Source organism: Streptomyces sp. NRRL S-87 (assembly GCF_000719335.1).
GTDB lineage: Bacteria > Actinomycetota > Actinomycetes > Streptomycetales > Streptomycetaceae > Streptomyces.
This window is the reverse complement of the sequence record NZ_JOGB01000057.1, coordinates 1-44,351: the sequence shown is the minus strand read 5'-3', so window position 1 is coordinate 44,351 and position 44,351 is coordinate 1. Positions and strand designations below refer to the sequence as shown.

Below are 44,351 nucleotides of genomic sequence, written 5' to 3'. Positions count from 1 at the left end.
CCCCACCCCACCCCCACCCCGCCCGGCTACTAGGCCACCGGGTCCCGCTCGACCGGGCAGCTCATGCAGCGCGGGCCGCCCCGGCCCCGGCCCAGCTCGCTCCCGGGGATCTCGATCACCTCGATGCCCTCCTTGCGCAGGTGGGTGTTGGTGGTGACGTTCCGCTCGTACGCCACCACCACGCCCGGCTCGACGGCCAGCACGTTGCACCCGTCGTCCCACTGCTCGCGCTCCGCCGAGTGCACGTCCTGGCGCGCTGTGAACACCCGGATCCCGTCCAGCCCGAGCGCCGCCGCGATGGCCCGGTGCATGTGCTCCGGCGCGTGGTCGGTCACCTTCAGTTCGCTCTCGGCGGCACCCGGCTCGATGGTGTACGAGCGGAGCATCCCCAGACCCGCGTACTGAGTGAACGTATCTCCGTCCACCATCGTCATCACCGTGTCCAGGTGCATGAACGCCCGGGACTTGGGCATGTCGAGCGCCACGATCGTGCGGGCCGACCCGGCGGCGAACAAACCGCGCGCGAGCATCTCCACGGCCTGCGGGGTGGTGCGCTCGCTCATGCCGATCAGCACCGCGCCGTTGCCGATGACGAGGACGTCGCCGCCCTCGATGGTGGAGGGGTAGTCGGCCTGCCCCTGGGACCAGTAGTGGAAGGCACCGGAGGCCGTGAAGAGGGGGTGGTGCTTGTAGATCGCCTCGAAGTGCACGGTCTCGCGCTGCCGCGCGGGCCAGCGCATCGCGTTGATGGACACCCCGTCGTAGATCCAGGCGGAGGTGTCGCGGGTGAAGAGGTGATTGGGGAGCGGCCCGAGCAGGAAGCCGTCGAGGTCGAGGGCGTGGAAGCGGACCGACACCGGCTCGCCGTGCCGCTCCAGGTACTCGCGCTTGGTCATCCCGCCGACCAGCGCCTCGGCAAGCTCCGCGTCGGGCAGTTCGTCGAACGCGGCCCGCAGGTGGTCGGTGGCCAGCGGGCCGAACTCCTTCTCGTCGAAGACCCGGTCCAGCACCAGGTGCCGGGCCTCCGGTACGGACAGCACCTCGCACAGCAGGTCGCCGAAGAGGTGCACCGCCACACCGCGGTCGCGCAGCACGTCGGCGAACCCGTCGTGCTCCTGGCGGGCCCGGCGCACCCAGAGCACGTCGTCGAAGAGGAGGGCGTTCTTGTTGGTCGGGGTGAGCCGCTTCAGTTCCAGGTCCGGCCGGTGGAGGATGACGCGGCGCAGCCGCCCGGTCTCGGAGTCGACATGGAATCCCATGCCTCCCACGGTCGCAGACCGGGCGGCCTTTTGGCCGCGTGTCGGCCGAAGGCGGTGGGCCGCCGGGACCTCCGGGCCCGAGGGGGTCCGGCCTCAGCGCACGCCCAGGGCCGCGCCGGGGTCGCCCTGCAGGGTCGGCGCGAGGATCCCGAACTTCGGCAGCGCGAGCTCGGGCAGGCCGAAGTGCTCGGCGCCCGGCTCCGCGACGGGGGCGCCGAGGACCGCGCCAGGGGTCTTGGCCGCCACGTCCGAGGCGGGCGAGGCCACCTGCGCCACGCCGTCCTTGCCGGTGCCCAGCAGGCTCGGCAGCGGGGAGGAGGCGTCGGTCGTGCCCAGCTCGCCGGCGAGCGGGACCATGGGGAGGACCGGGTTGGGCAGCAGCTCCCCGGTGTGGTGGCGCGGGCCGTCCGGGACACCGGGGGTGAGCAGGGGCAGGCCGGTCGCGAGGTGGGGGGTCTTCATGCCCAGCGGCACCTCGAGGGCCTCCAGGGGCACGTCGACCGGGACGCTGCCGGCGGCCAGTGCGGGCGACACGCCCACGGCCGAGGCCACACACGTCACGAGCGCCGCGATGCTTCCGCGCGCGGTCATCTTCATACTGCGTTCCGTTCTTCCAGGATCGCGGACACTCCGCTGCCCTGGAAGAACGAGCCCACCCGCCGATTCCCCGAAAACTTCACTCGTCTGCCGTAACGCGACGGGGTGGTGCGGGGGAACCGGCGGGCGCGCCGGAGCGTCCGGGGCCGCCTCCGGCAGCTGGAGCCACGGCCCGGAGCCACGGCCCGGAGCCGCGCCCCCGCCCGGCCCCGGAGCCGCGGCTCGAACGCGTCCCCGGAGCCGCGCGGCGGACCCGCTCAGAGCCGCGGGTCGACCGGCTCCGACTCGAGCGCGAGCACGGCGAACACGGCCTCGTGCACCCGCCACAGCGGCTCCCCCGCCGCCAGCCGGTCCAGCGCCTCCAGCCCGAGCGCGTACTCGCGCAGCGCGAGGGAGCGCTTGTGCCCGAGGAACCGCTCGCGCAGCCGCTCCAGGTTCTCCGGGCGCGTGTACTCGGGACCGTAGATGATCCGCAGGTACTCGCGGCCGCGCACCTTCACGCCCGGCTGGACCAGGCGCCCCTTGGCGTCCCGGGCGTACGCGGCCAGCGGCTTGACGACCATGCCCTCACCGCCGTCGCCGGTCAGCTCCAGCCACCAGTCGGTGCCGGCCCGTACGGACGCCTCGTCGCCGGTGTCGACGACCAGCCGCCGGGTGGCGCGCACCAGCCCGGTCGGGTCGTGCGCCACCAGCCGGTCCAGCCAGGCCAGCTGGGTGTCGTGCGGGACCTCGGTCGCGAGGCTGCGCCCCGCCGCGGCGAGCAGCTGGAACGGCGCGAACCGCACGCCCTCGAGCCCCTCGGTGCTCCAGCAGTAGCGCCGGTACGCCTCGGTGAACGCGGCCGCGTCGGCGGCCCGCTCCCGCTGCCGGGCGAGCAGTTCCCCGGTGTCCACCCCGCGGGCCGCGGCCGCCTCCAGCGCGGCGAGCGCGCCGGGGAACACCGCCCCCGAGGCCGCGCCGACCGCCGCGTACTGGCTGCGCAGCAGGCCTCCGGCCTTCAGCGACCAGGGCAGCAGCTCGCCGTCGAGCAGCAGCCAGTCCGTGCCGAGCTCGTCCCACAGGGCGGCGCCGCCGATCGCGGCCCGCAGCCGGTCCAGCACCTCCTCGGTGACGGCCGGGTCGTCGAAGAACGGCCGCCCGGTGCGGGTGTACAGCGAGCCGGTCGGGCCCTCGACCCCGAACCGCTTCCGGGCGACGTCCGCGTCGCGGCACACCAGGGCCACCGCACGCGAGCCCATGTGCTTCTCCTCGCACACGACCCGCTCGACGCCCTCGGCCCGGTAGTGGGCGAAGGCCTCGGCCGGGTGCTCCAGGTAGCCCTCCTCCTTGGAGGTGGCGGTCGGGGCCATGGTCGGCGGGAGGTACGGCACCAGCCGCGGGTCGACCGCGAACCGGCTCATGACCTCCAGCGCGGCGGCCGCGTTCTCCTCGCGGACCGTGACGTTGCCCTGGTGCCGGGTCTCCACGAGCCGGCGCCCGTGCACGTCGGCCAGGTCCAGCGGCCGGCCCTCGTGGCCGCCGGGCGCCTGCGAGGCCAGCGGCTTGACGGGCTCGTACCAGACCTTCTCGGCGGGTACGTCGACCAGCTCGCGCTCCGGCCAGCGCAGCGCCGTCATCTTCCCGCCGAACACGCAACCGGTGTCCAGGCAGATGGTGTTGTTGACCCAGGAGGTGTTCGGTACGGGCGTGTGCCCGTACACCACGACCGCCCGGCCCCGGTACTCCTCGGCCCACGGGTAGCGGACCGGCAGCCCGAAGGCGTCGGTCTCCCCGGTGGTGTCGCCGTAGAGGGCGTGCGAGCGGACCCGGCCGGAGGTGCGGCCGTGGTACTTCTCGGGCAGCCCGGCGTGGCAGACCACCAGGTCGCCGCCGTCGAGGACGTAGTGGCTGACGAGCGAGGCGATGAACTCCCGCACCTCGGCGACGAACGCCTCGTCCTCCCGGCCGAGCTGCTCGACGGTCTCGGCGAGGCCGTGGGTGAGCTGCACCTTGCGGCCGTCGAGGTACCGGCCGAGCTTGTTCTCGTGGTTGCCGGGCACGCACAGGGCGTTGCCGGACTTCACCATGCCCATGACGCGGCGCAGCACGGCGGGGCTGTCGGGCCCGCGGTCGACCAGGTCGCCGACGAACACGGCGGTGCGCCCCTCGGGGTGGACGCCGTCCTCGTAGCCGAGCCGGGTCAGCAGGGTCTCCAGCTCGGCGGCGCACCCGTGGACGTCCCCGACGATGTCGAAGGGGCCGGTGAGGTGGCGCAGGTCGTTGAAGCGCCGCTCCAGGACGACCTCGGCCGCGTCGACCTCCGCGACGGAGCGCAGCACGTGCACCTTGCGGAAGCCCTCGCGCTCCAGGCCGCGCAGGGAGCGGCGCAGTTCGCGGCGGTGGCGGGTGATGACGTGGCGGGGCATGCCGGCCCGGTCGGGCCGGGCGGCGTTGCGGGCCGCGCAGACGTCCTCCGGCAGGTCCAGGACGACGGCGATGGGCAGCACGTCGTGGGCGCGGGCCAGCTGCACGAGCTGGCGCCGTGCCTCGGGCTGGACGTTGGTGGCGTCGACCACCGTCAGCCGGCCGGCGGCCAGGCGCTTGCCGGCGATGTAGTGCAGGACGTCGAAGGCGTCCTTGCTCGCGCTCTGGTCGTTCTCGTCGTCGGCGACCAGGCCCCGGCAGTAGTCGGAGGAGATCACCTCGGTGGGCTTGAAGTGGCGGCGGGCGAAGGTGGACTTGCCCGAGCCGGTGGCGCCGATCAGCACGACGAGGGAGAGGTCGGTCACGGGCAGCGGGCGCCGCACGGCGGCGGCCGGTGCGGTGGTGGTGTCGGGTGCGGTGGTCATACGGCCCTCTCCTCCTTCGGGGTGGTGGCGGGCGTGTTGGCGGTGGTCTCGGGGGCGCCGGGGGTGCCGGTGGTGCCGGTGGTGCCGGTGGCCGGGTGGTCCGTGGGCGCGGTGAGCGAGAACACGGCCATCTGGGTGGGCGGTCCCACTTCCGGGTCGTCGGTGCCGACGGCCTCGAAGGCGACCCCGTACCCGTACCGCTCCGCGACGGACCGGGCCCAGGAGCGGAACTCCTCCCGGGTCCACTCGAAGCGGTGGTCGCCGTGCCGGGCGTGCCCGGCGGGCAGGCTCTCCCACCGCACGTTGTACTCCACGTTCGGGGTGGTCACGAGCACGGTACGGGGTCGGGCCGCGCCGAAGACGGCGTACTCGAGGGCGGGCAGCCGCGGCAGGTCCAGGTGTTCGATCACCTCGCTGAGCACGGCCGCGTCGTAGCCCGTCAGCCCCTTGTCGGTGTACGTCAGGGAGCCCTGGCGCAGCGTGACGCGCGAGCTCTGCCGCTCGCCCATGCGGTCCAGTCGCAGCCGGCGGGCGGCCGCGGTCAGGGCGCGCACGGACACGTCCACGCCCACGATCTCCGTGAACGCCGGGTCCTTCAGCAGCTCCTGGACCAGCTGGCCCTGCCCGCAGCCGAGGTCCAGCACCCGCTGGGCACCGGCCGCGCGCAGGGCGGCGAGGAGGGCGGTGCGGCGCTGCGCGGCCAGCGGGACCGGCCGGTCCTCGGTGTCGTGGGTCTCGTCCACGGCGTTGTCGAGCTCCTCGACGACCGTGCCGTCGGCCTCCGCCAGCCGGACCAGTTCGAGCCGCTCCATCGCCTGCCGGGTCAGGCCCCAGCGGCGGGACAGGAACCGGGCGGTGATGAGCGGGTGCTCGGGGTGGTCGGCCAGCCAGCCGTCACCGGCCCGCAGCAGCTTGTCGACCTCGTCGGGGGCGACCCAGTAGTGCTTGGCGTCGTCGAGCACCGGCAGCAGGACGTAGAGGTGGTTCAGGGCGTCGGCCAGCCGCAGCTCGCCCTCCAGGACGAGCCGTACGTACCGGGAGTCGCCCCACTCGGGGAAGGCGGCGTCCAGTGCGACGGGCTCCGCGACGACGGTGCGCCAGCCGAGCGGGGCGAAGAGGCGGTGCACCAGCGCGGCCCCGCCCCGGGCGGGCAGCACCGGGATCTCGACGCGGAGCTCCCGCGGCTGCTCCGGGAGCTCGGGGCGGGCCGGGCAGCGGCCCTTGAGCGCGCTGGAGAACACCCCGCCGAGCGCGACGGCGAGCAGCGAGGACGCGGCGTACGGGCGGTCGTTGACGTACTGCGCGAGGGCCGCGTCCGGCGCGCCGCCCCGGCCCTTGCCCCGGCCCCGTCGCACCAGCGCCACGGGGTCCACGTCCAGCAGCAGCGCTGCCGTGCAGCGCTCCGTGCCCGCCTCGGGATAGAAGACGTGCGCGTTGCCTTGCGCCGTCCGGAAGACCTGGGCCTTGTCCGGATGCTTGTGCAGCAGGAAGCCGAGGTCGGTCGCGGGGCGGTCGTGGGTACCGGTGGTGGTGATGGTCAGGAACACCCGTCCGAGTATTCCCGCGCCCCCACCCCCTGACCACGCATTTTCCGTGGTCGGCCGGCTCGGCCGCGCGTACGGCGGGGCGGGCGGGCGGTCGGGAGCGCGGGGCGGGCGGTCAGGGCCTCAGGCGGGGGGCCAGGGCGGCGATGTCGTCCGGGGTGACCCGGCAGCAGCCCCCGATGAGGCGGGCCCCCGCGCGGCGCCAGGCGGACACCGGCCAGGGGGCGGGCGCGGCGGGGGCGTGCCAGACGCCGGTGGCGGCGTCCCACACGGAACCGTCGTTGGGGTAGGCGACCACCGGCTTGCCGGTGGCGTCGGCGGCCGTCCGTACGGCGTCGGCCACCTCGGCCGGGTCGCAGCAGTTGACCCCGACGGCGATCACCTCCGGGACCTCGGCGGCCAGGGCGAAGGCCCGGTCGAGCGGCTGCCCGGCACGGGTGCGGCCGCCCTCGACCGTGTACGAGAGCCAGGCCGCGGCGCCGGTGCCGGCGAGCAGCTCCAGCAGGACGGCGGCCTCGTCGGCGTCCGGGATCGTCTCCAGCGCCAGGACGTCCGGCCCGGCGGAGCGCAGGGCCTCGATGCGGGGGGCGTGGAAGGCCGCGAGCTCCCGCGCGCCGAGCCCGTACTGGCCGCGGTACTCGGAGCCGTCGGCGAGGACCGCCCCGTACGGTCCCACGGACGCGGCCACCCACACGTCGCGCTCCGGCCCGGCCGCCCCGGTGGCCCGGTCGGCGAGCTCGACGCTGCGCCGCAGGAGCGCGCTGACCTGGTCGCGGCCGCGGCCCCGGCGGCCGAACTCCTCGTACGACACCTGGTAGCTGGCGGTGATGAGCACCTCGGCGCCCGCACGGACGTAGGCGGCGTGGGCCGCCGCGACCTGTGCGGGCGCCTCGGCGAGCACGCGGGCGGACCACAGGCCGCCGGACAGGTCGCAGCCCTGGTCGGTGAGCTGGTTGCTGAGGCCCCCGTCGAGGAGCACCGGCCGCACGGCCAGCGCCTCGGCGAGCGGCGTGCCCGCGCGCGCCATCAGCCCTGCGGGCCGCCGGTGCCGGCCGCCCGGCCGCCACCGGGCCCCTCGCCGGGTCCGGAGGACACCCAGGGTCCCCCCAGGGTGCCCGCCCGGGTCGGGCCGCCGAGGTGCGGCATGATCCGGTCGGCGATCAGCTCCAGGTGGTCGAGGTCGTGCAGGTCGAGCACCTGGAGGTAGATGCGCTGGGAGCCGACGGCGCGGTAGCCGGCGATCTTCGTGAGCACCTCGTCGGGCGTGCCGGCGAGGCCGTTGGCCTTGAGCTCTTCGACTTCCCGGCCGATGACTGCGGCGCGCCGGGCCACCTCGGCGTCGTCCCTGCCGACGCACACCACCAGGGCGTTGGAGTACACCAGGTCCCCCGGCGCGCGCCCGGCCGCCGCCGCGGCCTCGCGCACCCGGCCGAACTGCCGCTCCGTGTCGGCCACCGAGGCGAACGGGATGTTGAACTCGTCGGCGTACCGGGCGGCCAGCCGGGGGGTGCGGCGGGCCCCGTGGCCGCCGACCAGCACGGGCACCTTCGCCTGGGCGGGCTTGGGCAGTGCCGGCGAGTCGGTGAGCCGGTAGTAGGTGCCGTCGAAGTCGAACGTGTCCCCGACCTTCGTCTCCCACAGCCCGGTGACGATGGCCAGCTGCTCCTCCAGGCGGTCGAACCGCTCCTTCGGGAAGGGGATCCCGTACGCCTGGTGCTCGCGCTCGAACCAGCCCGCGCCCAGGCCGAGTTCGACCCGCCCGCCCGACATCCTGTCGACCTGGGCGGCCTGGATGGCCAGGATGCCGGGGAGGCGGAAGGTCCCCGCGGTCATGAGGGTGCCCAGGCGGATCCGGCTGGTCTCCCGGGCCAGTCCCGCCAGTGTGATCCACGCGTCGGTGGGGCCGGGCATGCCGGGTGGCTCCTCCCCGTCGCCGGGCACCTGGTCGGCCCCCATGCGCAGGTAGTGGTCGGACCGGAAGAAGGCGTCGAAGCCGAGGTCCTCGGTGGCCTTGGCGACCCGCAGGAGCGTGTCGTAGTCGGCGCCCTGCTGGGGTTCCGTGAAGATGCGAAGATCCATACCTCCCATCCTGCCCCGCCGGCACCCCGGCTGGGTGAATCTGCGTCAACCAGGCATTCCGCGCCCGTCCGAGCCAGTGACCGGGGCCCGGGGAGATCGTTGGCCCGGTCGGAGCCGGACCGCCCGGCCCGCGCGCCGGCGGCCGCCGCCGGTGCGTTCACCGCCCCCTTCCCCCGCGGAAGGGCCCGGGCCGAGGAGACCGCCATGTCCCAGGAACACGTGCCGCAGCACACCGGACAGGCCGAGCAGGAGGAGACGGTGCCCGCCCAGTCCGGGGCGCCGAAGGGCCTGCTGCAGCAGATGGAAGAGCTGATGGCCGCTCTGAACGCGGACCTTTCGCAGCTCGACGCCGATCTCCAGACCTCCGCGGAGCGTCGCCCCGAGCCGGTGGCGCTGAGTCACGACGCCGAGGGCGAGCTGCCCTCCCGTCGCTCCTTCTGACCCCTCCGTCCGGCCGACCGCCGGTTCAGCCGGCGCCCGCCGTCGAGTCCCGGGCGGCACCGGAGCTGCTGCCCCGCTCCCGGTCCGTGAGCCTGCGCAGTATGGCCCGGACCCGGTCGCTGGACTCGTCGGCCGCGTCGATCGCCTCGATGCAGTGCCAGTACAGCCCTTCGTCGTCGGTGGCGCACGCGACCGACACGAGGGCTATGCCGACCTCCCCGAGGAGCGCGCCCAGGCCCAGCAGGGCCTGCCGCAGGTCACCCAGCGCCGACAGCTGCGCCGATCTGGGCACCGTGTCCGCTCTGGCGTCGAGTCCCAGGGCCTGCCGGTCCAGCACGCCGCAGCCCCTGCCACCCGCTTCGCCGAGGCCCCGCGCCTCCGTTCTCAGCTCCGGCGGCCCCGTGACCGCCAACCAGCTTCCCATCGTCTGGGCGAGCGCCTGGGCCTGCCAGGCCTCCACCACCGTGTCCCCCACCGTCCGGCTCTGTGCCAGAGCGTGACGGCCGGCCGCGATGAGCCGTACCGCATCCATATGCCGTCCCCCGTCCGTACGACATCTTGCTGCTTAGCCACTACCCAGCGTGAGGGCAATGGACCCGTAAAGCCAGGGGTATTCGGAAATCTGTGGACACTCTCACGGTTGTGGACAAGTCCATCACTCCGAAGAGTGACAATCAGGTCCTCACGGCGTGGCTCCTGGCCGCGGGAAGCGCGTTTCGTTGCGGTCGATCTTGGCAGACAGGGCTGACAACGGGTCCACCCCGAGCACCGCGCAGAACTGCAGCAGGTACGCCAGCACGTCCGCGACCTCGTCCCCGACCCGGTGCGCGGCCTCCGGGTCGTCCATCACCCGGGCCGACTCCTCCGGCGTCAGCCACTGGAAGATCTCGACCAGCTCCGAGGCCTCGACGCTCAGCGCCACGGCCAGGTTCTTCGGGGTGTGGAACGGCTCCCAGGACCGCGCGGCGGCGAACTCGACGAGCCGCGCCTGCAGTGACTCGAGCGTGACGGCACCGCCCGCCCCCACCGCGTCGCCCGCGTCCCCCGGCTTCGCCGCCCGTCCCGCTCGCCCCTGTGACTTCTCCGATGCGCTCACGCCACCAGGTCTACCACCGACACCCCGGCCAGTCCGCGGGCCCCCGCCCCGTCCTCCCCCACGGCTCCCGCGAGCCGGACGTGCCCGCGACCGCAGGAGAGCAGGGCCAGCCTCAGCAGCTCGGCGGTCTGCCTGCCGTCGAGGCCCCGGTCCAACCCGTCGGCCAGGACCGCCAGCGCCTGGCGCGCGGGCAGCAGTTCCGCCGCCGGGTCGACGGCCAGCACGCCGGGCCCGGTCAGCAGCACCAGGGCCAGGGCCAGGAACCGCAGCTCGCCCTCGCCCAGCCGGCCGAGCGGGGTACCCGGGAGGACCCCGCCGCGCCCGAGTTCCGCCGTGACCCGCCCGTCGGCCAGGGTCCGGGCGCGGAGGTCGGCCACCGGGCCGGCGCAGCCCGTGCGGGCGGCCCGGACGAGTGCGGCGTGCCGGGTGGCGCACTCGTCGCGGGTCCGGCGCAGGACCTCGGCCAGGTTGTCGCAGCCGGCGCGCAGCAGTCCGGTGCCGGGGGCCGCGGGGGCCCGCATCCGGTGCGGCTGCGGATCGCAGGCGAAGACGGCGCGCAGGGCCACCACGACCTGTTCGGCGGCGGCCAGCACCGTGCGCTGGCCGGCGGTGCTGCCGGCGACGCGCAGCGGGAGCAGGGCCGTGCCGAGCCGGTCGTCGGGGAGCGGGGCGCGGGTGACGTGCGCGGTGCCTCCGGTGAGCCAGGCCGCCTGCAGGCTGGGGCGCCGGGGGTCGGTCAGCGCGGTGGTGAGCAGGGTCTGCCCGGCCGCCACCAGCCGTTCGCCCACGACCCGCAGCTCGGGGTCGGCCTGGACGGCGAGGTCGAGGCGGACCGGGCCGACGGGACCGTCGACCGTGCAGCCGATGCGAAAGCCGCGCCGGCCCTGGGCGTCGGCCACGGCGCGGTCGGGGACGCAGTCGGGCGCGTCGGGGAAGGCCTCGGCGAGCGTCCGTCCGCAGGCGAGGGCGGCGAGCCGGGCGTAGGCCTCCAGGGCGGTGGACTTCCCCGTGCCGCTGGCGCCGGCGAAGAGGGTGACGGGCCCGAGCGGGAAGGCGGCCCCGCGGTGGCGCTTGTAGGCCGACAGCCGCAGCTCGGTGACGGCGGGACGGGCCGGACCGGCGTCCGGGTGCTCCGCGGACGGCCCGGCGTCAGGTTGTTCCGGGGACGGCGCAGCGACCGGGTGTTCCGGGAACGGCGCGGCAGCCGGGCGATCCGGGAACGGCGCAGCGACCGGGCGATCCGGGGACGGCGCGGCAGCCGGGCGGAGGCGGAGAGGGGTGGCGTCCATGCGCCGTGACGCTACGCAGCCGCCGGCGCGCCGAACCGTTCCGCCCCCGGCGCCTTCCTACGAACGGACTACCGGAGCCACCCGCACCGGACCTGGAACTAGAAGGGGTCCCCGAGGTCGGCGCGGGCCCGCGAGCGCTGGTCGGGGATGGACCGGCTCGCGCCGAAGCCGCTCTCGTGCACCCACACGTGCGTGCACGCCGGGCACTGGAGGTGGAGCAGGCTGCCGGTGTTCGTCAGCAGGTAGCGCCAGTGGGTGCCGCAGTTCCGCCCCGCCCCGCACGGCTCGCACTCCCGGGCGTCGTCACACCCGGGGCAGGCGACCCAGGCGCGGCGGCCGGGGTCGGCCTGCGGGTCAAGGGGCAGCATGGCCACCGCCGGAGCGGCGCGGCAGCACGCCGGCCGCGACCAGGTCCTCGTACAGGCGCTGCTGCTCGGCGTCGAGGCCGGAGTACAGGAGGTCGTACGCCTGCTCCTCGCCGCGCAGCACCTCGACCGGGTCCCAGGCCGCGCCGATCGCGGCGAGGACCTGGGCGCGCCGCTCGATCTCGTGGGCGGTGAAGTCGACGTCGAAGCCGAACGTCGCGCCGGGGCCCTCGGGCGTCCTGCCGGGGCCGTCGCCGGGGCGGGAGGGCGGCTCGGGTATCGGGTCGTGGGGGGTCATGCAACAGGAACTTAGGCAAACCTTCCTTTTCCGGTCAAGGGAGGGTGCGCGGAGTCACACGTAGCCCTGCGTCGCGGGGGCCCGCTGGTGCACGATGGGCCCCATGCGCGCACCCATCGGAAATTTCGACAACGCCCGCCCCGCCCCCGACTGCCTCGACGAGCTCAACGGGCCCGTCGCCGCCGCCGTCCGCGCCTGGCGCGGCACGGTGCCGGCCGACGAGATGGTCTACGTGGACACCGACCCGGCGAAGGCCGACACCGCGGCCTTCGTCGAGCACTACGGCCAGGACCTCATGACCGCCTCCGCGAACTGCGTGGTCGTCGCGGCCAAGCGCGGCGGCGAGACCACCCTCGCCGCCTGCCTGGTCCCCGCCGCCGCCCGCGCCGACGTCAACGGCACCGTCCGCCGCCTGCTCGGCGCCCGCAAGGTCTCCTTCGCCTCGATGGACACCGCGGTGGAGCTCAGCGGCATGGAGTACGGCGGCATCACGCCGATCGGGCTCCCGGCGGACTGGCGGGTCCTGGTGGACGCGACGGTGGCGGACATGCCGTGGGTGCTGATCGGCAGCGGCCGCCGCCGCGGCAAGCTGATCGTCCCGGGCAAGCTCTTCACCGAGCTCCCCGGCGCGGAGCTGGTCGAGGGCCTCGCCTCCTGAGCGCTGCGCCCGTGCCCCGACATGCGTACGCCCCGCACGGGGCGGGGCGTACGCGGGCGGGCGGTGGGAGCGGTCAGGGGTGCGGGATGGCGGCGGCGATGCCCTCGACCTCGGTGCCGACGGGCGCCAGCAGGAAGACGTTGCGGTCGACGCGGTGCATGCCGCTGCCGAGGCCGAAGACGACACCGCTGCTGAAGTCGAGGATGCGCTTGGCGACCTCGGTGTCGGCGCCCGTGAGGTCGAGGAGCACGGGGATCTGCGCGATCAGGTACTCGGCCACCTCGCGCGCGTCCGCGAAGACCTGGACCCGCAGGACGACGAACCGGCGCTGCCGTTCGATCTGCTCGCGCGGGATCGTCCGGTGGTCGACCCGCGACGGCCATTCGTTGCGGCTGCGCAGGGGGACGACCTGGGCCAGCCCCTCCCACTGTTCGTCGGTGACGTCGTACCTGCTCACCGGACCACCTCGGCCCCGCCATTCATGTGCATCCCCACATCCTCTCGCGTTTCACCCGATCAGCCCAACACCGACACGGACGAATGCGTTGCGGAGGCGCGCGAAGGTCTGGCCACGGAACTGACGGGTCAGTACCTTACCGGCAGGTAATGGACCCCCCACGCGTGAGGAGCCCTCCGTGCGCCCCGGTTCGAAGACCAACTCCCTTACAGAATACGGCCGTTCGCGAAAGTCCCGACGATCGCGCGGAGTGCCCGCCGCCACCGCGCCGCTCGCCGCGCTCACCGCCCTGGCGGCCCTGACGGTCGCCGTCCCCGGCACCTCGTACGCCCGGTCCGCCCCCGACCCGGCCCCCGGCGCCGGCGCCGCCCGGCCGTCGGCGGCCGCGGCCGCCGACGGCCTGCGCGAGGTGCTCTTCGTCGGCAACAACTGGGACGGCACCGCCGACGTCCTGGCCTCCTCCGGCGACCTCGCCCGGATCGGCCGGATCAACGTGATACCGGACAAGGACGAACGGCTCCGCGAGATCTACCTCAACCCCGTCAAGCTCGGCTACTTCCTGGGCATCCGCGGCACCGCGGGCGAGGGCCACGACCAGTTCGCCGACGACATGTACGCCACCCCGGACGGCACCGCGCTGGTCGTCTCCCGGCCCAGCTTCGCGGACGTGGTCTCCCTCGACCTGGCCACGGGGCGGCTCAACTGGCGCTTCCCGGTGGCCGGCTACCGGGCCGACCACATGGCCGTCTCCCCCGACGGCACCAAGGTCGCGGTGTCCGCCTCCACCGCCGGCACCGTGCACGTGCTGGACATCCGCACCGGCCGCCAGGTGGGCTCGTTCGCCACCGGCGACAAGCCGCACGAGAACGTCTACACCGAGGGCGGCCGCTACCTCTGGAACATGTCCATCGGCGACGTCACCAGCGCCCTCGACGCGTCGTGGCTGGACTGGACGAAGGGCGACCGGCGCATCACGGTGGTGGACGCGCAGACGTACAAGCCGGTCAAGGTGATCGACATGCGCCAGCGGCTGGACGCGGCCGGGCGCTCCGACCTCTCCGACGCCGTGCGGCCGGTGGCCTTCACGCCCGACTGGTCGAAGCTGTACTTCCAGCTGTCGTTCTTCAACGGCTTCGTCGAGTACGACGTGGCCGCCGACCGGATCACCAAGATCAAGACGCTTCCCAAGAACCCGGCCACCAGCGAGGACCGCACCACCTGGGTCAACGACTCGCGCCACCACGGCCTCGCGATGAACCCCGAGGGCACGAAACTGTGCGTGGCCGGGACGATGGACGAGTACGCCACCGTCGTCGACCGGGCCACCCTCGCCGAGGGACCGCTGGTGCCGGCCGACAAGCCGTACTGGGCGACCGTCAGCGGCGACGGCAGGTCCTGCGTGATCTCCGAGAGCGGCTCCGACCGGGTCACGGCCATCGACTTCGCCACCGGCCGGCCGACCGTCTCCGTCCCGGTGGGCGACCATCCGCAGCGCGTCCGGCTGGGCCGGATACCGGTCGGCTGGACCGGGCCGGCGGCGCGGTAGGGGCCTGCCGCCCCCTCCGGGAGGACCGCCGGGGACACCGCTGCGGGGCCGCCGTGCGCGGCGGCCCCGCCTCAGTGAGGGGTGGCGGGCCGGGCCGGGTGGACGGCGTGGGCCAGGGCGGCCCCCAGGACGAACGCGCCGCCGGCCACGGCCCACGCGAGCAGGTCGGGGGCGGTCCAGCCCCACAGCGGGACGGCGGCGCTGTCGACCGCGGCGATCAGCACCACGCCGCCGCCGGCCAGCGCCGCGGTGGACGTCGCCCGCCGGCCGGCGGCGCGCAGCGCCCAGCCGAGTCCGTGGCCGAGGGCCAGGGCGAGTACGGCGGCGGCGGTACGGGCCGCGGCCGCGCCGTGCTCGGCCACGGCCTGGGCGAAGAAGGCGGCCAGGCCGGCGGCCGCGACGGCGGCGACGGGCAGCAGCGCGTCGCGGAAGCCGGACAGCATCAGCTCGGGGGTGCGGTCACGGCGGGCCAGGTAGGCGACCAGTCCCGTGCCCGCGACCATCAGGGCGGCCGTGAACAGCCAGTCGACGGACCAGAGTCCGGCGAAGCCGTCCGGCGCGGGCCGGTGGGTGAGGTACGAGGCCAGGAGGAGGGCGGCGGGGGTGCCGCCGACCCCGGCCATGGCAGCCGCCGGGCGGGCGGTGAAGCGGCCCACGGCGGCCGCCAGGACGGCCAGCACCAGCGCGAACAGGGCGACTCCCCAGACGGTGTGTCCGGACGTCAGGGTGATGGCACCGGGCCCGGCCGGCACCTCGGCGCGCGGGTCCCAGGGCATGAGGAGCAGGTACGCGCCGGCGGCGAGGACCGCGGCCGGCAGGGCGGTCAGGGCGGCGGGCTTGGAGGCGTTCATCGGGTCTTCTCCGCGGGGGCGAGGCGGGGGTGAGGCGGGGGTGACGCAGGGCCAGGGGTGTCAGAGGTGAGGCGGCCGGGGCGGTGGGCGCACACGGCGCGGATACGGCGGCGGGGCCGGCGGGAACGGACCGCTGTGGTCGTTCCCGCCGGCCCCTCTCGGAGTCGGTCACCGCTCTTCAGGAGCGGTGGTCCGGATCCCGTTCCGATCAGATCCCGAAGGCGTCGTCACCGAACCAGTGGACCGCGTAGTAGAAGCCCTCCGCGGCGCCCTTGCAGGGCTGCTCCGTGAAGATGTTCTTCGGCTCGCAGATGTACTTCTTCATGTCCTTCTTGAAGTTGGTGTCGATCCGGTCCTTGTACTTCCGCTTCTTCCGGTGCTGGTCCTGGTAGTTCCGGTAGCCGAAGTCGTGGCGGGCGCAGGGCCAGCGGAACTCGGAGCTGTAGTAGTAGACGATCGCGCTGGAGACCTTCACCAGCCAGGGGGCCGAGCAGCCGTTGTCCTTCCAGATCAGGCCGTCGTGGTGGTGCCTCTTCTGCTTCTCCTTCTTGAACGTCCACAGGCTCTTGTGGAAGAGCCAGGTGTCGGTCTTCGAGGCCTTGGAGCGGCTGGCGCTGTAGGAGGTCATGGCCGTCGGGGCCGACAGCGGGGCCGCACTGCAACCGGGGCAGGAGGAGAGCAGGCTGCCCGCGCCGACGGACTCCTGGCCGGTGATCTGGTCGGCGGGGTTGGTGCCGACGGTCAGGTCGCCGATGCTGTCGCGCACCAGGAACTCACCGGTGGCCGGGGTGTACTGGATCTGGCCGTCGTCGCTCGCCTCGTTGAGCGAGATGGTGACCGTGCCGTCCGCGTCGATCGCCGCGAGGCCGTTGAGGTCGGCGACGTCGGTGATCAGGGTGCGGGTGACGGCGGTGCCGCTCTGCGTCCAGACGAGCTGGTCGCTGCTGTCGTAGTGGAACTTCTGGGTCTCCACCGAGGCCCAGGTGCCGCCGCTGTTGGTCTCGATCAGGGCGCCGCGCTTGCGGCCCAGCGGGTCGAGCGTCCAGGTCTGCCGGCGGGTGCCGGCGGTCTGGCTCTGCAGCCGGTCGTTGGCGAAGTACGTCGACGACAGGCCGTCGGGGCTGGCGGTCAGGCGGCCGCGGGCGTCGTACTGGTAGCCCGCGTCGACGATCCGGCCGGCCGAGTCGTAGGCGTGGCTGGTGGCCGCGCCCGCGGAGGTCGGGCAGCCGGTGTCGGTGGTGCCGGTGGCCGAGGCCTCGGTCTTCTTGCTGCCGTTGGCGTCGTAGGTGTAGCTGTACACCGCGCAGGTGCCGGAGCCGTCCTGGGCCTCGGTCCTCTGCGTCACCAGCCGGCCGCCGGCGTCATAGGTGTTGGCGGAGACCGACAGGCCCGAGCGGTTCAGCAGCTGGCCGTGCACCGAGGTGCTGCCGGCGCTGGCGAAGAAGGGCTCGGTCTGGCCGGCCAGGGTGTAGGTGCGGTTGACCGTCTCGCCGCCGGGCGCGTTGGTCTGGCGCATCGTGACCCCGCCGGGCAGGGTCTGCTCGACCGTGTTGCCGTCGGCGTCGTACTTGTTGGTGAAGACGCCGGCGCCGGAGTCGGTCACCTTGGTCGCCAGGCCGCGCGGCTCGGCGTTCGTGTCGTACTCGTAGGTGGTGGTGTACGGGGCGGAGCCGACCGTCTTGACGGTGCGGTCCAGCGCGTCGTACTCGGTGCTGGTCGTGGCGCCCTCGGCGTCGGTGTACGTGCTCACGCGGCCGAGCGCGTCGAACTCGGTGGTCACCGCGCCGTCGGCGGTGGCGACCTTGGCGACCTGGCCGTTGGCCGGGTCGTAGGTGGTGGTGGAGGTCTGCACCGCCGCGCCCGGTCCGGAGACCGAGTTGGTCACGGGGCGGCCGGCGGCGTCGAAGGTCGTGGTGATGACCTGCGAGGAGCCGTTGGCGGTCTCGGTGCGCTTGGCGACCTGGCCGTGGCGGTCGTACTCGGTCACGACGGTCGGGAGCTCGTCGGGGTTGCCGTTGGCGCCGGTGACCTTGGCGACCGGGGCGGTCTTGCAGACGAGGTCGGCCCACTCCGGTCGGCCGGAGCAGTCACCGGTGCCACCCGCGGTCCAGTAGACCGTGGTGCTGGCGGAGGCGTCGGTGCCGTCGGAGGCCGGGACGGTCGACAGCGTCGGGCGGCCCTGGCCGTCGTAGCCGGTGGTCCGCTTCAGGGCGAGGCCGGACGGGTCGTCGGTCTTGGAGGTGGGCAGGCCCTTGGCCCAGTCGTAGCCGGTGGCCAGGGTGCGCACCTCGGCCTCCGGGTAGCCGGTGACCACGATGCCGGTGCTCTTCTTGGTCTCCAGGTGCGCGGCCTTGGCGCTGCCGTCGGTGGGACGGCCCTCGTCGTAGGCCGTGCGGGTGTGCTCGCGGGCCGCCACCTCGGTGCCGGCCGCGACGGCCGGGAGGTCGGCGGTGGCCGCGAGGCCGGCCGCGAGACCGGTCAGCTTCAGCGGGCTGAGGGTGTCGAGCTCGTCGACGCCGTCGGCGCTGTAGACGCTGACCGAGGAGAGCATGTCGGAGCGCTCGGCGGTGCCCAGCTCGGAGATGTTCAGCGCGTCCAGGGTCTGGGCGGCGCCGGGCGACGTGCCCAGGGCGAGGGCGCGGTTGGCCGCGGTCAGCTCGCGGACCTCGTTGCCGAAGGCGTCGTGCTCGGTGGTGGAGACGAACCCGCCGGGCTGCGCGGTGTTGACCTGGCGGCCGGAGGCGTTGGTGTAGGTGACCACGGCCCGCTTGTAGTCGCCGGCGGCGAGCGCGTCACCGTCGTTGGCGGACGGGACCTGGTCGGCCGGGAAGAGGGCGGTGGCGTCGGTGGGGACGTCGCTCTGGCTCCAGGCCGCCACGTCGGTGGCGCCCATGGCGTACGGGGCCTTCGCTCCGCTCAGCGGGACGCCGTAGACGACGCTGGTGGCGGCGGTGCCGTTGGTCTCGGTCTTCGAGCCCTGGGTCAGGGTCGGGTGGGAGGCCTTGAGCAGCATGCCGTCGCCGGAGACCGGGGAGGTGCCGACCTTGCCGTAGGTGAGGGTCCAGGGCAGGATGCCGGGCTCGCCGTACTTCACGACGCGGCCGGCCGCGTCGTAGTCGTAGGTCTTCTTCTGCGCCGGGGAGACCCGCGGGTCCCACACCTCGCGCAGGCGGCCGTCCTTGTCGTACTGGTACGAGGCGATGTCGGTCGCGGTCGCGGCGGCGGCGCCGGGGTTGGTGGCCCAGAGTCGGATGCCCTGGACGCGGCCCGCGTAGTCGCCGAGGGCGGAGTCCGTCGCGGTGGTGCCGGCCGCGTACACGTACTCCAGGACGCGGCAGCCCTTGGTGGACGGCGTGACCTTGCAGACGTCGATGGTGACGGCGCTGGTGCGGGCCACCAGGTACTTCGGGCGGGCGACCTGCTTGCCGTTCTCGGTGACGACCGTGGAGACCAGGAAGGTGCTCGGGTTGGCCGGGTCGTCGGTGGGACGGGCGGTGGCGGACAGCTGCCAGGCGGAGGTGCCGGTGGCCTTGGTGAAGGTGCTGGTGACGCCCTTCGTGTCCTTCAGGGTGTACGAGCCGTCGGCGCCCTTGCTGAGCACCAGTCCCTCCGCACCGGGCTCGGGCTTGAAGCCGCCGCCGGTGGTGGCCGTGAAGCCGGTCTGCTTGCCCTCGCCGTCGGTGACGGTGACCAGGCCCGCGGCGGGCTCCTGGACGGTGGCCCAGTTGCTCTCGGTGGCGGCGAGTTCGGTGCCGCTCGCCCACTCCGGGCCGAAGATCGCGGCCTGGCCGGCCTGGGCGGCGCCCAGGGCCGGGCGGCGCGAGGAGGCGGCGCGGGTGACGGACATGCCGAACACCGTGGCGTCGGACTCGGCCAGGGTGAGGTCGCCGGTGAGGGCGTTGACGTCGCCCGGGCCGACCGGGAGGTCGGGGGCGGCGCCGGCGGCGCGGTCCACGGTGACGGTGTTGGCCGGCGAGTAGTCCGTGGAGCTGCCGTCAGTGACGACGGCGCGGACGTCGACCGGTCCGTCGGCGGCGAGCGTCTGGGTGATGTTCCAGCTCAGCTCGGGGACGGTGCCGCCGGTGACGGCGACCGGCCAGGCGGTCGGGGTGGCCCCGGTGGCGGCGATCCGGACGTCCGCGACGGGCACGTCCTTCCAGGCGTCGGTCTCACCGCGGCGGTACTGGTAGCGCACGCCGGTGTCGGTGGGCTTGGCCTGGGCCAGCAGCGCGGTGCGGCTGGCGGGGCGGTCACCTTCGGCCGGGGCCAGCAGGGCGGCGCCGGAGCCGGCGTAGAAGGTGTACGTGACGTCGGCGGAGACGTTGCCCGCCGCGTCGCGGGTGTGCACGGTCAGGACGTGCTTGCCGGCCCGGAAGGTCAGGGACTTGGTGACCGCGGCGCCGGTGGTGGCGGCGGTGGTCCAGGTGCCCGAGTCGAGCTTGTACTGGATGTCCTTCACGTCGCTGGAGGGCGGGGTGAAGGTGAAGTTGCCCGAGAAGTCGCCGTTGGAGTTGGCGGTGCCGGACCACTGGCCGGCCGGGAAGGCGGTGGAGCCGACCGCGGTCGTGCTCGGCTTGGTGGTGTCGACGGTGAAGGTCTGCCAGGCGGACCAGGTGCCGTTCCAGACGTTGCCGTCGTAGACGGCTGCGCGCCACTTGTAGCTGCCCGGGGCGAGGGCGGTGGTGGGTGTCCAGGGGGCGTTGGAACCGGAGGCCGTGTAGGCCGACTTGCCGGTCTGCAGCGCGGCGGTGCCGTTGGCGGCCCAGATCTCGTACGAGAGCTGGACGGTGTTGCCGTCCGGGTCGGTGGCCTTGCCCGTGAGGGTCGGGGTGGTGTCGTTGGTCGACGATCCCGAGAGCGGGGAGACCGGGGTGGCCGCGCCCGGCTTGGTGTTGTAGTTGATCGTCAGCGAGGGCTCGTACGTGGCGTTGTGCGAGCCGTCCACGTAGTTGGCGCTGCGGTAGCGGCGCCAGGTCAGCGGGTCGGCCTCGTCGGCGGAGGCCACGCGCAGGCCGTAGTTGGCCTGGCCGTCGGCCCACGACTGGGCGATGGCGTCGATGTCCCAGGTGCTGGAGCCCGCCGGGCAGGAGGAGCTGTAGCCCTTGGCGTCCTTGATGGTGGCGGCGCCGGTGGCCGTGGTGGCGGGCTGGTTGGCCCAGGTGATGGCGGACGGGTCCCAGGCGGCCGTGACGCGGCGGACCTGGACGCCGGCGTTGGCGGTGTTGCAGGTCGACGAGTAGTACGAGTACATGCGCAGCTTCGCGTCGAGGATCTGCTTGCCCTTGTACTTGTCCACGTTGAACTGCAGGAACGAGCGGGCCTTCTGGACGCCGTCGTACGTGCCCGCCTTCAGCTCGGTGGAGCCGCGCTGCGAGGTGAGGTAGTCGTCGTACTGGATCCAGGTGTCGGTGATCGGCCCCATGAGGGAGTCGGTCGGGTCGATCGTCACCGGGTACTTCACGTTCGGGTCGTTGAGGAACGCGGCGCTCGGCTTGAGGACGAGGACCTGCTTGCCGTCCTTGCCCGTCTCGATCTCCACGTCGACGTTGGCGATCTTCTCGGGCTCGCCGGAGCCCTTGTCGATCGCGGCGCCCCACATGACGGGCGCGGGCGCGGTGGCCTTCGCCTTGTTCTTCGTGTCGTCCCAGCGCAGCCGCTTGTCGGCGGTCTCCTTGAGGGTCAGACCGTCCGCCTCGATGGGCAGCCGGTACTCGACCGGGGCCTTGGGGCGCTCGCGCAGGACGACGTTGTGGGTGAAGCCCTCCTTGAGGGCGGTGACGACCAGGTCGCCGCCGGGGACGGCGTTCTCGTACGTGGCGGTCGGGCCGTGGAGCTTGGGCTTGGGGAGCTTGCCCTCCCACGCGACGCCCAGCGAGTGCTTGCCCTTGTCGACCGCGGCCAGCGGCTCGCCGGTACCGCCGTCGGACAGTTCGACGTCGGCGGCGGCCTGCCTGGGCTGGATCTTCCCGCCCTCGGGGACGAGCGTCATGTCGATCGGCGCCCAGTTGCCGTGCTCGTCCTTGGCGCGGATCGGACCGGTGAACGACTCGAGGGTGGTCGTCCCGTCCGGGTTGGCGAAGGTGCTGGTGGAGTCGGTGCGCTCGGCGAGGATCTCGATGCGGCGCTTCTGCACCTTGGCCATCAGGCGGGCGGAGGCGGCGTTGGGCGCCTCGGCCGGTCCGAGGGTCTTCGGCCTGGCGGCCGGGCGTACGACGTTCGGCGCGGCCTGCGGGGTGCTGGCCAGTGCGATGCCGCCGCCGTCGGCCACCATCAGGACGGCGATCGCGGCGGCCTGCCACATGTGGCGGCGGCGGGCCGTGGGGAGGGATCTTCTCTCGGACGCGTCCGCTATGTCGTCGTGCGTCGGGGAGGGGGGCATGTCGGATGGCATGCGGAACGTACCTCACTGTTACGGGGGATGACTGCCGCGGCGGCGCTGCGTCGACGGAGCGTCACATCGCGGCGTGAACAAGGGGGTTCGACTCGAAGCCCGTCGGCGGGGTTCGGTCGGGTGGTTCGAGGGGCGCAGGAGAAGTCCTGCGCCGGGTGTCACGGGGGGTTTCGGGGAGGGCGTCGGGCTCCGTACGGAGGGGTGGTACGGAGACCGGCGCGCCGCCCGGGGGCGCGGCCGGCCCGGCGGGGCCGGTCCGGGAGGCCCCGGTCGCGGGGACTACTGCCAGCCCATCGAGTCCTTGTCGGTCGCCGCGCCGGTGTCCTCCTGGGTGACCACGGCGGTCGTCCGCACGGTTTCGGCGGCCGAGCCCGGGCCGTCGAAGGCCACCGCCGAGGCGGCGGGGGCGAGCAGCGCGAGGGCGACGGAGGCGACCGCGGTGGCCAGGAGGGACTTGACGCGAAGCATGGCGACTTCCTCGGGGGGTGATCAGAGCTGGACGGGTACGGACGACTGAGGGGTCCGGTCCTGGGGGCGCCCCGCGGTTGGCGCCTTCCGGTTCCGGTCCCGGGCCGGTGCGTTCCGGCCGCTGGTCACTAGTTTTCGGATCCGCCCGGCTGGTCGGAAGCCCATCAGGCTGGACGGATCCGGCCCTGTCCGGAACCGTCCCGGCCGACCCCCGAGCGGGGTGCGGCGGGGGCGGCGGCGAAGTCCAAGAAGGCGCTGAGGAGCGGGACTTGGGCGCACTGGACCGCCCACCCGTGCAGTTCCGGCAGCACCTTGGTGCCGCGCCGGCCGACGGCCAGCGCGGCGCCCTCGGCGTCGGCGAGCGAGCCGGCGACCAGGTGCAGTCCGAGGACCGGGTACGGCCGCGCGTCGGGGTGGGGCGTGACGTGTTCGAGGGCCTCTTCCGGTCGGGCGATCGCGCGCAGGAGGGCGGGCAGGTCCGCGCCGAGGGAACCACCGCCCGGCGGGGGGCGCAGGGAGACATGGACGAGGTACATGCCGACAAGAGTGGGAAATCCCGGGCGTCCTGGGCCAGTCGACACGATGGACGGATCCGCCCCTGGCCGGAACCGTCCACGTTTTGGGACCGCTGGAGATGGCAGGCCGTGGGGGGGTTCTGTAAAGATCAACTGACTAAAGGAACCGGGGGGTCGGATGCTTTCTACGCTGGGATTGGAAACCGACGCGGAGCTCGTCTACCGGGCCATGCTGCGCCTGCCACGGGCGGGGGTCCCGGCCCTGGCCGGCGAGTGCGCCCTGTCGGAGGACGACGTGCGCGCCGCGCTCGACCAACTCAGCACCCTGGCCCTGGTGCGCCCCTCGCACACCGGCGACGGCTCGCTGCGCGCGGTGTCGCCGGAGGTGGGCATGGAGCTGCTGATGGTCCGCCAGCAGGCCGAGATCGCGGCCCAGCAGCAGCGCCTCGAGCAGTCCCGGGCCGCCGCCGCCCAGCTCATCGCCGAGTACGCCGACCTGCGCCCGGCCACCGCCCACCCGGGCGTGGAGCAGCTGCTGGGTCTGGACGAGATCCGCGACCGGCTCGCCCGGCTCACCCGCGAGGTCCGCGAGGAGGTCGTGAGCCTCTCCCCCGGCGGCGCCCAGACCCCCGAGAACCTGGCGGCCGCCCGCCCGCTGGACGAGGAACTGCTGGGCCGCGGCGTGCGGATGCGCACGATCTACCTCGCCAGCGTGCGCAACGACCGGCCCACGGTCGAGTACGCCGACTGGCTGGCCTCCCGCGGCGGCCAGGTCCGCACCCTGACCACCCTCCCCACCCGCATGATCATCGTCGACCGGGCGACCGCCGTCATCCCCGTGAGCAGCGACGACACCGCCGCCGGAGCGGTCGTCCTGACCGGGCAGGGCACGCTGAGCGCGCTCACCGCGCTCTTCGAGGGCCTGTGGTCGGCGGCCGAGCCGCTCGGCTCCGAGCCGGCGTCCGCCCCGCCCGAGGAGGAGGCCCTCACCCCGCAACTGGCGACGGTCCTGCGGTTCCTGGCGGACGGCCACACCGACGACGCGATCGCCAAGCGCCTCGGGGTCTCCTCGCGCACCGCGCGCCGACTGGCCACCGAGCTGATGGACCGGCTGGGTGCGCGCAGCCGCTTCGAGGCGGGCGCGCGGGCCGTACAACGCGGCTGGCTCCCCATGCCCCGCTGAGGGGGCACGGGGAGCCGGCCTTCCCCGCCGGGGGACGCGGGGCTCGTCAGACCATCGGGTCCATGGTCGGCGGACGTCCGGCCCTGCGGGCCGACAGCCCGCGCCGACCGCCCGTACCCATGGCGGCCGCCGCCATCGCGCAGCCGAGCAGCAGGGCCACGGCTCCGCAGATGACGTTGCTGACCACGCTGCGGGTGGTGTCGACGTTCCCGGCCACGACCCACGGCGCGAGGATCGTCCAGGCGCCGATGGCGATGCCCGCCCACGCCATGGCGTGGGTGCGCTCGTACGCCGAGCCGAAGCCGCCCATGATCGCGCAGTAGGCCACGCCGGTGATCAGGTTCGTGACGGCGAGCGTCGTGAGGTCGTTGAAGCCGACGATCCACGGCGAGGCCGCCAGGTACAGGCCCGTGAGCAGGGCCAGCGTCTCCGTGAACTGCGCCCGGGGGGTGGTCGTCGCCCGCTCGAACCGGGCGCGCATCTCGGCGAGGTCGGGGTGTTGTTCAATGCTGGTGGTCATCTCGGGCCGCCTCCCATGAAGCTTTATATGCCCTTTATATCCCCTATGTAACGCCCGCCGGTTTCTTTGGTCAAGTGGCTCTGACCTGGCCTTTTCGCGAACGCGGGGCGCGGTGCCGCGCGCGGCCCCCCGGTGGCTCAGTCGGCGTAGTCCGCGCCCGCCGAGCCCGAGTCGGCGGACAGCCGCAGCACCCCCGCCGCGCGGGGGTCCCCGAGCGCGTCGGACACCGCGCACGTCCCCGACCCGGCCGCGCACCGGACCCGGTAGCGCACCCCCGGCGGCAGGGTGACGTGCAGCGACCCCGAGTCGGCCGTCCCGGTCACCGCCCCGGGCGGCGCCGCGAAGCCCACCACGGCGCTGCCCGAGCCCACCCGGACCTCCGCCTGCGCCGAGGTGAGCGCGGTGGCCCGGACCGTGCCGCTGCCGACCTCGGCCCGTACCGGACCGCCGAGCCCGTACAGCCGCACCTCCCCGGACGCGCTGCGGGCGTCGACCGGGCCGGTCAGACCGCTGAGGCCGATCGGGCCCGAACTGCTCTCGACCCGCACCGGGACGCCCTTCGGCACCGTCACGGCGAGCTCCAGCGAGCAGCCGGTGCCGACGACGAGGGGCAGCCCGCCGTCGGAGCAGCGGGCGGTCAGCCGCAGCACGTCGCCCAGGAGGCTCTGCTCCACGGTCGGCCGCTGCCCGAACCACCTGGCCGTACCGCGGTAGTCCACCGTGCTGCCGGAGCCGGGGGTCACGCCGACCGAGGCGTCGTCCACCTCGATCTCGACGGCCCGCACCCGGTGCGCGCCGCTGCCGCCGGCCAGCGCCTCCTGGTGCCGGGCCTGCCGGGACACCGCCCAGGACGCGACGGGCACGAGCACGAGCAGGGCGCTCACGGCGGCGACGGCGTACCACGCGGTGCGCGCCCGCCGCGGGGCACGGCCGGCGGGGGCTTCGGTCGCGGGGACGGCGGTCGTGGGGGCCGCGGTCGCGGGGGCCGCGGCCGCGGGGGCCCCACCCTCGGGGGCGGTGGTCTCGGCGGACACGGACGGGCCTTCGCGGCCGGCGGGGGCGGCGGATCGGGCGCGGCCGGCGCGGCCGGCGGAGCCGGACGGAGCGTCGGGGGTGCCCGTCACGAGCCGCCCTCCAGGAACCGCAGCACCGCCAGCACCCTGCGGTGGTCCCCGTCCGCCGGGGGCAGGTCGAGCTTGGCGAAGATGTTGTTGATGTGCTTGGCCACCGCCGAGTCGCCCACCACCAGCTCGGCCGCGATCCCGGCGTTGGACCGCCCCTCCGCCATGAGCGCCAGTACGTCCCGCTCGCGCGGGGTCAGCCGGGCCAGCGGCCGCTCGGCCCCGCTCCGGCGGAGCAGCAGCTGGGCCACCACCTGGGGGTCCAGCGCGGTGCCCCCGGCCGCGACCCTCCTGAGGGCGTCGACGAACTCCTCGACGTCGGCGACCCGTTGCTTGAGCAGGTAGCCGATGCCGCCGCTCTGGGTGGCGAGCAGGTCGGCGGCGTAGCGCTCCTCCACGTACTGCGAGAGCAGCAGCACGGCGGTCCCCGGCCACTGCTGACGGATCATCAATGCGGCCCGTACGCCCTCGTCGGTGAAACCGGGCGGCATCCGGACGTCGACCAGGGCCAGCGCGGGGCGGTGCTCCTCGACGGCGGCCAGCAGGGCCTCGGCGTCCCCGGTCTCGGCGGCGACCTCGAACCCGGCCATCTCCAGGACCTTGACGAGTCCGATCCGCAGCAGCACCGAGTCCTCGGCGATCACAGCCCGCACGGCAGCTCCACAGTGATGACGGTCGGACCCCCGAGGGGGCTGTCGATCTCGATCGTTCCGTCCACCGACCCTACGCGCTTGCGCAGCCCGGTCAGTCCGGTGCCCCCGGCCGGATCGGCTCCGCCGACCCCGTCGTCGGTGACGGTGATGCGCAAGGGGCCTCCCCCGCCGCCGGGTTCGCGTACGACGGTCACCCCGCACCGCGAGGCCCGGGCGTGCTTGGCCACGTTGGCCAGCGCCTCGGAGACCACGAAGTAGGCCACGGCCTCCACGGTCGGCCCGGGCCGCTCGGTCAGCCGTACGGTCAGCTCGACCGGGAAGGGCGCCCGGGCCGCGACGCCCGACAGCGCGGCGTCCAGGCCCCGGTCCTCCAGGACGGCCGGGTGCAGTCCGCGCACCAGGTCGTTGAGCTCGGCGATGGCCTCCTTGGCCTCGCGGTGCGCCTCGTCGATGACGGCGCGGGCGGCGGGCGGCAGGTCGGTGAGGGTGGCGCGGGCGATGCCGAGGTTCATGGCGAGGGCCACCAGGCGCTGCTGGGCTCCGTCGTGCAGGTCCCGTTCGATGCGCCGCCGTTCGAGGTCGGCGGCGTCCAGCACCCCGGCCCGGCTCTCGGCCAGGTCCTCGACCCGCCGCTGGAGCTCCTTGGCGCGGTTGGGGCCGAGCAGGGCGGCCGCGGCGGTGGCGTCGAGCCGCGCGACGGCGGCCGCGAGCCAGGGCGTCAGGAGCAGCAGCAGGACGCCGGCGCCGGTCAGCAGGTCGTACTGGGAGGTCCAGCCCAGGGTGCGCTCCTGCCACGGCACGGCCGCGGCCCAGGCGTACGCGGTGGCCCCGGCGGCACCGGCGAGCCAGGCGAGGACGACGAGCGCGCCGGCCGCGCCGGCGACGGGGGCGACCAGCAGGTGGTAGCCGTACTGCCGCCAGGTGGCCTCCGAGCGCAGCCGTGCCAGCAGCCCGCGCGGGGAGAGCGGACGGCCCTCGTGGACGACGGCCGGCACCTCGAGGTCCAACAGGGACCAGAACCTGCTGCGTTGCAGCGCCGTGAGCAGCGGGCCGAGGACGAGGAGGGCGAGCAGCGCGGAGGGCGTGCGGCCGGGCGCCTGCACGACGTACGTGACGGCGCCCGCGGCCGGCAGCGCGAGCGGCAGGGCCGAGACCGTGAAGGCCGTGTGGCGCCAGGCCCAGGCCGACCACGGGGCGTGGGCGGCGGTCCATCGGAATGCGCGCCGCAGCGCCCCCGTAGCTTCCATGATCGAAAGCTAATCATGCGGGCGGGGCGGGCCTCCATCCCCCTGGTGCCCGCCCGATGGTGTACCTGGCACCACCCCCGGTTCGGACATCCGCGCTACTGCCCGCGGCCGGTCGTACGGACAGGCTTGGGCACATCACCGGTGGACCGCTCCGGCCCGCCGATCCGAAAGGAGCCCGTCCGCATGGCCCTCACCGCCCCCCGCCCCTCGTTCGGCCCCCTCGCCCTGTCCGCCCGGCGGCGCACGGCGCGCCGGACCGGCCTGCTGGTGCTCCTCAAGGGCGGCTCCGGGCACGGCGCTCCGGGCACCGTCCCGGGCCCGGGCACCGCCGGCACCGACACCCGCGGCACGACGGGCCGTGACACGGCGGGACCCGGCGCCTCCCGCCGTGGCACGACCCGACCCGGCGCCTCCCGGCGGGTGCTCGCCGCCCCCGCCGGGCTGCTGCCCGCGGTGCTCGTCGGCTGCGGGGCGGCGCTGCTGCCGTGGATGGTGGTGCTGGCCACGACGCTGCCGCAGACCGCCGAGGTCTCCCACTGGGCCACCGCCTGGGTGGGGCTGGACGCCCTGATCGCGGCCGGCCTCCTCGCCACGGGCGCGTTCCTGCGCAAGGGCGACCCGCGGCTGCCGGCCGTCGCCGCGGCCACGGCGACGCTGTTGGTCACCGACGCCTGGTTCGACATCACCACCGCCCCGGCGGGCGCCGGCCTCGCGACCGCCGTCGCCATGGCCGCCTGCGCCGAACTCCCCCTGGCCGGCGCCTGCGCCGCCCTGGCGCTGCGCACCCCGCCCGCCCGCGAGAGGTCCTGAGGCCGGCCGCCCGGCGGGCCGGCCCTGCGTCCTGCTCGGCCGCGCGGTCGCACCGGCCGAGGGCCGCGCCGGGTCTCCCCGTCCGCCCCTCCCCGGCTCCGGGCCCTGTCGGTGGGCGCCGTTACAGTGCCGTCTACAGTGCCGTCCGACCGTTCGCGCAGGGCCAGGGGTGGGGGAGACATGAGCGCACGACTGAGGGCGACCGCGGCCGAACTGGCCGTGCTGCTGTGGCGGGAGCACACCGTGTACCGGGAGCGGTCGGGTGGTGTGGTGATCCGCGGGGACCACGTCCAGCGCTGGATCAGCCTGGCCCCGACGGGCGGTCAGGGCGAACTCCTCGTCCGCGCCGGCCGGATCCTGCCCGGAGGCACCACGGCGCCGGCCCGCTGCGAGGCCGTCGCGGATCCGGCCGCCGGCACGGCCGGACTCGCTGCCCTGTGCCGCCGCCTCCTCGCCGAGACCGCCGCCCCGGAGGACCCGGCGACCGTGCCCCGGCAGCGCGGCGCACACGACCCGGCCCCCCGCAGCCGCACCCGCACCCGCACCCCGCGCACCGCCCGCCGTAGGGGCCGCCACACGGGCGCCGCCTCCTGGGCCGTCCTCCTGTGCGTGACGGGCCTCGTCGCGGTGTACGTGTACCTCGCCGCCGCGGGCCGGGGGATCTAGCGTTCCTGCGCCGAGGAGTAGTCGTACGCCGCGTCACCCGGGGCCCGGACCGCCGTCCGGACCGCCCTCCGGACGACGCCGCTCCGGAGGAGCCGGCCGTGCGGACGAGAACCGGGTCGCGCACTCGGCCCAGACCGTCTTGCCCGGCCCGTTCCGCTCCCGTACGCCCCACCGCAGCGCGAGCGCCCCGACGAGCACGAGCCCCCGGCCGCCCTCGGCGTCGAGGCCCGCCGGCAACAGGGTCGGCCGGCGCTGGTGGGTGTCCGAGACCTCCACGTGCACGCATCCGTCGCCCCTGCGCAGGTGCAGTTCGAAGTCGCGTCCGGGAACGCGCCCGTGCAGCACGGCGTTGGCCGCCAGCTCCCCCACGACCGTCACGAGCGCCTCGTGGGCGGTCGTACCGCGCGGGACGCCCCAGTCCACGGCCTGCTGCGCCGCGAGCAGCCGCGCGAGCCGGGCTCCGCGCCGGGTCGCCGAGAACCGCTGGGTGAACGTACGTACGGTGACCGGGGGTTGGGATGCGCGAGGTGTCATGGAGTCCAGCGTTCCGGCTGCGACCCCTGGTCGGGAGGGCTGACACTGGTACAGATCGATCTGTACTGGTTCCCGCTCTGGACTGTGCGGGTGACGGTCCGTGACCCTGGTCCGGGTCGGACGAGGATGCGCGTGGGCGAAGGGCGGCTGTGTCATGGCGGTTGACAACGGCGGCGGCAACAACGGCGATCCGGAGCTCTCCGACAGCCTCAAGACGTTCGGGGCGGTGCTGAAAGCGCTGCGGGACGAAGCCGGCCTCACGCAGGAGGCCTTCGCCCGGAAGGTGCGCTACTCGACGCACTACATCGCCAAGATCGAGCAGGGGAAGCGGTTCCCGCCCGCCGATCTGCCGCAGCGGGCAGAGGATGCGCTGGGCGGGGCGGCGACCAAGGTGCTCGTCGCCGCGGCACGAAGCCTGACGCGGAAGGCGGGCCTCGCGTCACGGTTCCACCAGTGGGCGGGCATCGAGGAGGAGGCCGTCTCCCTCTACACGTACGAGTGCCGGGTGATTCCGGGCCTGCTCCAGCCGGAGTCGTACATCCGCGCGATCTTCCATCGCCACCTGCCGCCGATGGGCGAGGATCACATCGAGCGGCAGGTCACTTCGCGTCTGGCACGCCAGAGCCTCCTCGTCGACCGGCCCAACACCAGCTTCTGCTTCATGATCGAGGAGGCCCTCCTCGCACGCCGGTTCGGCGGCACCGACGTGATGCGCGAGCTCCTGGACCGCCTGCTGTCGGACAACCGACGACGGAACGTGGAAGTCCTGGTGATGCCCATCCTGCAGGAGGACCACGCAGGGTTCGAGGGCTCGATGTACCTGGCGGAGAACGCGTCGAACCAGTGGCTGGGCTACATCGAAGGGCACGACAACAGCACAGTCATCACCGATCCACAAGCCGTCAGCCCCATGCTCCAGCGCTATGGCAAACTGCGCTCACAGGCTCTGAGCCGTCAGGACTCCACGAGCCTGTTGGAGCAGATGCGAGGAGCGCTATGAGCACCACGGAACTGGCCTGGTTCACCAGCAGCTACAGCGGTGGCGGCGGCGACAACTGCGTCGAAGTGGCCCTTCGGCCCGAGGCCGTGCTCGTCAGGGACTCCAAGGACACCGCCCGCCCGCCCCTCACCCTCTCCCCCGGCGCCTGGGCGGCCTTCACCGCACGCGTCTGAACACCCATACGCGCCAACCCCGTTGTGGTCGCCCACCACATAGTGGGTGACCACGGCGCGCCCTAGCCTCCCGGGACGTCCCCACCCCCACCGAGGAGGCCCTCTTGAAGCGAACGCCACGCTTCCCGCGGCTGCGCCGGCTGGCCGCACTGCTGCTGCTCGCCGCGTCGGCCGCGCTCCCGACCTCCCCCACGGCCCGGGCGGCCGTCCCGCCCGCGCCCACGCCCGGCGAGCTCAGGCCCCACACCATCAGTGCCGCCTACACCGCGGGGATCTCGTCCGGCGGGTACATGGCGACCCAGCTCCACGTGGCGTACTCGGGAACGTTCGCCGGGTCCGCCGTGTTCGCCGCCGGGCCTTACGACTGCGCGCGGGGCGACCTCTACCGGGCCCAGTACGCGTGCATGAAGACGTACCAGGACCTCGGGCTCGACGCCCTCGAGCGCACCACCCGCGACCTGTCCGCGCAGGGCCTGATCGACCCCGTGGCCAACCTCTCCGGCGACCCGGTGTACGTCTTCAGCGGGTCGGGGGACGCGACCGTCGAGCGCCCCGTGGCAGCCGCCCTGGCCGCGTACTACGGACGCTTCGGCGCCCGCGTCCGGTACGACGCCACGACCGCCGCCGGGCACGCCTGGATCAGCCCGCTGGGGCCGAACGGGTGCACCGTGACGCAGAGCCCGTACGTCAGCGACTGCGGGATCGACGCCGAGCGCGACCTGCTCGGCCACCTCACCGGACCCGTCAACGCCCCAGCCCCGGCCCCCACCGGCTCACTCGTCCGCTTCGACCAGAACCGGTACGTGCCCGGCGGCTCCGCCTCCGCCGTCTCCATGGACGGCAGCGGCTTCCTCTACGAACCCGCCGCCTGCTCCGACACCGCCGTCCCCTGCCGCCTGCTCGTCGCCCTGCACGGCTGCAAGCAGGGGTACTCGTACCAGTCCTTCGGCACGAAGTTCATCGACACCGCGTACCTCGACGAGTACGCGGACACCAACCACCTCCTCGTCCTGTACCCGCAGGCCGTCCCGACCACCACGCTCGACAACCCCAACGGGTGCTGGAACTGGTGGGGTTACCTCGGCGACGGCGCGTACGCACAGCACGGCGGCCGGCAGATCGAGGCCATCATGAACATGGTCCGCGCCCTCGGCGGCGGGGGCGGGGGCACGGAACCGCCGTCCCCGGCGACCACCGTCACCCTCCCCTCCCTCGACGCCCAGGACGGCTACGTGAAGGCCGCCCCCGACGGTTCCGGGGCGGCGGTCGGCACCCTCGAAGGCGTCTCCGGCCTGGCCCTCGGCCGTGGCAGCGACGGCAGGGACAACCGCACCCTGCTCTCCTTCGACACCTCGCGCATCCCGGCCGGCAAGGAGGTCGTCCGGGCGTACGTGACCGCCGCCCGCGCGAGCGGCTCCGGCGACCCGTGGGCCTCGCCCGCCGGCAACCGCCTGCTGCTGGACGTCCGTACGGGCTGCTTCGGCGCCGCGTGCACCACCGAGCCGTCCGACTGGTCCGCCCCGGCGACCGTCCCCGGCGCCGCCGAGCTCCCCGCCTTCTCCTCCGGCACGCGCGCCTCCACGGACCTCTCCCCCGCCGCCCTGGCTGCCCTCGACCGCACCGGCACCACCCAGCTCCGCCTGCGCTTCGCCACCACGCCGACGTCCACGGCGTACCTCTTCCTCGCCACCGCCCCCCGCCCCACCCTCACGGTCGAGTACCGGTAGCGCGGCGGCGCGGGAAGACCGTCAGGCCAGCGGCTCGGCCGCCAGCCGCAGCACCTGCGCGGGCCCCGCCCGGAAGGCGGGGCTCGCCGCGTCGGCCTCGACCATGTGCGGCGTGGCGTCGTGCGCGTCCAGCGCCTCCTGCGAAGCCCACCGCTCGATGAGGACGAACCCGTCCGGGTCTCCGCTCATCCGGTGCATGTCGTACTGCAGGCACCCCTCCTCCGCCCGGACGACCGGCGCCAGCCGTTCGAACGCCGCCACCTGCTCCGCCCCGCGTCCCGGCAGGGTCCGTATCACGATCACCAACTGCACTGTCTCTGCCATGCCGTGCACCCTAGCCACGGCCCCGCCCACCGGGTCCCGACCGCCCGGGATGTGGACGCGGACGGCTGTCGGCGCGCACGCGCCCCGCGCGTCACCGGTCGGCCGGGACGTCACCGGTCGGCCGGGAAGTGAGCCGGCCTCAGCCCGCGGCCGCAGGACCCACCCGCCCACTCGTCGACATCGACAAAGGATTCAGACCCAACGGCCTGTATCTTCCGTCGATTCGCAAGTTACCTGCGGGTTTTGATTTCAAAACATCGCCCCCGGGTCTTGCGCCCCGGAGTGGTGATCCGCAAGGATCAGCCCCCGTCGGGTCGTGGAACGACCCGTTCCGCCTCGGCTCCCGGCCGCGCACCGGCAATCCCGTGCGCCCGGCCACCCCTTCGCCCGCCCCATCCGCGCGGCCGGCCGCACACCGCCCGAGGCCCCCAGCGACTCCCCGCGACTCCCCGCGACTCTCCGCGACGCCCCGCGCCGTACGCACGCCCCTCGTCCCCGGGGCGCCGTACGACGCCGTCGCGCTCCCTCTCATTCACCTACCCGCAGGCAAGGCAGAGATGGCACCACTGGCCGCGCGCCGCAGAACCCGCACCGACGCTCCCGTCCACCCCGTGGACGAGGTGCCCCCGCTCCCCCGACTCACGCTGTACGGCTTCCAGCACGTCCTCGCCTTCTACGCGGGGGCCGTCCTCGTCCCCGTCCTCCTCGGCAACAGCCTCGGCCTGTCCCGCCAGGAGCTCGTGTACCTGATCAACGCGGACCTGGTCACCGCGGGCATCGCCACCGTCATCCAGGCCTGGGGCTTCTGGCGGATCGGCGCCCGCCTCCCGCTCGTCCAGGGCGCGACGTTCACCGCCGTCTCCCCGATGATCGCCATCGGGCAGGGCGCGGGGGGCGGCACCGCGGGCCTCCTCGTCGTGTACGGCGCGGTCATCACCGCCGGGGTCGCGACGTTCTTCCTCGCCCCCTTCGCGGGCCGGCTCGCCCCGTACTTCCCGCCGATCGTCACCGGGACCCTGCTGACCGTCATCGGCGTCACGCTCATCCCCGTCGCCCTCCAGGACGTCGGGGGCGGCGCGTCCCTCATCGGCGGCCCCTCGTACGGCGCCCCGAGCCACCTCGCCTACGCCGGCGGCACCCTGCTCTTCATCCTGCTCGTCGCCCGCTTCGGCGGACCGTTCCTCGGCAGCGTCGCCGTCCTGCTCGGGCTGGTCGGCGGCACGGCCGTGGCCTGGCTGCTCGGCGACGCGGACCTCGGCGCCGTGGACCAGGCCGGCTGGCTGGGCGTCAGCACCCCGTTCCACTACGGGCTGCCGCACTTCTCGCTCTTCCCCATGCTGGCCATGGTCGTGGTCATGCTGATCACGATGGTGGAGACCACCGGTGACGTGTACGCGATGGGCGAGATCACCGGTCGGGACGTCGACGGCGAGACCGTCGCCCGCGCGCTGCGCGCGGACGGCGTGGCCACCGTCCTCGGCGGCGTCTTCAACTCCTTCCCGTACGTGGCCTTCGCCGAGAACATCGGCCTGGTCCGGATCTCCCGCGTGACCAGCCGCTTCGTCGTGGTCGCCGCCGGCGTCTTCATGATCGCCCTGGGTCTGGTGCCCAAGGCCGGCGCGGTCGTGGCCTCCGTCCCGCACCCGGTCCTGGGCGGCGCGGCCGTGGCGATGTTCGGCATGGTCGCCACCGTCGGCATCCAGATCCTGGGCAAGGCCGACCTCAGGGAGGAGCGCAACGCCCTGATCCTCGGGCTCAGTCTGGGTGCCGCGATGCTCCCCACGGTCGTCGGCCCCTTCTTCGACCACCTGCCCACGGAGGTCCGCGCGGTCCTGGGCAGCGGCATCACCCTGGGCAGCCTGACCGCGGTCCTCCTGAACCTCTTCTTCCACACCCGGGCCGACCGCCGCTCCCGCGAGGAGATCGACTGGGACGCCGCGCTGGCCACCGACCCGGACCCCACCCCGAGCTGGTGAGGCGCCGTGCCCACCCACCCGCCGTTCTCCGCCGAACAGGCCCGGGCCGCCCGTGCCCGGGTCGGCCTGACCCTCCACCAGGTCACCTTCCACATGGCCCAGTTGGGCATCGGACGCGAGCCGGACACGGTCCGGGACTGGGAATCGGGCGCGGCCACGCCCACCGAACCCGAGCTCTTCGCCCTCGCCGACGCCCTCTGGTGCCCGGTCGCGGTCCTGATGGCCCGCAACCCGCGCACCCTCCGCGAGTACCGGCTGGCCCGCCAGTTCACCGCACCCCGCCTCGCCCGCCGCATCGGCATGGACCCCGACGCGTACGCCCGGGCGGAGGGCGACCACCAGTGGCCCGGCACCGACCGCCAGACGCTCCTGCTCGCCGACGCGCTCGGCCTGACCCCCGACGAGCTCCGCACCGTCCTCGACCGCACCGCCGACCTGACCGCCCTGCTGCGCCAGGCGGTCGAGGGCCGCTGGAAGCAGTACGCCCCCGCCCTCGCCCGCCTCTCCGGCACCGCCCCCGACCGCACGGCCCGCGCCCTGCGCACCCTGCACCAGGAGTACGCCCGCTTCAACGAGCGCTACCTCGGCCACCTCGTGGCCCGCTCCGACGACGCCCGCCTGCGCGAGGTCGCCCAGGCCCGCGCCGCCTGGCTGCGCGCCCTCCCCGACCGCTTCCACCACCTGGCGAGCGGCGGCTGACCCCTCACTCCGCCCCGAGCCGCTGCCGCCACCTCGCCGACAGCCGCGGCCGGACGAACACCACCCCCTGCTGCGTCCCCACGGCCAGGTCCAGGCCCGCGCTGCCCGGCAGCGGGACGAGCGCCGTGACGAGCGCCGGCACCGGGGCGGCCCACACCTGCTCGCCGCTCGGCAGATGGCACAGCACCACCCCGGTTCCGTCGCTCACGGCCACGAGCGCTTCGCCGCTGGGGGCGTGCCCAGTCCACAGGATCCGGTGGGCCAGGACGGGCAGCCGGCCCGTCACCTCGGGATCCGCAGCGTGCCAGACGGCCACCGGGACGGGGGCCTGGCTCGGCACCGTGTCCACCGTGTCCGGCAGGGGTCCGACGAGGCAGAGGAGCATGGGAGGGCCCTCGCCGAGATCGGCCCACCGGAGGAAGTCAGGGCCCCGGCCCCTCTCCCGGCCGGCGTCGGGCGCCGGCGGGCTCACCGGGTGGCGGGCACCGGTCACCAGGTCGATGACCGACGTCGCGGTGTCCAGGCCCCGCTGGGCGATCCAGCGCGTCCCGGCCCGCCCGCGGTGCGGCACCAGCAGGTCCACGTCGTGGGCCAGTTCGTACGCGCCGTCGGCGTACTGCAGTCCGGTGGCCGCGTCCCAGAGACGTCCGGCGACGACCTGTCCGCGCCCGGTGCTCGGCCGTCCCAGCCGGTCGCGGCGGTATCCGCCGACGCTCGACTCGTCGCCCCGGGCGGCCCTGGTAGCCGTCATCAGCACCGCGTCACCCGCCGCCGTCGTGAACGCCGTGACGCGCACGACGTCCGCGTCCACGGCCACGGTCCACGGCAGGTCGACGACGTTCCGCGCCCCGTCGGCGCCCGTCACGAGCGTGGCACGGCCGCGCAGGGCGTCGAACTCGAGCACGCGCGTGGCGGGGTGCCGGTCCGTCCCCGGCAGGAACCACGCCTGCAGGCCGGACTCGTTCCCGCCGAGCCAGCTCCAGGCGGGCAGGTCCGCCCCGGCCCGCAACCGGCGCCAGGTACTGGACACGGTCGTCTCGCACACGGGCCCGTTCGGGTCCGGCGGACCACCTCCGGACTCGACGAAGCTCCGCGAGGCCACGCGTCGGTCCAAGAGGTTGAGCGTTCCGTCGGGGTCCTCGTGGCTGCGCACGGTGTCGCTGTCGTCGCCGAGGGCGAACTCGGTGGCCGGGCCGACCGCCACCCTGGCCGTTCCCCCCTCGCCGGGGACGTACGTCGCGCGCCACACGGTCCGGGACCCCCCTGCCACGACGGACAGGGTCTCCCCCGTCAGGGCTGTCAGGGAACCCACTTCGGGCTGCGCGGGCATCCGTTCCTCGCCGGCGGCCGGGCCGGGCGGCCCGCCCTCGGCGTGCGCCCCCCACCGCCAGAGGCGGGCGGTCCCGTCGTTGCCGACCGCGAGCACGTCCGGCCCCGCGGCCCCGGGGGCGTCGAGCACCCGCACCGCACTCACGGCCCCTTCGTGCCCGTACAGCGTGCCGGCCGGCGCTCCCGTGGCGCACTCGGTCAGGACCACGTCGGCACTCGTGGCGGCGCCGACCACGAACAGTTCGCCGTCCACCAGCACGGCGTCCACCAAGGCCGTACGCAGGTGCATGAGCGCCGCGCCCCTCACCAACCCGCCGAGGCGGACGCCGAGGAAGCACTCCGAATTGCTCACGACGAACACCGGGTCCGCACCGCTGCCGTGCGCGAAACCGCCCGCCGACGCCCAGGGCAGGGACTTCTCGCGCGGCGTACTCGTGCTCCTCCCGGTAGCCGGTTCGAACACCGTGTAGTGCCCCGGCCATTCCACGAAGGCGAGGACCGTGCCGCGCGGCCCTCCGACGCCGTCCAGCAACGCACCGCCCGCCAGGCCGGCCAGCACCTGGCGCGGCGTGCCACTCCGCTCGAGGTCGTGCGCCGTGAGCACCCCGCGGCCCCGGTCGAACACGAACATGACGGCCCGGCCCGCCTCGTCGCAACCGAGGCGCGCGGTGAGGGAATCCGCACCTGCGCGCCCGTTCTTCTCCGTTCGGTGCTCGGCGAGGACGTCCAGGCCGGGCAGTGACAGTGCCACCGCGCGGTCTTTGTCGCGGCAGACGGCCACCGGCGTGCCGTCGGACAGGAGCCCCCCGCCGTCCAGAGCGTGGAGGCCGGTGGCCGGAGCGACGGCGCGCACCGACTGGTCCGCGACACCCCAGACGCGCAGGGCGCCCTTCCGGTCGAGGGTCACGGCCTCGGCACGGTCCGCCAGCACGGCCAGCCCCACGACCCGGTCCGCATGGGGCAGGACCGTGGACTGGGCGGGGTCGTCGAGGAACCAGACGTTCACCTGGCCCTCCAGTGGCGGCTGCGCCACCACGGCCCGGCCCCCGGACGGCAGCACCAGCGGCTCCAGCCGCCAGCCGCCGAACACCGACCTCATCGAGTAGACGTCGCCCGCGTGCCGGCCGACCACCCGGTGCGGAGTGAACCGCCGCGGCTGGGCCGCGATCCGCCGCACCGTGCCGGAGAGCCCCTCCGCCGCGCGCGCCAGCCCGTGCACTCCATGGGTCTCGGCGACGAACGCCAGCAGGGCGGCCCGGTCGGTGTCCGGGTCCGCTCCGTCGAGCAGCGACCCGAACCGCTCCACCGCGAGCGCCGGCACGGGCCGGCGCTCCACCTGCCGTACCGCCGGCAGCAGCGTCGCCGGGTCTGCGGCGAGGACGAACGCCGCGTCCTCGATGAGGTCGTCCAGTGCCCCCGAGCCCGCTGCGTGGGTGGCGAGGTGCGACCGGACGTACGCGGGGGCGGCGGACCAGTCGCCCTCCGGGACCAGCTCGCGCAGCACGTCCACGAAGCACTGCTGGACGTCCGCCGCGTCCCGGTGCCGCAGCACGCGCGCCCGCATGTGGTCCGTGAGCTCCTGGTGGTAGAGCCGGAAGGAACGCGTGCGGTCCACCGACGCGTGCGCGACGTACGAGCCGTCCTCCTCCAGCAGCAGGTCGACGTCCGTCTCCGTCAGGGGGAGCCCCGACAGCCGGCCGGCGACCCGGACCCACAACCGGCGCGGCAGGCCGCTGCCCTCGGCGAACGCCAACGCGGTGAGCAGGGCCGTCGTCGCGGTCCGCCGCCCGGCCGGACGGCGCCGCAGGTACGCCTCGAAGGCGCCTCCGACGTCCGACGGCAGCTGCTCCGCCCACCCCGGCACCGAGGTGTCGGCCGGCCGCCCGCGCAGCAGGGCGCTCGCCGTCATCCGGGCGACCAGGAAGCACCGCCCGGCGCGGCGGGCGACCTCCGCCGCGACGCGTCGGGCGAGGTCGGGCAGGTCCGCGTACGGGGCACCCGTATCGGAGATCACCTTCTCGACGTACTCGGCGGTGTCGGTGTCGTCGGCGTACGTCCCCTCGTCGAGGTCGATGAGGGGCACGCGGTCCCCGAGGTGCGGGAGCAGCTCCCGGCGCGAGCCGACCAGCAGCCGTACGCACGGGACGCCCGCCAGCGGCCGCAGCAGGTCCCAGGCGATGCGGCGGGCCTCGGCCCGGTCGCCGCCGGGACCGGCCTCGTCCAGCGAGTCGACGACGATCCGCAGCGGCCGGCGCCTTCCGGCCAGGGCCTCGAACAGGGCGCTCGGTGTGGCGGCGTGCACGTCGGCCGCGGCCGCCAGTCTGCCGACGAGGGCGTCCAGGGTCTGGTGGTGGGCGTTGACGGACGCGTCGGCGTGGCCCTCGAGGACCAGTCGGCCGAGTACGGCCGACTTTCCGGAGCCCGGATCGGCCGTGACCACCAGGGCGCCCGCGGCTCCCTCGCCGGCCAGGTGCGCGCGGGCCTCGCGCAGGGCGCGTTCGCGGCCGGTGAAGTACGAGCCGGGGTCGTGGACCTGTTCCACCCCGCGCCCGCGCGGCTCGAAGTGCGCGGCCAGGTCGCCGGCGTCGGCGCCGCGGGCGCCGTCCCCCGCGTGCTCCGCCCGTGGGTCGTGCAGCGGGTTGGCGAAGAAGGGCGGGGCCTCGGACTGGTCGACCGCGTAACAGGTGGCCCGCTGCCGGCGGCCGGCGGCGGTGAAGGCGCGGTTGACGCGGTCGGCGAGCGTGCCGGGGGCCAGGTACCGCTGCGACGCACCGTCGCCCGCCGCGACCGCGTCGGCCAGCCGGGACACGAACGCCCCGTCGTCGGCGAGGTCGCGGTGCCGGGCGGAGGCCAGCAGCCAGGTCCCGGACCCCGTGGCGTCGGTCCGGGCGCGGCCCGCGGCGACGGCGTCGCTCACCGTGCCGATGCCGGTCCCGGCGACCGCCGCGTAGCAGGCGTCCACGACGAACAGGACGTGCCGGACCGGCGACGTGGCCAGGACCTCGGCCAGGTCGGCCGGCGAGAGCCACGAGTGCGGCCGGCCGTACCCGGTGTCCGCGCACGCGAGCCGGTATCCGCCGGCCGGTGGGCGCTCGCCGTGGCCCGCGTAGTACACGACCACGACGTCCTCGGCCGAGAGCGCGGCGGACGCGCACCAGTCGGCCAACGCGTCCTCGAGGTCCCCCGCGCCCGGGTCGTCCGAGACCTCGGCCAGCACCCGCTCGTACCCCATCGACCCGAAGAGCGAGACCACCGCCGCGACGTCGCCGGGGACCGCCGGCAGCTCGGGGAGCGCGGCGTCGCGGTAGCGCCGGGTCCCCGCCGCCACGAGGTAGCGCATCAGCGCGCCCCGGGCCCCGGCTCCGTCCCCAGCCCCGCGGCGATGGCGCGGCCCGTCTCGACGGCGGTCAGGTAGCGGGTGGCGTCGTGCATGTGGCTGCCGTTGTGGACCAGGAGGTCGGTGACGCGGTTCCCGAAGGCGGGGCGCAGCTCGCGCACCGCGGCGACGACGTCGGTGGAGTCGGCGATGTTGGTCCAGGCCCGCAGCGGCTTCGGCCAGCGCGCCCGCCGGTCCCGGGGCGGCGGGTCGAGCCGGTCCAGGACGAGGGACCGCATGCCGAGCGGGGACCCGAGCGTGACGAGCATGCGCACGTCCCAACTGCCGTTGTACGCCTCGTCGCAGAGGGTCTCGTACGCGATCACCGACCCGAGCGAGTGCCCCACGACCACCCGGGTCCCGGACGTGATCCGCGCTGCCACCCGGGCCCGGGCGGCAGCGCGCACGTCGTCGTCCGACAGGTAGGCGGTGACCTGCTTGAGGCTGCCGACGAGCATGGCGTCGAGCACCCCGCGCAGGAACGCCGCGCCCGTCAGGGCGTCGAGGGCCGCCCGGACGGCGTTCAGCCGCAGGGCCTGGGAAGGCGCCCGGAAGGCCGCGCCGCGCGTGCCGTCGGCCGCCGGACCGGGGACGGCCGGGTCGGTCCGGGCCGCCGCCTCCCACCAGGCCATCAGGAGCCGGAACTCCTCCTCGGTCTCGACGTCCTCCGGCCCGCACGGCGGTTCCTGCCCGCCGCGGGTGCCGCGGGGCCGGAACAGGTCGCCGTAGAAGGCCGTGCCGACGTCGTCCGGCTCGGGCACCGGCCCGCCCGCCAGCCGTACGCCGCTCAGCAGCTCCGGCACGGTGTCCCGCGCCACGGAGTCCTCGCCGAGGTACTGCTTGCCCACGCCGTGCACGAAAACGATCGCGCTCAATTGCCCTCCCGCGTAAGGCGACCAGCCTACGCGGGTACGCCGCCCCGGGCGATGACGTCCGCGTACCAGTGGGCGCTGGACTTGAGGGTGCGGCGCTGCGTCGCGAAGTCGACGTGGACGATGCCGAAGCGCTTGCCGTACCCGTAGGCCCACTCGAAGTTGTCGAGCAGGGACCACAGGAAGTAGCCGCGGACGTCCGCGCCGTCCCCGACCGCCCGGTGCACGGCCGTCAGGTGGGCGTGCAGGTAGGCCACCCGCTCGGGGTCCTTCACGGCGCCGGACGGGTCGGCGTAGTCGTCGTACGCGGCGCCGTTCTCGGTGACGACCAGCGGCAGCCCGGGCAGCTCGTCCCGCAGTCGGACCAGGAGTTCGTACAGCCCGTCGGCGTCGACGGGCCAGTCCATGGCCGTGCGGGGCCCCGGGACGGGAACGAAGCGCACGTGCCGCTCGGCGCCCGCCCACGGCGAGGACGAGGGCGAGGGCGCGGTAGAGGGCGAGGTCGACGCCGAACTGCCGGCCGCGACCTCGGTGGGGGCGTAGTAGTTGATGCCGAGCGACTCGATCGGTGCGGACGCCGTCCGCAGGTCCCCGTCCCGGACGAAGGACCAGTCGGTGACCGCCGCGGTGTCGGCGACGAGATCCTGCGGCAGCCGTCCGTGGAAGACCGGGTCGAGGAAGATCCGGTTGCCGACGGCGTCGATCCGGCGGGCCGCGTCATGGTCCTCGGGCGTGCCGGTGTGGGCGCGGACGGCGTGGAGGTTGAGGGTGAGGGACACCTCGGCCGGCTCGGGGAGCGCGGCGCGCAGCGCCTGCACGGCCAGGCCGTGGGCCAGGTTGAAGTGGTGGGCGGCCCGCAGCGAGTCGACCGCGCTGGTACGGCCGGGGGCGTGCACCCCGCTGCCGTAGCCGAGGAAGGCAGCGCACCACGGCTCGTTGAGGGTGGTCCACGTCGCGACGCGGTCGCCGAGCGCCTCGGCCGCGAGGCCCGCGTACTCGGCGAAGCGGTACGCGGTCTCCCGCCGCGGCCAGCCACCCGCGTCCTCCAGCTCCTGGGGCAGGTCCCAGTGGTACAGGGTCGCCACCGGCCGGATGCCCGCCTCGCGCAGCTCGTCCGTGAGCCGCCGGTAGAAGTCCAGGCCCTTCTGAACGGCAGGTCCCCGGCCGGTCGGCTGGACGCGCGGCCACGCCAGGGAGAAGCGGTAGTCGGTCACGCCGAGCCGCCTCATCAGCGCGACGTCCTCGTGCATCCGGTGGTAGTGGTCGGCGGCGATGTCACCGGTGTCGCCGTTGCGGACCTTGCCGGGGGTGCGGCTGAAGGTGTCCCAGATGGAGGGGGTGCGGCCGTCCTCGGCGGCGGCACCCTCGATCTGGTACGCGGCGGTGGCGGTGCCCCAGCGGAAGCTCTCGGGGAACCGGAGCGTCGTGGTGCTGCCCGGGCGGGTGTCGAGGGCGGTCATGGGTGTGGGACTCCCGGAGGTGAGACGACTGGGGGAAGGGGAAGGCGGGCGGGGCGGCGTGGACACGGGTCCGGCCCGCGTGGTCAGCCCTTGACCGCGCCCTGCATGATGCCGCCGACGATCTGCCGGCCAAGCAGCCCGAAGACCAGCAGCACGGGCAGCGTGCCGAGCAGGGTGCCCGCCATGACCACCGACTGGTCGTTGACGTAGCCGCCGCCGAGCTGGCGCAGGGCGACCTGGACGGTCGGCTCCGAGGAGGACAGGGCGACGACGGGCCAGAAGAAGTCGTTCCAGGCGGCCATGAAGGTCAGCAGGCCGAGGACGGCCATGCCGGGCCGGGCGATGGGCACGACGATGGACCAGAAGATCCGTGCCGTGGACGCGCCGTCGACCCGGGCGGCCTCGATCAGTTCGTCGGGCAGCGACTGCACGAGGTGCTGGCGCATGAAGAACACGCCGAAGGCGGAGACCAGGCCGGGCAGGATGACGGCCTGGAGCTGGTTCACCCATTGCAGCTCGGCGATCACCATGAACAGCGGGATGACGCCCAGTTGCGGCGGGATCATCATGGTGCCGACGGTGATCGCCAGCAGGGCGCCGCGGCCCCGGAAGCGGAGTTTGGCGAAGGCGAACCCGGCGAGCGTGCAGCACAGCACCGTGCCCAGGGTGATCGAACCGGACACGATGAAGGAGTTGAGGAGCGCCGTGCCGATGTCGGCCTCTTCCGTCACCGCCTCGAAGTTCCGCAGGAGGTTCGGTCCGGGCAGGAGCGACGGCGGAACCGCGGCCAGCTCGGCGTTGGAGCGGCTGGCCGCGACGATCGTCCAGTAGAAGGGGAACGCCGAGACGAGCACGGCGACGACCAGGAGCGCGTGGGCGAGCTTCCCGCCCCGCATGGTGCGTCCCGCGCCGGACCGGCGCCGCACCCGCGCGGCCGGCCGTTCGGGGGCCGGGGTCGTGGCCGGCGGAGTGGCGAGCGCGGTCAACGGCCGGCCTCCTTGCGGGAACGGCGGCGCGCGAACAGGGCGTTGGCCCCGACGACCACCAGGATCAGCAGGAACATCACCCAGGCGATGGCGGCCGCCCGGCCCAGGTGGAAGAAGCCCCAGCCCTGCTCGTACAGGTAGAGGCCGAGGGTCTGGTACTGGTGCGAGATGCCTCCGGAGGCGGAGCCCTCGAAGAGGAGCGGCTCGCCGAACAGCTGGGTCGCGCCGATCGTGGAGACGACGGCCGTGAAGACGATCGTGGGCCGCAGTCCCGGCAGGGTGACGTGGCAGAACTGGCGCCACCGCGACGCCCCGTCCATCTCCGCGGCCTCGTACAGCTCGTGCGGGATGGACTGCATGCCCGCCAGGTAGATCAGCGCGTTGTACCCGGTCCAGCGCCAGACGACGATGCTGGAGACCGCGACCTGGGAGGCGAGGGTGCCGGTCTGCCAGTCGACGGGGCCGATGCCGACGAGCCCGAGCACGTAGTTGACCAGGCCGAAGTCGTGGCCGAAGAGCTGGGCGAAGACGAGCGTGGCGGCGGCGACGGAGGTCGCGTACGGAAGCAGCATCACGGTACGGAAGAACGTCCGTCCGCGCAGCTTGTGGTTGAGCAGGTGCGCGAGACCGAGCGCCATCACCAGCTGGGGGACGGTGGAGAGCACCCCGATGGTGAAGGTGTTGCGCAGCGAGGTCCAGAAGAACTCGTCGTCCAGCAGCGTGGTGTAGTTGCCGAGGCCGCGCCACTCGAGGTCGCCGGGCGTCTGGAGTTCGACGCGGTACAGCGACACGAAGGCCGTGTAGATCAGGGGGAAGAGACCGAAGGCGGCGAAGAGGGTGAAGAACGGGGCGACGTAGGCGTACGGGGAGAGTCTGGCCCACGCGCGCCGGACGTCGGAGCTCCGGCTCCCTGGTGTCGGTCGCGCGGGTGCGGTGAGGGTCACGGTGCGGCCCTTCGGGAGGAGGCGGTGCCGGGCGGGGAAGGGGTGGGCCTTCCCCGGGGTGCCCGCCGC

37 protein-coding genes and 1 pseudogene are annotated in these 44,351 nt (G+C 74.3%); 11 read left to right on the top strand and 27 right to left on the bottom strand.

Features of this window, described 5'->3' with window-relative positions; all coding sequences use genetic code 11:
* Positions 1-29 precede the first annotated feature (29 nt).
* From IF43_RS0128445 to IF43_RS0128420, 6 genes and pseudogenes are all read right to left on the bottom strand, one after another.
* A complete protein-coding gene (locus IF43_RS0128445) occupies positions 30-1,259 on the bottom strand; it encodes an arginine deiminase (RefSeq protein ID WP_030206928.1) in 1,230 nt (409 codons plus the stop codon).
* 93 nt (positions 1,260-1,352) lie between these two features.
* Entirely contained in the window at positions 1,353-1,856 is a 504-nt protein-coding gene (locus IF43_RS0128440) for a hypothetical protein (protein WP_030206926.1), read from the bottom strand.
* A gap of 257 nt (positions 1,857-2,113) precedes the next feature.
* A complete protein-coding gene (locus IF43_RS0128435) occupies positions 2,114-4,684 on the bottom strand; it encodes a polynucleotide kinase-phosphatase (protein ID WP_030206924.1) in 2,571 nt (856 codons plus the stop codon).
* A complete protein-coding gene (locus IF43_RS0128430) occupies positions 4,681-6,231 on the bottom strand; it encodes a 3' terminal RNA ribose 2'-O-methyltransferase Hen1 (protein ID WP_078910524.1) in 1,551 nt (516 codons plus the stop codon). The genes IF43_RS0128435 and IF43_RS0128430 overlap by 4 nt, the downstream gene beginning before the upstream one ends.
* 112 nt (positions 6,232-6,343) lie before the next feature.
* Positions 6,344-7,255, bottom strand: coding sequence for a homocysteine S-methyltransferase (gene mmuM / locus IF43_RS0128425; RefSeq protein ID WP_030206916.1), 912 nt, complete (start codon positions 7,253-7,255; stop codon positions 6,344-6,346).
* Between the two features lie 119 nt (positions 7,256-7,374).
* A pseudogene (locus IF43_RS0128420) lies at positions 7,375-8,307 on the bottom strand (LLM class F420-dependent oxidoreductase); the annotation flags it as partial.
* A gap of 204 nt (positions 8,308-8,511) precedes the next feature.
* On the opposite strand from IF43_RS0128420, the gene IF43_RS0128415 reads away from it, so the two are divergent.
* Positions 8,512-8,748, top strand: coding sequence for a hypothetical protein (locus IF43_RS0128415; protein WP_030206912.1), 237 nt, complete (start codon positions 8,512-8,514; stop codon positions 8,746-8,748).
* Between the two features lie 25 nt (positions 8,749-8,773).
* On the opposite strand, the gene IF43_RS0128410 is transcribed toward IF43_RS0128415, so the two are convergent.
* From IF43_RS0128410 to IF43_RS42230, 5 genes are all read right to left on the bottom strand, one after another.
* Entirely contained in the window at positions 8,774-9,280 is a 507-nt protein-coding gene (locus IF43_RS0128410) for a DUF6099 family protein (RefSeq protein ID WP_037890415.1), read from the bottom strand.
* A 150-nt stretch (positions 9,281-9,430) separates the two neighbouring features.
* Positions 9,431-9,775, bottom strand: coding sequence for a nucleotide pyrophosphohydrolase (locus tag IF43_RS0128405; RefSeq protein ID WP_030206908.1), 345 nt, complete (start codon positions 9,773-9,775; stop codon positions 9,431-9,433).
* A 65-nt stretch (positions 9,776-9,840) separates the two neighbouring features.
* Entirely contained in the window at positions 9,841-11,133 is a 1,293-nt protein-coding gene (locus tag IF43_RS0128400) for an AAA family ATPase (RefSeq protein ID WP_037890412.1), read from the bottom strand.
* A 98-nt stretch (positions 11,134-11,231) separates the two neighbouring features.
* Positions 11,232-11,501, bottom strand: a complete 270-nt coding sequence (locus tag IF43_RS0128395; RefSeq protein ID WP_030206906.1) for a hypothetical protein — start codon at positions 11,499-11,501, stop codon at positions 11,232-11,234.
* Entirely contained in the window at positions 11,488-11,796 is a 309-nt protein-coding gene (locus tag IF43_RS42230; protein WP_030206904.1) for a DUF6400 family protein, read from the bottom strand. The genes IF43_RS0128395 and IF43_RS42230 overlap by 14 nt, the downstream gene beginning before the upstream one ends.
* 103 nt (positions 11,797-11,899) lie before the next feature.
* Here IF43_RS42230 and IF43_RS0128385 point away from each other — a divergent pair, with 103 nt between their 5' ends.
* Complete coding sequence (locus tag IF43_RS0128385; RefSeq protein ID WP_030206898.1) at positions 11,900-12,454, top strand: YbaK/EbsC family protein; 555 nt, start codon at positions 11,900-11,902, stop codon at positions 12,452-12,454.
* Between the two features lie 73 nt (positions 12,455-12,527).
* Here IF43_RS0128385 and IF43_RS0128380 read toward each other — a convergent pair whose 3' ends face one another.
* The gene (locus tag IF43_RS0128380; protein WP_030206895.1) at positions 12,528-12,911 is read right to left on the bottom strand and encodes a cell division protein SepF; all 384 of its coding nucleotides are present in this window, start codon (positions 12,909-12,911) and stop codon (positions 12,528-12,530) included.
* Between the two features lie 250 nt (positions 12,912-13,161).
* Here IF43_RS0128380 and IF43_RS0128375 point away from each other — a divergent pair, with 250 nt between their 5' ends.
* Complete coding sequence (locus IF43_RS0128375) at positions 13,162-14,457, top strand: YncE family protein (RefSeq protein ID WP_030206891.1); 1,296 nt, start codon at positions 13,162-13,164, stop codon at positions 14,455-14,457.
* A 71-nt stretch (positions 14,458-14,528) separates the two neighbouring features.
* On the opposite strand, the gene IF43_RS0128370 is transcribed toward IF43_RS0128375, so the two are convergent.
* From IF43_RS0128370 to IF43_RS38340, 4 genes are all read right to left on the bottom strand, one after another.
* Positions 14,529-15,308 carry a hypothetical protein gene (locus IF43_RS0128370; protein WP_051796341.1) on the bottom strand — a complete coding sequence of 260 codons (780 nt, stop codon included), beginning with the start codon at positions 15,306-15,308 and terminating at the stop codon, positions 14,529-14,531.
* 208 nt (positions 15,309-15,516) lie between these two features.
* Positions 15,517-21,687: a phospholipase A2 gene (locus tag IF43_RS43595; RefSeq protein ID WP_267884805.1), complete on the bottom strand. Its 6,171-nt coding sequence runs from the start codon at positions 21,685-21,687 to the stop codon at positions 15,517-15,519.
* A 291-nt stretch (positions 21,688-21,978) separates the two neighbouring features.
* A complete protein-coding gene (locus IF43_RS0128360; protein WP_030206876.1) occupies positions 21,979-22,167 on the bottom strand; it encodes a hypothetical protein in 189 nt (62 codons plus the stop codon).
* Between the two features lie 164 nt (positions 22,168-22,331).
* Positions 22,332-22,703 (bottom strand): hypothetical protein, encoded by a 372-nt coding sequence (locus IF43_RS38340; protein WP_051796338.1) that lies wholly within the window; start codon positions 22,701-22,703, stop codon positions 22,332-22,334.
* 157 nt (positions 22,704-22,860) lie between these two features.
* Between IF43_RS38340 and IF43_RS0128350 the strand changes: the two genes are divergently transcribed.
* Complete coding sequence (locus IF43_RS0128350; RefSeq protein ID WP_030206861.1) at positions 22,861-23,865, top strand: LuxR C-terminal-related transcriptional regulator; 1,005 nt, start codon at positions 22,861-22,863, stop codon at positions 23,863-23,865.
* Positions 23,866-23,911: 46 nt separating this feature from the next.
* Here IF43_RS0128350 and IF43_RS0128345 read toward each other — a convergent pair whose 3' ends face one another.
* The 4 genes from IF43_RS0128345 to IF43_RS0128330 all read right to left on the bottom strand — a co-directional run bounded on the left by IF43_RS0128345 (position 23,912) and on the right by IF43_RS0128330 (position 27,406).
* On the bottom strand, positions 23,912-24,385 hold the full coding sequence (locus IF43_RS0128345; protein ID WP_030206860.1) for an SPW repeat protein: 474 nt from the start codon (positions 24,383-24,385) through the stop codon (positions 23,912-23,914).
* 137 nt (positions 24,386-24,522) lie between these two features.
* Positions 24,523-25,509 carry a hypothetical protein gene (locus tag IF43_RS38335; RefSeq protein ID WP_030206858.1) on the bottom strand — a complete coding sequence of 329 codons (987 nt, stop codon included), beginning with the start codon at positions 25,507-25,509 and terminating at the stop codon, positions 24,523-24,525.
* Positions 25,506-26,159 (bottom strand): response regulator transcription factor, encoded by a 654-nt coding sequence (locus IF43_RS0128335; protein ID WP_030206855.1) that lies wholly within the window; start codon positions 26,157-26,159, stop codon positions 25,506-25,508. The genes IF43_RS38335 and IF43_RS0128335 overlap by 4 nt, the downstream gene beginning before the upstream one ends.
* The gene (locus IF43_RS0128330; RefSeq protein WP_051796335.1) at positions 26,147-27,406 is read right to left on the bottom strand and encodes a sensor histidine kinase; all 1,260 of its coding nucleotides are present in this window, start codon (positions 27,404-27,406) and stop codon (positions 26,147-26,149) included. Before IF43_RS0128330 ends, IF43_RS0128335 begins: the two co-directional genes overlap by 13 nt.
* Before the next feature lie 183 nt (positions 27,407-27,589).
* Between IF43_RS0128330 and IF43_RS43115 the strand changes: the two genes are divergently transcribed.
* Positions 27,590-28,216, top strand: a complete 627-nt coding sequence (locus IF43_RS43115) for an LPXTG cell wall anchor domain-containing protein (protein WP_234332567.1) — start codon at positions 27,590-27,592, stop codon at positions 28,214-28,216.
* Positions 28,217-28,396: 180 nt separating this feature from the next.
* Positions 28,397-28,882 carry a hypothetical protein gene (locus tag IF43_RS0128320; RefSeq protein WP_037890405.1) on the top strand — a complete coding sequence of 162 codons (486 nt, stop codon included), beginning with the start codon at positions 28,397-28,399 and terminating at the stop codon, positions 28,880-28,882.
* A gap of 33 nt (positions 28,883-28,915) precedes the next feature.
* Here IF43_RS0128320 and IF43_RS0128315 read toward each other — a convergent pair whose 3' ends face one another.
* The gene (locus tag IF43_RS0128315; RefSeq protein WP_051796334.1) at positions 28,916-29,416 is read right to left on the bottom strand and encodes an ATP-binding protein; all 501 of its coding nucleotides are present in this window, start codon (positions 29,414-29,416) and stop codon (positions 28,916-28,918) included.
* A 154-nt stretch (positions 29,417-29,570) separates the two neighbouring features.
* Here IF43_RS0128315 and IF43_RS0128310 point away from each other — a divergent pair, with 154 nt between their 5' ends.
* The 3 genes from IF43_RS0128310 (at position 29,571) to IF43_RS0128300 (ending at position 32,316) form a co-directional block, all read left to right on the top strand.
* A complete protein-coding gene (locus IF43_RS0128310) occupies positions 29,571-30,416 on the top strand; it encodes a helix-turn-helix transcriptional regulator (RefSeq protein ID WP_030206818.1) in 846 nt (281 codons plus the stop codon).
* Positions 30,413-30,589, top strand: a complete 177-nt coding sequence (locus IF43_RS38780) for a DUF397 domain-containing protein (RefSeq protein WP_063753411.1) — start codon at positions 30,413-30,415, stop codon at positions 30,587-30,589. Before IF43_RS0128310 ends, IF43_RS38780 begins: the two co-directional genes overlap by 4 nt.
* 104 nt (positions 30,590-30,693) lie before the next feature.
* Positions 30,694-32,316: a PHB depolymerase family esterase gene (locus tag IF43_RS0128300; RefSeq protein WP_030206808.1), complete on the top strand. Its 1,623-nt coding sequence runs from the start codon at positions 30,694-30,696 to the stop codon at positions 32,314-32,316.
* Between the two features lie 21 nt (positions 32,317-32,337).
* On the opposite strand, the gene IF43_RS0128295 is transcribed toward IF43_RS0128300, so the two are convergent.
* Positions 32,338-32,640, bottom strand: coding sequence for a putative quinol monooxygenase (locus IF43_RS0128295; protein WP_030206800.1), 303 nt, complete (start codon positions 32,638-32,640; stop codon positions 32,338-32,340).
* A gap of 611 nt (positions 32,641-33,251) precedes the next feature.
* On the opposite strand from IF43_RS0128295, the gene IF43_RS0128290 reads away from it, so the two are divergent.
* A complete protein-coding gene (locus tag IF43_RS0128290; protein WP_324605137.1) occupies positions 33,252-34,616 on the top strand; it encodes a nucleobase:cation symporter-2 family protein in 1,365 nt (454 codons plus the stop codon).
* A gap of 6 nt (positions 34,617-34,622) precedes the next feature.
* Positions 34,623-35,315 carry a helix-turn-helix transcriptional regulator gene (locus IF43_RS0128285; protein WP_030206796.1) on the top strand — a complete coding sequence of 231 codons (693 nt, stop codon included), beginning with the start codon at positions 34,623-34,625 and terminating at the stop codon, positions 35,313-35,315.
* A 4-nt stretch (positions 35,316-35,319) separates the two neighbouring features.
* Here the strand turns inward: IF43_RS0128285 and IF43_RS38330 are convergent, their stop codons facing one another.
* The 5 genes from IF43_RS38330 to IF43_RS0128260 form a co-directional block, all read right to left on the bottom strand.
* Positions 35,320-39,984 carry a caspase family protein gene (locus tag IF43_RS38330; protein ID WP_030206793.1) on the bottom strand — a complete coding sequence of 1,555 codons (4,665 nt, stop codon included), beginning with the start codon at positions 39,982-39,984 and terminating at the stop codon, positions 35,320-35,322.
* The gene (locus tag IF43_RS0128275; RefSeq protein ID WP_030206789.1) at positions 39,984-40,895 is read right to left on the bottom strand and encodes a hypothetical protein; all 912 of its coding nucleotides are present in this window, start codon (positions 40,893-40,895) and stop codon (positions 39,984-39,986) included. The genes IF43_RS38330 and IF43_RS0128275 overlap by 1 nt, the downstream gene beginning before the upstream one ends.
* A 26-nt stretch (positions 40,896-40,921) precedes the next feature.
* Entirely contained in the window at positions 40,922-42,352 is a 1,431-nt protein-coding gene (locus tag IF43_RS0128270) for a GH1 family beta-glucosidase (RefSeq protein ID WP_030206787.1), read from the bottom strand.
* Positions 42,353-42,435: 83 nt separating this feature from the next.
* On the bottom strand, positions 42,436-43,338 hold the full coding sequence (locus IF43_RS0128265) for a carbohydrate ABC transporter permease (protein WP_030206778.1): 903 nt from the start codon (positions 43,336-43,338) through the stop codon (positions 42,436-42,438).
* The gene (locus IF43_RS0128260) at positions 43,335-44,282 is read right to left on the bottom strand and encodes a carbohydrate ABC transporter permease (protein WP_030206774.1); all 948 of its coding nucleotides are present in this window, start codon (positions 44,280-44,282) and stop codon (positions 43,335-43,337) included. The genes IF43_RS0128265 and IF43_RS0128260 overlap by 4 nt, the downstream gene beginning before the upstream one ends.
* Between the last annotated feature and the right edge of the window lie 69 nt (positions 44,283-44,351).

Bases quoted from the DNA above. Each gene is read 5' to 3' on its own strand.
- IF43_RS0128445 (WP_030206928.1), bottom strand. From the start codon at position 1,259: ATGGGATTCCATGTCGACTCCGAGACCGGGCGGCTGCGCCGCGTCATC.
- IF43_RS0128440 (WP_030206926.1), bottom strand. From the start codon at position 1,856: ATGAAGATGACCGCGCGCGGAAGCATCGCGGCGCTCGTGACGTGTGTG.
- IF43_RS0128435 (WP_030206924.1), bottom strand. From the start codon at position 4,684: ATGACCACCGCACCCGACACCACCACCGCACCGGCCGCCGCCGTGCGG.
- mmuM (WP_030206916.1), bottom strand. From the start codon at position 7,255: ATGGCGCGCGCGGGCACGCCGCTCGCCGAGGCGCTGGCCGTGCGGCCG.
- IF43_RS0128415 (WP_030206912.1), top strand. From the start codon at position 8,512: ATGTCCCAGGAACACGTGCCGCAGCACACCGGACAGGCCGAGCAGGAG.
- IF43_RS0128410 (WP_037890415.1), bottom strand. From the start codon at position 9,280: ATGGATGCGGTACGGCTCATCGCGGCCGGCCGTCACGCTCTGGCACAG.
- IF43_RS0128400 (WP_037890412.1), bottom strand. From the start codon at position 11,133: ATGGACGCCACCCCTCTCCGCCTCCGCCCGGCTGCCGCGCCGTCCCCG.
- IF43_RS0128395 (WP_030206906.1), bottom strand. From the start codon at position 11,501: ATGCTGCCCCTTGACCCGCAGGCCGACCCCGGCCGCCGCGCCTGGGTC.
- IF43_RS42230 (WP_030206904.1), bottom strand. From the start codon at position 11,796: ATGACCCCCCACGACCCGATACCCGAGCCGCCCTCCCGCCCCGGCGAC.
- IF43_RS0128385 (WP_030206898.1), top strand. From the start codon at position 11,900: ATGCGCGCACCCATCGGAAATTTCGACAACGCCCGCCCCGCCCCCGAC.
- IF43_RS0128370 (WP_051796341.1), bottom strand. From the start codon at position 15,308: ATGAACGCCTCCAAGCCCGCCGCCCTGACCGCCCTGCCGGCCGCGGTC.
- IF43_RS43595 (WP_267884805.1), bottom strand. From the start codon at position 21,687: ATGCCCCCCTCCCCGACGCACGACGACATAGCGGACGCGTCCGAGAGA.
- IF43_RS0128360 (WP_030206876.1), bottom strand. From the start codon at position 22,167: ATGCTTCGCGTCAAGTCCCTCCTGGCCACCGCGGTCGCCTCCGTCGCC.
- IF43_RS38340 (WP_051796338.1), bottom strand. From the start codon at position 22,703: ATGTACCTCGTCCATGTCTCCCTGCGCCCCCCGCCGGGCGGTGGTTCC.
- IF43_RS0128350 (WP_030206861.1), top strand. From the start codon at position 22,861: ATGCTTTCTACGCTGGGATTGGAAACCGACGCGGAGCTCGTCTACCGG.
- IF43_RS0128345 (WP_030206860.1), bottom strand. From the start codon at position 24,385: ATGACCACCAGCATTGAACAACACCCCGACCTCGCCGAGATGCGCGCC.
- IF43_RS0128330 (WP_051796335.1), bottom strand. From the start codon at position 27,406: ATGGAAGCTACGGGGGCGCTGCGGCGCGCATTCCGATGGACCGCCGCC.
- IF43_RS43115 (WP_234332567.1), top strand. From the start codon at position 27,590: ATGGCCCTCACCGCCCCCCGCCCCTCGTTCGGCCCCCTCGCCCTGTCC.
- IF43_RS0128320 (WP_037890405.1), top strand. From the start codon at position 28,397: ATGAGCGCACGACTGAGGGCGACCGCGGCCGAACTGGCCGTGCTGCTG.
- IF43_RS0128315 (WP_051796334.1), bottom strand. From the start codon at position 29,416: ATGACACCTCGCGCATCCCAACCCCCGGTCACCGTACGTACGTTCACC.
- IF43_RS0128310 (WP_030206818.1), top strand. From the start codon at position 29,571: ATGGCGGTTGACAACGGCGGCGGCAACAACGGCGATCCGGAGCTCTCC.
- IF43_RS38780 (WP_063753411.1), top strand. From the start codon at position 30,413: ATGAGCACCACGGAACTGGCCTGGTTCACCAGCAGCTACAGCGGTGGC.
- IF43_RS0128295 (WP_030206800.1), bottom strand. From the start codon at position 32,640: ATGGCAGAGACAGTGCAGTTGGTGATCGTGATACGGACCCTGCCGGGA.
- IF43_RS38330 (WP_030206793.1), bottom strand. From the start codon at position 39,984: ATGCGCTACCTCGTGGCGGCGGGGACCCGGCGCTACCGCGACGCCGCG.
- IF43_RS0128270 (WP_030206787.1), bottom strand. From the start codon at position 42,352: ATGACCGCCCTCGACACCCGCCCGGGCAGCACCACGACGCTCCGGTTC.